The 42957-nt window shown below is 40.4% G+C and carries 38 protein-coding genes, 1 rRNA gene and 1 pseudogene (2 of these 40 cut by a window edge); 15 read left to right on the top strand and 25 right to left on the bottom strand.

Annotation, left to right across the window (positions count from 1 at the left end; genetic code table 11):
• Positions 1–71: ribosomal RNA gene (locus CYJ36_RS18575) — 16S ribosomal RNA — on the bottom strand (it extends 1667 nt beyond the left edge of the window).
• Between the two features lie 242 nt (positions 72–313).
• A complete protein-coding gene (locus tag CYJ36_RS18570) occupies positions 314–1186 on the bottom strand; it encodes a nucleotidyltransferase-like protein (protein ID WP_101568745.1) in 873 nt (290 codons plus the stop codon).
• A gap of 216 nt (positions 1187–1402) precedes the next feature.
• On the opposite strand from CYJ36_RS18570, the gene CYJ36_RS18565 reads away from it, so the two are divergent.
• Complete coding sequence (locus CYJ36_RS18565) at positions 1403–1756, top strand: YgzB family protein (protein ID WP_101568744.1); 354 nt, start codon at positions 1403–1405, stop codon at positions 1754–1756.
• A gap of 79 nt (positions 1757–1835) precedes the next feature.
• Here CYJ36_RS18565 and perR read toward each other — a convergent pair whose 3' ends face one another.
• From perR to CYJ36_RS18545, 4 genes are all read right to left on the bottom strand, one after another.
• Positions 1836–2273, bottom strand: coding sequence for a peroxide-responsive transcriptional repressor PerR (gene perR, locus CYJ36_RS18560; protein WP_101568743.1), 438 nt, complete (start codon positions 2271–2273; stop codon positions 1836–1838).
• A 166-nt stretch (positions 2274–2439) separates the two neighbouring features.
• Positions 2440–3393: a D-2-hydroxyacid dehydrogenase gene (locus tag CYJ36_RS18555; RefSeq protein ID WP_101568742.1), complete on the bottom strand. Its 954-nt coding sequence runs from the start codon at positions 3391–3393 to the stop codon at positions 2440–2442.
• A gap of 292 nt (positions 3394–3685) precedes the next feature.
• Complete coding sequence (gene bcp, locus CYJ36_RS18550) at positions 3686–4156, bottom strand: thioredoxin-dependent thiol peroxidase (protein WP_101568741.1); 471 nt, start codon at positions 4154–4156, stop codon at positions 3686–3688.
• A gap of 65 nt (positions 4157–4221) precedes the next feature.
• On the bottom strand, positions 4222–4584 hold the full coding sequence (locus CYJ36_RS18545; RefSeq protein WP_219621123.1) for an ion channel: 363 nt from the start codon (positions 4582–4584) through the stop codon (positions 4222–4224).
• 492 nt (positions 4585–5076) lie between these two features.
• Here CYJ36_RS18545 and CYJ36_RS18540 point away from each other — a divergent pair, with 492 nt between their 5' ends.
• The 3 genes from CYJ36_RS18540 to CYJ36_RS18530 all read left to right on the top strand — a co-directional run bounded on the left by CYJ36_RS18540 (position 5077) and on the right by CYJ36_RS18530 (position 12377).
• Positions 5077–6372: a glutamate-1-semialdehyde 2,1-aminomutase gene (locus tag CYJ36_RS18540; RefSeq protein ID WP_101568739.1), complete on the top strand. Its 1296-nt coding sequence runs from the start codon at positions 5077–5079 to the stop codon at positions 6370–6372.
• A gap of 310 nt (positions 6373–6682) precedes the next feature.
• Positions 6683–11155: a glutamate synthase-related protein gene (locus tag CYJ36_RS18535; RefSeq protein WP_101568738.1), complete on the top strand. Its 4473-nt coding sequence runs from the start codon at positions 6683–6685 to the stop codon at positions 11153–11155.
• A gap of 139 nt (positions 11156–11294) precedes the next feature.
• On the top strand, positions 11295–12377 hold the full coding sequence (locus CYJ36_RS18530) for an aromatic acid exporter family protein (protein ID WP_101568737.1): 1083 nt from the start codon (positions 11295–11297) through the stop codon (positions 12375–12377).
• A 43-nt stretch (positions 12378–12420) separates the two neighbouring features.
• On the opposite strand, the gene CYJ36_RS18525 is transcribed toward CYJ36_RS18530, so the two are convergent.
• The 10 genes from CYJ36_RS18525 to fabL form a co-directional block, all read right to left on the bottom strand.
• Positions 12421–13317: an ABC transporter permease gene (locus CYJ36_RS18525; RefSeq protein ID WP_101568736.1), complete on the bottom strand. Its 897-nt coding sequence runs from the start codon at positions 13315–13317 to the stop codon at positions 12421–12423.
• A gap of 17 nt (positions 13318–13334) precedes the next feature.
• Positions 13335–14336, bottom strand: coding sequence for an ABC transporter permease (locus tag CYJ36_RS18520; protein ID WP_101568735.1), 1002 nt, complete (start codon positions 14334–14336; stop codon positions 13335–13337).
• Between the two features lie 327 nt (positions 14337–14663).
• Positions 14664–16274 (bottom strand): ABC transporter substrate-binding protein, encoded by a 1611-nt coding sequence (locus tag CYJ36_RS18515; RefSeq protein WP_101568734.1) that lies wholly within the window; start codon positions 16272–16274, stop codon positions 14664–14666.
• Between the two features lie 53 nt (positions 16275–16327).
• A complete protein-coding gene (locus CYJ36_RS18510) occupies positions 16328–17296 on the bottom strand; it encodes an ABC transporter ATP-binding protein (protein ID WP_101568733.1) in 969 nt (322 codons plus the stop codon).
• On the bottom strand, positions 17277–18278 hold the full coding sequence (locus tag CYJ36_RS18505; RefSeq protein ID WP_101568765.1) for an ABC transporter ATP-binding protein: 1002 nt from the start codon (positions 18276–18278) through the stop codon (positions 17277–17279). Before CYJ36_RS18505 ends, CYJ36_RS18510 begins: the two co-directional genes overlap by 20 nt.
• 335 nt (positions 18279–18613) lie before the next feature.
• Complete coding sequence (locus CYJ36_RS18500) at positions 18614–20335, bottom strand: ABC transporter ATP-binding protein (RefSeq protein ID WP_180850456.1); 1722 nt, start codon at positions 20333–20335, stop codon at positions 18614–18616.
• Positions 20336–20682: 347 nt separating this feature from the next.
• On the bottom strand, positions 20683–21213 hold the full coding sequence (gene ntdP / locus CYJ36_RS18495; protein ID WP_101568731.1) for a nucleoside tri-diphosphate phosphatase: 531 nt from the start codon (positions 21211–21213) through the stop codon (positions 20683–20685).
• 144 nt (positions 21214–21357) lie between these two features.
• Complete coding sequence (locus CYJ36_RS18490) at positions 21358–21612, bottom strand: YgaB family protein (RefSeq protein ID WP_101568730.1); 255 nt, start codon at positions 21610–21612, stop codon at positions 21358–21360.
• A 258-nt stretch (positions 21613–21870) separates the two neighbouring features.
• Positions 21871–22059: a gamma-type small acid-soluble spore protein gene (locus CYJ36_RS18485; RefSeq protein WP_101568729.1), complete on the bottom strand. Its 189-nt coding sequence runs from the start codon at positions 22057–22059 to the stop codon at positions 21871–21873.
• 69 nt (positions 22060–22128) lie between these two features.
• Positions 22129–22881, bottom strand: a complete 753-nt coding sequence (gene fabL, locus CYJ36_RS18480; RefSeq protein ID WP_101568728.1) for an enoyl-[acyl-carrier-protein] reductase FabL — start codon at positions 22879–22881, stop codon at positions 22129–22131.
• Between the two features lie 88 nt (positions 22882–22969).
• Here fabL and CYJ36_RS18475 point away from each other — a divergent pair, with 88 nt between their 5' ends.
• On the top strand, positions 22970–23194 hold the full coding sequence (locus CYJ36_RS18475; RefSeq protein WP_101568727.1) for a hypothetical protein: 225 nt from the start codon (positions 22970–22972) through the stop codon (positions 23192–23194).
• Positions 23195–23364: 170 nt separating this feature from the next.
• Here the strand turns inward: CYJ36_RS18475 and mutY are convergent, their stop codons facing one another.
• Positions 23365–24474, bottom strand: coding sequence for an A/G-specific adenine glycosylase (gene mutY / locus CYJ36_RS18470; protein WP_101568726.1), 1110 nt, complete (start codon positions 24472–24474; stop codon positions 23365–23367).
• A gap of 391 nt (positions 24475–24865) precedes the next feature.
• On the opposite strand from mutY, the gene CYJ36_RS18465 reads away from it, so the two are divergent.
• Positions 24866–25846 (top strand): metal-dependent hydrolase, encoded by a 981-nt coding sequence (locus tag CYJ36_RS18465; RefSeq protein ID WP_101568725.1) that lies wholly within the window; start codon positions 24866–24868, stop codon positions 25844–25846.
• A gap of 31 nt (positions 25847–25877) precedes the next feature.
• Here the strand turns inward: CYJ36_RS18465 and CYJ36_RS18460 are convergent.
• Positions 25878–26148, bottom strand: a pseudogene (locus CYJ36_RS18460) (YfhJ family protein).
• Positions 26149–26262: 114 nt separating this feature from the next.
• Here CYJ36_RS18460 and CYJ36_RS18455 point away from each other — a divergent pair.
• Positions 26263–26433 (top strand): small, acid-soluble spore protein K, encoded by a 171-nt coding sequence (locus tag CYJ36_RS18455; protein WP_101568724.1) that lies wholly within the window; start codon positions 26263–26265, stop codon positions 26431–26433.
• Positions 26434–26464: 31 nt separating this feature from the next.
• Entirely contained in the window at positions 26465–26620 is a 156-nt protein-coding gene (locus CYJ36_RS18450; RefSeq protein WP_101568723.1) for a YpzG family protein, read from the top strand.
• Here the strand turns inward: CYJ36_RS18450 and CYJ36_RS18445 are convergent, their stop codons facing one another.
• A complete protein-coding gene (locus tag CYJ36_RS18445) occupies positions 26621–26995 on the bottom strand; it encodes a YfhH family protein (RefSeq protein ID WP_101568722.1) in 375 nt (124 codons plus the stop codon). It abuts the gene before it with no gap.
• A gap of 71 nt (positions 26996–27066) precedes the next feature.
• On the opposite strand from CYJ36_RS18445, the gene CYJ36_RS18440 reads away from it, so the two are divergent.
• Positions 27067–27738: an SDR family NAD(P)-dependent oxidoreductase gene (locus tag CYJ36_RS18440; RefSeq protein ID WP_101568721.1), complete on the top strand. Its 672-nt coding sequence runs from the start codon at positions 27067–27069 to the stop codon at positions 27736–27738.
• A 4-nt stretch (positions 27739–27742) separates the two neighbouring features.
• Here the strand turns inward: CYJ36_RS18440 and recX are convergent, their stop codons facing one another.
• Positions 27743–28552, bottom strand: coding sequence for a recombination regulator RecX (gene recX, locus CYJ36_RS18435; RefSeq protein ID WP_101568720.1), 810 nt, complete (start codon positions 28550–28552; stop codon positions 27743–27745).
• A 408-nt stretch (positions 28553–28960) separates the two neighbouring features.
• Here recX and CYJ36_RS18430 point away from each other — a divergent pair, with 408 nt between their 5' ends.
• From CYJ36_RS18430 to CYJ36_RS18405, 6 genes are all read left to right on the top strand, one after another.
• Positions 28961–29863 carry a TIGR01777 family oxidoreductase gene (locus tag CYJ36_RS18430; RefSeq protein ID WP_101568719.1) on the top strand — a complete coding sequence of 301 codons (903 nt, stop codon included), beginning with the start codon at positions 28961–28963 and terminating at the stop codon, positions 29861–29863.
• 24 nt (positions 29864–29887) lie between these two features.
• A complete protein-coding gene (locus tag CYJ36_RS18425) occupies positions 29888–31027 on the top strand; it encodes an amidohydrolase (protein ID WP_101568718.1) in 1140 nt (379 codons plus the stop codon).
• Between the two features lie 295 nt (positions 31028–31322).
• Positions 31323–31880 carry a GNAT family N-acetyltransferase gene (locus CYJ36_RS18420; RefSeq protein WP_101568717.1) on the top strand — a complete coding sequence of 186 codons (558 nt, stop codon included), beginning with the start codon at positions 31323–31325 and terminating at the stop codon, positions 31878–31880.
• A gap of 100 nt (positions 31881–31980) precedes the next feature.
• Positions 31981–32109: a YfhE family protein gene (locus CYJ36_RS18415; RefSeq protein WP_101568716.1), complete on the top strand. Its 129-nt coding sequence runs from the start codon at positions 31981–31983 to the stop codon at positions 32107–32109.
• Between the two features lie 79 nt (positions 32110–32188).
• Complete coding sequence (locus tag CYJ36_RS18410; protein WP_101568715.1) at positions 32189–32380, top strand: YfhD family protein; 192 nt, start codon at positions 32189–32191, stop codon at positions 32378–32380.
• A 903-nt stretch (positions 32381–33283) separates the two neighbouring features.
• Complete coding sequence (locus CYJ36_RS18405; RefSeq protein ID WP_101568714.1) at positions 33284–34489, top strand: MFS transporter; 1206 nt, start codon at positions 33284–33286, stop codon at positions 34487–34489.
• A gap of 292 nt (positions 34490–34781) precedes the next feature.
• Here CYJ36_RS18405 and cobA read toward each other — a convergent pair whose 3' ends face one another.
• The 5 genes from cobA to nirB (CYJ36_RS18380) form a co-directional block, all read right to left on the bottom strand.
• On the bottom strand, positions 34782–35552 hold the full coding sequence (cobA, locus tag CYJ36_RS18400; RefSeq protein WP_101568713.1) for a uroporphyrinogen-III C-methyltransferase: 771 nt from the start codon (positions 35550–35552) through the stop codon (positions 34782–34784).
• 62 nt (positions 35553–35614) lie between these two features.
• Positions 35615–35935 (bottom strand): nitrite reductase small subunit NirD, encoded by a 321-nt coding sequence (gene nirD / locus CYJ36_RS18395; RefSeq protein WP_101568712.1) that lies wholly within the window; start codon positions 35933–35935, stop codon positions 35615–35617.
• A gap of 36 nt (positions 35936–35971) precedes the next feature.
• Positions 35972–38383: a nitrite reductase large subunit NirB gene (gene nirB, locus CYJ36_RS18390; RefSeq protein WP_101568711.1), complete on the bottom strand. Its 2412-nt coding sequence runs from the start codon at positions 38381–38383 to the stop codon at positions 35972–35974.
• A 172-nt stretch (positions 38384–38555) separates the two neighbouring features.
• Positions 38556–40703, bottom strand: a complete 2148-nt coding sequence (gene nasC, locus CYJ36_RS18385; RefSeq protein WP_101568710.1) for an assimilatory nitrate reductase catalytic subunit NasC — start codon at positions 40701–40703, stop codon at positions 38556–38558.
• A 16-nt stretch (positions 40704–40719) separates the two neighbouring features.
• Positions 40720–42957, bottom strand: partial view of a nitrite reductase large subunit NirB gene (nirB, locus tag CYJ36_RS18380; protein ID WP_101568709.1) — the 3' portion only. Its footprint extends 123 nt past the window's final position; 2238 of the gene's 2361 nt are visible here — the last part of the coding sequence; the start codon falls outside the window, past its right edge; it ends in the stop codon at positions 40720–40722.

Genomic DNA, 42957 nt, shown 5'->3' with positions numbered 1-42957 from the left:
GTCCGCTCGACTTGCATGTATTAGGCACGCCGCCAGCGTTCGTCCTGAGCCAGGATCAAACTCTCCGAAGAAAATTTGTGACTCAATTTGTTGCTGACTTCAAAAATTTAAAACGTTTGGTACGCTTTTGGTTTTGTTTAGTTTTCAAAGATCATATTCGCTCTTGAAGCGACCTTCTTAATATAACATTTTGATGTTTTTGTGTCAACATCTTTTTAAGAAGTTTTTTTAGAGAAAGTCGCTGTCTGCGCCGTCATTATTGAACTCGCTTCAGCAGCGACGCTTATTAATATATCATCGCATAAATACAAAGTCAATACTTTTTTGTTACAGAATATCCGCGGTGAAAAATTCGCTGTCCCTTTGTTTCTATCTTAACAACTTCAACAAAGTCTTTATCCACCAAAAACTCTAATAGTACACTTAAATCGACAGAATAATGCTTTGCTTCTGAGTGCTCGAGCAGTTCCGCATAATGCCACACTTCTTTTTCTGAAAGAATGCCTAATAGGTGGCCGGCTCCAATTTCTGATTTGGAATGGATCAGAAAATCACTTGCCAAAAAGAGCAGCTCGAGTCTTTTTTCTAATGATTCTTCACTTTCAACTAGTTCTTTATAGAGTTTGTATACTTGGGGCTCCATCTGTCTCACTTGATTCCACACCGTTACCTCTGGATAAAATCCGTGATCGATGACCTCAAGCCTTGCTAAATGATGCAGAGCATGAACAATATGATTATACGCATCTAAAAACTGTTTTGATTCAAAAAATACTTTTCCTTCTAAGTATCTTCTAATTAGCTTTCCGTACTCAAGGCCGATTTTTAATCTGCGTTCCGAGAAAGGAAATGCTTTTAAGCGGTCAACAAGCTGGCTAAGGTATTCATTTCGGTCAAATAGAACTTTTCCATTTAAAATCCACTCAACGATTCTGCGATTTGTTCCAAGCAAAATCCATTCCTGAATCTGCTCATCTGTAACAATATTCAGTGAGGCCTTTTGATTATCAAATTCATAATGTTTAATATACACAGGCTGCTTTGCTTCTTTTACAATGACAAGCAGCGCTACATCCAAATTATCTGTAAGCGGTGATGTTTGGTTTCTTTTTTCAATCATGACGATTGCTAAGGTGTCTGGATGACTTGCTCTCTCTTGATAAATAGGACGGAGAAGATTTTCCATGGCTATTCCCCCATTTAGTTTATGACTATATATATCAGAATTCTACAAAGGTACTAAAATCCCTTTCCAATACAGCACTTCAAAATTATAAGTTAACAAGAAGTGAGAATCTATTATTTTCTAAGAATTCCTGCTGATTTTATTTTTTTGGGACATTGTATATTTCTGCGAAATCCCTTACATTTGTGCTATATTGGTATTTAGGAGGTTGAAACAATGGCTGCGAAATATTCTAGTAAGATTAATAAAATCCGCACATTTGCTTTAAGCTTAATCTTTATCGGATTTTTTATTATGTACATAGGTATCTTCTTTAGAACTTCACCGATTATCATGACCATTTTCATGATGCTTGGTTTATTATCAATAGTAGGAAGCACGGTTGTCTACTTCTGGATTGGGATGCTCTCTACGAAGGCCGTTCAAGTGACATGCCCTTCATGCGGAAAAACAACGAAGGTATTGGGCCGGGTAGATATGTGCATGTATTGCAATGAACCGTTGACGCTTGATCCGGATCTTGAGGGTAAAGACTTTGATGAAAAATACAATCGGAAAACAGTAAAGTAAAAGGCGGAGTGCAGTATTTGCACCCCGCCTTTTATTTTATAAAGAAAAGACTGAATGCTTTTTAAGCCATTCAGTCTGATTAATGAGTTTCTTTCTTTTCGCAAGTATTGCATACTCCGTAAATCTCCATGCGGTGGTGACTTACATTGAAGCCTGTCACGTGAGAAGCAAGATGTTCAACCTCATCCAGCCCTGGATAATGAAAATCTACTATCTTTCCGCATTTTTCACAAATAACATGATAGTGTTCCGTTGTCACAAAATCAAAACGGCTGGATGCATCTCCATACGTTAATTCTTTGACCAGGCCGACTTCACGGAAAACCCGCAAATTGTTATAGACCGTCGCAACGCTCATATTTGGAAATTTGCTTTCCAAGGATTTATAAATATCATCAGCTGTAGGGTGAGTCATAGATTGAATAAGGTATTCTAAAATGGCATGACGCTGGGGAGTGATGCGCACTCCTGTCTGCTTCAGCGTGTCAAGTGCTTCTTTTAACTGATGTTCAGACATCCGCTATGCACCTCTTTCCTGAAAAACATTCTTACTTTATAATATTTATAAATAGTGTACATTGTGACTGGGACTTTTGTCAATTAGGGTTAAGCTTCCTGCATAAGATAAATACGTGATTTAAAGAGTTTTTTTGTAAGAACAAGTAATTTGTAAGAACAAGTAATCAGTAGCCTTGCTCTAGCTTAATGACATTTTCCATAGATGAATGGCTGCCATCCTTATAAAACACTAAGTTTCTTTTAAAGATATCCATAGCTCTTGGCAGGTAGTTTTTCGTAATTCCTGATAAATGAGGAGTAACCGTGACATTTTCCATGCCCCAGAAAGGGTGATCTTCTTTAAGAGGTTCCTCCGCAAATACATCAAGCACTGCATGTTTTACAATTCCCTCATTTAAAGCTTTCACTAGATCTGATTCACAAACAGCGTCTCCGCGGCCGATATTAATAAAGATGCTATCCGGTTTCATCCATTGAAACGTCTTATAATCCAGTAATTCTTTTGTATCTTTTGTACTAGGCAGGACAGAAACAACGAAGTCTGCTTTTTTCATTCCTTCTTCTAATCTTGAGAATATATGTATTTCATCGAAAAACTCCACACTTCTGCCCGATGTGTTCATTCCAATCGTTTTCATGCCAAATGCTTTTGACAGCCGTGCAATTTCAGTTCCGATAGCACCTGCCCCTAAAATAAAAATCGTTTTCCCGTGCAGTTCATGCATTTGAACTCTGCGATCCCATTTTCGTGCTTGCTGATTTGCAGCCAATTGCTGTGATTCCCTCGAAATCTGAAGCATCATTGATATTGTATATTCAGCCATCGGAATCTTATGCACACCTTTAGCATTTGTTACTAATACATTTTTATCTATTAAAGCTTCAAATGGCAGTTTATCCATGCCAGCAGAAGCAACCATCACCCATTTTAACTTTTTAGCTTGCCCAATTATTTCAGCTGATAAATCTTCACCATAAGTCAAAATCACTTCAGTCTCTGCTATTTCTTTCTGAACCTTATTGATTTTTTTGTCAAAGGTAAAATGGTCTTCAGGGAACTCCTTTTCTAATTCTTCTTTTAAATAGGCAGGCAGTTTTACAGTTGATAAAATCTTCATAATCAGAATCCCCGTTTCTTTTTTATTTCTATTTTAACAAAATGAACAAAAGCGCAGGCATGGCAGATCCTGACCGAGGAGTTAGGCGCCGCAGCTGGACGCAGATAACTTTATTTTATTATCCACAACCTATTTCCTTTTATAATTTCCTATACAATAAAAAAAGGCAGAGATTAGGGTCTCTGCACACTATTGCGCTAACTAATGAGGAGGTTATGCCTTCTCTACAGCATACTCAGCGATGTTTATTTCTGTCTGGACGTTTGATCCAGTTCTAAAAAAAAAAGATCCTCTAAGCTAAATTCTCTTTTAAATATTGAAGAGCTTCTTCAACATGGCCTTTTACTTTGACTTTTCTCCATTCTTTCACAAGCTCCCCATCCTTGTTAATTAGGAAGGTCGAGCGTTCAACGCCCATATATTCTTTTCCGAAGTTTTTCTTCTGCTTCCAAACGCCGTATTTTTCAGCTGCTGCGTGATCTTCGTCAACTAATAATAGGAAAGGAAGATTGTATTTGGCTTTGAATTTTTCATGCTTTGTTTGTGGATCTGTACTGACTCCAAGGATGACGGCATCAAGTTCCTCAAAGCTTTCATGCTGATCTCTGAAATCACATGCCTGTGTCGTGCATCCTGGTGTCATATCTTTTGGATAAAAATAAAGAACGACATGCTTTCCTTTGTAATCTGACAGCTTCACTTTTTCTCCATTATCTGCAAGCAATTCAAAATCCGGTGCAGTTTGTCCTATTTGAACGGTCATCTGTATCATCCTCCGCATATTTTGCATTTCTATTAAGACTACCCAATTATGAAGAATGATACAACTTATGACCCTTTTTCAATGCCCCATATTGTTCTTGCCACAAAAACGGCAGGCAGCACATACCCTATCAGTGCCTCAGCTACCGCGAGCAGCCTGCCAAATCCGATGGGAATGACATCCCCATAGCCTAAGGAAAATAAGGTGACTGCACTAAAATAGAGACAGGTATGCAAGCGCTCCAAATAGCTTCCTTCCATAATAGCACCATTATCAACAAGGACCTCAAACCCGCTGGAATCTAAAATTAAGAACATCATACTAAACCCAATTAAGATAGAAAGATATAAAAACACAACAATTAACAGAGTATCTACTGATAAAAAATTGCGTTCTGAAAAAGTGCGGATGAATATTTTAAAGCTCATCAGCAAACACAGTGATACAGCTATAGCAAATAACCCTCCCATATAAGCGCAGCACCCCATGTCCAAAACATGTATTGGTACAATATATACAAGAAGGATCGTTATATTCGGTTCGTCTTAAATTTTAGGCTCTTTTCGGAAAGTTTGTTGCTTTTAGAGAAATGGTTAAAACCTTTAGTGGATTGTAGCAGAAGGCACTTGACTCCTGAGGGAAATAGAGGGGGTATGGGAGACCCCACAGGCATAGCCGATGAGGCTCCCATCCCTCACAGCGGAAAGCAAGTGTCTGCAGCGGAAATCCACGGGTACAATGAATAACCAAAAACAACAATCAATGTGAAAACAGCTTAAATTTATTGATCATTGTTTGAACTCCAAATAGATTATATCTTCTATTTATCCCTGCCCTGTCGCTCAATGCAAGACTCAAAAGTTTTTCATCCTGTTCATACATGCTAGAATAGATTATAGAAATTTTTTCAGGAGGCAATTATGAAATTCACTAGATCTGAAGAGCTTCACGAAGAAGCATTGCAGCATATTGTAGGAGGGGTTAACAGTCCCTCACGTTCTTATAAAGCGGTCGGCGGCGGATCACCTGTCGTCATGGAAAGAGCAAAAGGAGCTTATTTCTGGGATGTTGACGGGAACAAATATATTGATTACCTTGCAGCATACGGTCCCATTATTACAGGACATGCCCACCCCCATATTACAAAGGCAATCCAAAAAGCAGCAGAGGATGGCGTTTTATTTGGAACTCCAACTCCGCATGAGGTTAAATTTGCAAAAATGCTGAAAGAAGCAATGCCGGCAATGGATAAGGTTCGCTTCGTCAACTCCGGCACCGAAGCGGTAATGACGACGATACGTGTAGCAAGAGCCTATACTGGACGGGATAAAATCATTAAATTCGCAGGCTGTTATCATGGTCATTCCGATCTTGTGCTAGTCGCAGCGGGATCCGGACCATCTACACTTGGAACACCTGACTCTGCCGGCGTGCCAAAAAGCATTGCTAAAGAAGTCATTACTGTTCCTTTCAATGATATTGAACCGTTTAAAGAAGCACTGGAAAAATGGGGAGATGAAATTGCAGCCGTCCTTGTAGAGCCAATTGTAGGGAATTTCGGAATTGTAGAACCTTTCCCAGGGTTCTTAGAAGCAGTAAATGAACTGACACATGGCGCAGGGGCTCTCGTTATTTACGATGAAGTCATCACTGCTTTTCGCTTCATGTATGGCGGAGCGCAGGATCTTCTCGGTGTAACACCCGACTTAACAGCACTCGGAAAAATTATCGGCGGCGGGCTGCCGATCGGCGCATACGGCGGCAAAAAAGAAATTATGGAGCAGGTTGCACCGCTTGGTCCTGCTTATCAGGCTGGCACTATGGCCGGGAATCCAGCTTCCATCCTATCAGGAATCGCATGCCTTGAAGTCCTTCAAGAGGAAAACGTTTATGAAAATCTTGATAAACTTGGACGCATGCTTGAGGAAGGCATTCAAAAACACGCAGAAACCTATCACATTCCGATTACAATGAATCGTTTAAAAGGCGCGTTAACGGTCTACTTTACGACTGAGAAGGTCGTGAATTATGAGCAGGCGGAAAGAACAGATGGAGAAATGTTCGCTAAATTCTTTAAACTGATGCTGAATGAAGGCATAAATCTTGCCCCATCTAAATATGAAGCGTGGTTCCTGACAACTGCGCATACAGAAGATGATATTCAGCAAACATTGCTGGCTGTGGAGCGTTCATTCAAGACTCTGCAAAATGCATAAATATACATTTTATTCAAACAGGGATTTTTATCCCTGTTTTTTTCTTTTGTGCAACATTATTGAAAACGTTTACATTTAAACCCTTTTAATGGTTTTATGAAATTTACACTCTTCTGATCCTGTATGAGCCAACCAAAATCATGCATAAATAATTGAATTATTTTTATCTAAATGATATGATAAGTATTACATTTCTGAAAATTTTGTTATTAAATCTCACATCGCAATCTATATTTCATTTAATAGATTCATATTTTATCGGGAGGTGAAGGCTATAAGCGGGAACACATTCCCCTTTCAAGCCGCTTTTATGAAGGAAAATTGGAGCCCAAGTAAGTTTAAGGAATATTACAACGCAGAGCATGACGCTTGCGGCATCGTATCAGTCATCGAAAAACGGAACGTGCCGACTAAAGAAAACATTGATTTATGTATAGATGCATTGATTACGATGAATCACCGCGCCGGATTTATAAACGGCGAAGGAGACGGTGTCGGCATTCATATCGATATTCCAAGAGCCCTGTGGAAGCAGAAGCTTGCAGACGCAAAGCTTGATCAGCAATTAGCCGAGCGTGACGATTTTATCGTCGGACACCTCTTTTTGTCTAAAAACGAAAGCCCTGATAAATTGAAAAAAGAAATCAAAAACCTTCTATTTGAAAAGAATTTCGAACTTGTTTTCGAAACAGACAAAGTTACAACATCATCTGCACTAGGACCAATCGCCCTGCAAGAAGAACCTCTCTTTTGGCAATTTGCCATGATTCCAGCCGGCAATCATAATGCACTTAATAAGGATCTATTTGAGCTGACGATTAAGATTGAGAAAAACCTCAATGTTCATGTCGCATCACTCAGTCAGCATGCTGCCGTATACAAGGTTATGGGCGCAGGAGATGTTCTGCCGAAGTTTTATCATGATCTGGCTAATCCTCTAGCTGCATCTACAATGACACTCGGACATAACAGGTATTCTACCAATACACTATCTACTTTTTTTCGTGTGCAGCCATTTAGCCTGTTAGGTCATAACGGTGAAATCAACACAATTGCAAAGCTCCGTGACGAGGCAAGAATGATGAATGTTCCGCTTACTGACGGCGGAAGTGATTCTCAAGATTTAAACAGGACGATTGAAACATTGGTTGCAAGAGACGGCTATAGCCTGTTTGAAGCACTGGATGTTCTTTTTCCTCCTATTATTAATGAAATCAAAGCATATCCTGATCACCTTCAGGACTTATATACGTACATTCGAGAGGCATGGGGCCATTTTGCACAAGGGCCTGCAGGCATTATCTCGAGATTTGCAGATGAAGCGGTTTTCAGTGTTGATGCTCTCGGACTTAGACCATTATGGAAAGTAGAGTCTGAATCTTCTTATATCTTTGCATCTGAACCTGGAATCATTCCGACTTCTCTTTATGCAGGCGAGCCTAAACCGCTTGGACCTGGCGAGAAGCTTGGCCTTAAATGGAACAAGGATGCTATTGAACTGTTTGAGTACCCTTCTTTTCAAGAGGAAGTCTACAAAAGGTTTTCAAGCAGAACAGATATCGACGGCTACCGCAAAAGATTGGCTCACCCTGTCAGCAAAGGCAAATGCTCAGCATCACCTATTTTCAAAGTTCATAATGGGCATTACGCTGCTTTCGGCTGGGATCGCGAGCATATTCAGCTGCTTGAGCAAATGGCTGAAAAAGGAGCCGAGCCTATTCGCTCGCTCGGTCATGACGGTCCTCTTGCAGCGATCCATCCAGACCGGAAAAACATCGCTGACTTTATTAAAGAAAGTGTTGCTGTTGTTACAAATCCGGCAATTGACCGTGATCGTGAATCAGAGCATTTCTCAATTCGGTCTGTTATCGGCAAACGTCCTTCATTAACAGAGGAACATGAAAAAACCGCTATGATTGAACTGCCATCCCCTCTTTTACTGGAAGGCAAGCTTGGCATTATGGCAACAGAACAAATTGGACAGCTGCCATATGAAGAAGTGATTGATGCGTTTTCTAAAGAAAAACAGCTGTATGTATTATCTGCTGTTTATACTGAGAATGAAAATTTAAAAGATGCTTTGGACCGTCTCAAATTAGAAGCTATTCAAGCTGTAAATGAAGGGGCAGTTTTACTGGTTCTCGATGATCAGGAAGCACATCAAAATGGAAATCTGTGGATTGATCCGCACCTTATCACATCTGCCATTGACCAGGCATTGGTGCAATCAAGCATAAGAAGAAATTGTTCGATCGTTCTCAGATCGGGAGCCATCAGATCTTTGCATGACATTATGATTGCTTACGGTCTTGGAGCAAATTTAATCAGTCCTTTTATTCTATTTGCAACAGTTGCTGAAGACGATACTGCAAAACCAGCTATTAACCTATATGAGTCATTAAATAAAGGACTTGAGAAAGTCATTTCCACAATCGGCATTCATGAACTTAGAGGATATGGAAGACTTTTCTCTGCTATCGGTTTAAATGAAGAAATTGAGAAAGAGCTTAACATCGTGAACTTTTTAGGCTCAAGTTCTCTAAAATATAATTTTGAAAGTCTGAAATCAGATGCCCTTGAACGAAGCCAGGACTTTGAAAATGAAAAAGCGCGTCCGAGCAAAACGTTCCACATCTTCCCTAGAATCTGGAAAGCAATTGGTGATGTTGCAAAAACAGGCAGCTATGATGGCTATCGCGAGAAGCTTTCCGAACAGGAAGAAAGCAATCCGATTACAATTCGTCATTTAACAGACTTAAAGACAGCGAAATCTTCTATACCAAAAGAAAAAGTCAATATCGGAGTCGGTGAGCATAGTCTTCCATTTGTCATTGCTTCCATGTCTTTCGGTTCACAAAACGAAGTAGCTTTCCGTGCATATGCTGAAGCTGCTGAACAATTAAATATGGTGAGCCTGAACGGTGAAGGCGGAGAAATTAAAGATATGCTCGGAAAATATCCGCGCACACGCGGGCAGCAAATTGCATCAGGAAGATTTGGGGTAAATGCAGAGTTACTAAACTCTTCGAACTTGCTTGAAATCAAAATCGGCCAAGGAGCAAAACCTGGTGAAGGCGGTCACTTGCCGGGATCAAAAGTAACAGCAAAAATCGCTGAATCCAGGAATGCCACAATCGGCTCAGATCTCATCTCTCCGTCAAATAATCATGATATCTACTCAATTGAAGATTTGGCGCAAATGATTTCTGAACTTAAAACAGCTAATGATCAAGCAAAAGTTTCTGTAAAAGTTCCTGTCGTTCCTAACATCGGTACGATTGCAGTCGGAATTGCCAAAGCTGGAGCCGACATCATCACGTTAAGCGGATTTGACGGCGGTACTGGTGCTGCGCGTATTCATGCCCTTCAGCACGTTGGCCTGCCGGTAGAAATCGGTGTAAAGGCAGCTCACAACGCATTGCTTGAAGCCGGTCTCCGTCAAAAAGTTGAGCTGTGGGCTGATGGCGGAATCAAAAGTGCACTTGATGTCGTGAAAGTTATTCTTCTTGGAGCTAATCGGGTTGGTTTTGGAACATTATCGATGATTGCAATTGGCTGTACAACATGCCGAGGCTGTCATTTAGACACATGTCATGTTGGAATCGCTACTCAAATAGAATCTGAAGCACAGGCAAAAGAGCACGGTTTAAGACGCTTTGTTCCAAGAAAGTATGATCCTGCTGTTCAGGGGCTTGTTAATATGTTCACTGCTTTTGGAGCAGAATTGCAGGAACTGACAGCGTCACTCGGATCTGCAAATCTCCAGGACTTAGTCGGAAGATCTGATTTACTGGAACAAACACGCGGCAAGGAAGAAATGGACTTATCACTCTTGCTCGAAACATTGGATATTCAAAATCTGTCTCATAAAGAAGTGGCAGCAAGCTTGGAAAGCAAACGTTTGGCTGTTGCAGCTGGAGCAGAGTATTTAGATTATGATGACAATGAACTTCATGATTCAAGAGAATTCTCAAGTGTTACATCTGAACAGCGTATTCTTGGAAGCCGCGTTTCCTGTCACCGAGTACGCGGACGTCTGGATGGCTCTTATAAAAAGTTAGATGATGTTGAGCTTTATTATAAAGAAGGTTCAATACCAGGCAACGGTCTTGGAGCATACAATTCCAGCGGCATTAATATCCGTGTTGAAGGCGGAGCGCAGGATGGCACAGGGAAAACATCTTTCGGCGGAACCATTCAAGTCTTCAAATCCAAAGGAACTGACGGCAAGTATTATAATGGTTCTGTAGGGAAAGGATTTGGCTATGGTGCGCAGAGCGGATTACTTTTAGTTCAAGGAAACGCAGATGCACGTGCTGGAATTCGCCTCTCAGGAGCAGATATGATTATTGGCGGCAAAATTGATAAGCCAATTCCTGCAAATGAGAAAGGCAATATTGGAGTAAACGCCAATATTAAAGGATTTGCATTTGAGTACATGACAAATGGAAGAGGCTTAGTTCTTGGCGATCCTGGCCCATGGATTTGCGCAGGTATGACTGGAGGCGTCGTTTATGTCAGACATCAGCCTGAGCTAGGATTAACAAAGCAGGCTTTAGAACGACGAGTTGCAAAAGGAGCGAAAATTGAGATTTCACCTCTTAATGCGAACGGTCAGAGCGATGTATCTGAATTACTCTCAACTTATATTGAAGCTCTTCTGCGACATGGCCAAAATGATGAAGCTGAAGAATTAAAACCTCTATTAAAAGATTTAAAGAGCAACTTTATTCAGCTCGTCCCTGTTAAAGAACAGGCAGATCCATCTGTTTCAACGGAGTAAATATTTTTTCGAAATAACACCTGCTTCATCAGGTGTTATTTTTTTTTCGAAAAGTAACTTGAATAATTCCTTTAAACATTGTATAGTCATTAATTATTTACTAACTATCAGTAAAGAAGGGAATGTTCATACACACCCCATGAAACTTGGTGCCCGCATTATAAAAACGGGGATTGCCATTACGCTTGCTTTATATTTGGCTACATTATTGCAAATACCATCTCCTGCTTTTGCAGGTATCGCAGCCATTTTTGCAATACAGCCAACTATATATCGCTCTTATTTAACCGTTATTGAGCAAGTACAGGCAAATATTATCGGAGCAGCGTTTGCAATTCTGTTCGGGCTGATTTTTGGTCCCCATCCGTTTGTTATCGGCTTAACTGCCATTATTGTCATTGCCATTAATTTAAAAATCAAAATAGAAAACACGATACCCGTCTCCATCGTTACGGTTATCGCAATTTTGGAAAGTCCAGGTGAAGATTTCATTGAGTTCTCACTAATCAGGTTTGGAACTGTTATGCTTGGCGTTTTATCGGCATTCATTGTTAATTTAATCTTCATCCCGCCTAAGTATGAAACAAAGCTCTATTACCGGATTGTAGCTAATACGGAAGAAATCATTAAATGGATACGCATTAACATGAGGCAAGTTTCCGACTACAGTGAACTGAAAACTGATATTGAGAAAATAAAAGATAAAATGATTAAACTTGATCATCTTTTTCTGCTTTATAAGGAAGAGCGCGCATATTTTAAAAGAAATATCTATGCTAAATCGCGAAAGCTCGTGCTATTCAGACAAATGCTGGTTACAACGAATCGGTCGCTTGACACACTCAAGAAACTCCACAGACTCGAAAATGAGCTTCATCACCTGCCAGATGATTTCCAGGAGATCCTGGCGAATGAATTAGATTATCTGATCGATTTTCATGAAAGAAGCCTGCTCAAATTCATCGGTAAGATTAAGCCGCATGCTTCAACCGAGTTAATTAAAGAAGGTCAGTTTAACAAGCGGGAGCTTGTGGACACGTTCATGAAAGGCAAAGGCGGCTATATTAATCAGGAATGCTTCTACCACTTGCTTCCCCTTATTGCAGTCATTATTGACTACAGCGAGCAGCTGGAGCATTTAGATACATTAATTAATAGTTTCCATAACTATCATAAAGACGAGAACGAACTTCAAATAAATGAACAAGAAGAAACCAGCTGACCGTATTTGGCAGCTGGTTTTTTTTTGCATGTTTTTCACGTTTCTAATGCTTTCCTTTAGGATCAAGTGCATCACGCAGACCATCGCCCATTAAGTTAAAGCCAAGGACCGTCAGCATGATTGCAAGTCCCGGAAAGAACAGCGTCCATGGTGCCTGAACTAAATATTGCTTTGAATCTGCGAGCATTTTTCCCCACTCAGGATTTGGCGCTTGTGCACCCAGTCCCAGGAATCCGAGAGCCGCTGCTTCAATGATGGCTGTTGCAATAGCAAGGGAAGCTTGTACAATAATTGGCGAAAGACTATTAGGAAGCAAATGCACAAGCAGTATTCTCGTATCGCTCGTCCCAACTGCTTTGGCAGCAAAGATATATTCTTCTTCCTTCACGCTTAATACCTTTGCACGAATCAGCCTTCCAAAGTTAGGAATGTTAATGACCGCAATCGCAATCAGGGCATTTTGCAAAGATGGACCTAAGATCGCAACGATAGCGATGGCAAGCAAAATACTTGGGAAAGCAAGCATAATATCAAAAATCCTTGAAATGATTGTATCAACCCATCGGCCATAATAACCTGCCAGGATGCCAAGCAGCGTTCCTGCTACTGCAGATCCAAGAACAGAGAAAAATCCGACCCACAAGGAAATTCTTGCTCCAAATAAGACCCTTGAAAAGATGTCTCGTCCAAAATCATCTGTTCCAAACCAATGCTCAGATGAGGGCGGCAATAATCTCTTTGTCAGCTCCTGTTCATCTATACCCTGCGGGGCAATAGCTGGAGCAGCGATTGCAGCAAGTACAAAGAAGAGGACGAGAACGCTTCCTGCGATAGCCAGTTTATTCTGTAAAAAGATTCGCATTTTTTGCTGAAAAGGCGTTACGATTTTCTCTCGCTTGATCACCGCTGCCTGCTGTTCTTGTAATGTTGGTAATGACATAGCTGTCTCCCCTCTTCTTAGTATTTAATTCTAGGATCAATTGCTGCATATAAGATATCCACAATTAGGTTAATAAAGACGAATATAGTGGCGATAATCAGGATTCCGGATTGGATAACAGGATAATCGCGTGAACTGATGGCATCAAAGATATATCTGCCCATCCCCGGCCAGCCGAAAATTGTTTCCGTTAAAATCGCTCCGCCAAGCAATAATCCTGTCTGAAGACCAATAATGGTTAAAATCGGAATAATGGCATTTTTCAATGCATGTTTGTATACAACCCAGAACATATGAAGTCCCTTCGCACGGGCTGTTCGGATGAAATCAGACTCCATCGCTTCAATCATTGTTGAACGTGTAATCCTGGCGATAATCGCCATAGGAATAGTGGCCAAAGCAACCCCCGGCAAAATAATATGTTTCAGCACTTCCGTAAATTGATCAAATCTCCCCTGCAGCAGAGTGTCCAGCAAATAAAGATTTGTGATGGAATCAACCGGATTGCGAATTTCTTCCCTTCCTGTTGTAGGCAGCCAGCCCAGCTGAATCGAAAAAACATATTGCTCCATTAAGCCAAGCCAGAATATCGGCATCGACACGCCTATTAAAGCAATAACCATCGCAAGATAATCGAACCATGAATTTCGAAACCAGGCACTGATGATTCCGGCATTTATTCCAACCACAATCGCAATAATCATCGCAAACATCGTTAATTCCATCGTCGCTGCCAAATAAGGAATCATCTCCTGGCTGATTTGAGCTCCTGTTCGAATGGATTGACCTAGATCTCCTGTCAGCAAACCTCCGACATAATCAAAATATTGTATGTACCAAGGCTGATCCAGCCCAAGCTGATGCGTTAATTTTTCGATTGCTTCCTGTGTTGCCCGCTGACCGAGAATGACCTGTGCCGGGTTTCCCGGAATGGCTCTGATTATGGAAAAAACCACAAGTGTCATCCCAATCAAAACGGGTATGAGCAATCCAATTCTTCTGACTGTATATGAAACCATTCTTTCACCTCGCCTTAATGTAAAAGCGCAAGCGCCATGGTCAGATCCGAAAGGCATAAAAGTGGCTGCCGATGAAGTCCGGTTTTGACTTCATCGGCAGCACCGTTATGACCGAGGAGCTAGGCGCTGGAGCTAGATATAGATTTAAATTTAAATAATTTCTGGCAGTAGCAGAAAGCGCAAGCGCCAAGGCCCTCACAGGCATGGCTTAAAAGTGGCGTCCCGGTTTGACTGCAGAACAATCACCGTTATGACCGAGGAGCTAGGCGCTTGCGCTAGACAAAATATTTCTAAAAAAGGAGGAGGACAGGTCCTCCTCCTTCATGATTACTTAAATTCAACCTTTGTTAAGATATCTGAACCAGTAGGATGCGGCATGAATCCAGTTATGCTGCTGCTGCCAGCCAAAATCGGCGTAGAGTGAGCTAAAGGAATCCATGGTGCATCTTCTTTAATGATTTCTTGCGCTTTTTTATAAAGCTCATTGCGTTTTTCTTGATCTGCATTTGATTGAGCTTCAATCAGGATGTCATGCAATTCATCATTACTGTAGTACGTGTAATTATTGCTTCCGATGCTGTCTTTGTCTAAAAGAGTATAAATGAAGTTATCAGCATCTCCATTATCTCCAGTCCAGCCAAGCATGAATGAATCTGCTTCCCCTTTGCTTGCTTTATCTAAATAAGTTGCCCAGTCATACGTTTTGATTTCGGCTTCAACGCCGATTTTTGCAAAGCTTGATTTAAGAACTTCAGCCACTTTCATTCCTTCTGGCATATATGGACGCGGAACAGGCATTGCCCAAAGCTCCATTTTAAATCCATCCGGATGACCAGCTTCAGCAAGAAGAGCTTTTGCTTTTTCCAAATCATATGGATATGGCTCAATATCATCGTTATAGCCCTCTAATGAAGGAGGCATTGGATTCTTCGCAGGCTCTGCAAGACCGCCATAGAATGAATCAATAATCGCCTGTTTATCAACTGCATGGTTTAAAGCCTGACGGACAAGCTTATTATCAAGCGGTTTGCGGTTCGTTGTTAAGCCAACATAACCAACGTTCATGGAAGGACGCTCAAACGTCTGTAAATCTTTATTGCTTGTAATAGATGCAGTATCAGATGGATTCACTCCATCCATTAAATCAATTTCACCCGTTTGCAATGCATTTAAGCGGGCTGAGTTTTCCGGAATCGATTTAAAGATAACCTGATTTAATTTCGGGTATCCTTTCATCCAGTAGTCTTCATTTTTCTCAAGTACAATTCGATCGTTTGGCTTCCACTCAACAAATTTAAATGGACCTGTTCCTACAGGATTTTCTCTGAATTTGTCTCCGTGCTTTTCAACAGCTGCAGGACTTGCAATACCAAATGGAGACATCGCCAAGTTCTTTAAAAATGGAGCCTGCGGACGCTTTAATGTGAAAACAACCTTGTTTTCACCGTCAGCTTTTACTTCTTTAATGACATGGCCTTCATCGTTTTTAAATCCGCCAAACATTGTGTAGTAAGGGAATTTATCTGCATCGCCATTCATCCAGCGTTCAAAGTTAAAGACGACAGCTTCAGCATTAAAATCTGTGCCGTCATGAAACTTAACGCCTTCTCTTAATGTCAGCGTATACGTAAGGTTATCCTCAGAAACTTCCCATTTTGTAGCAAGACCTTCCTGAACCGTTGTATCCTGTTCACCGTAATTCAAAAGAGTTTCAAATACGTTGACAGTCACTTTAAACGCTTCACCTTCTGTCGTTGTAATTGGATCAAGTGATGTAGAGTCACCGCCGCGCCCAAAAACAAGGCTATCCTGAACCTTTTCACCGCTTGTGCCTCCTGATTTTCCATCTGACGAGCTGCCCTTTGAACTGCATCCCATCAACGCTGCCGATAAAAGCAGCACAAACATAATAGAGACTAATAGACTTTTCTTTTTCACTTATGACTTCCCCCTATTTAATTTTTCAAAATCTATCAATCACATTGCAGCCATTATTGATACAAATGACAGGCAACATAATGACCTTCTTCAACCTGAGTCCACTCAGGCTTCTTTATCTTGCAAGGTTCAAAGCATGCGGGGCATCTTGTATGAAAAGCACATCCCGCCGGCGGATTTGAAGGACTTGGGAGGTCCCCTTTCAAAACGATTTGCTCTTTAACCGCTTCCGGATCAGGAAGCGGGACCGCTGAAAGCAGTGCTTTTGTATAAGGATGTTTAGGATCCGTATACACCCGCTCGCTGTCAGAAAGCTCTACTAAACTTCCTAAATACATGACTCCCAATCTGTCGCTGATATGACGTACGACCCCTAAGTCATGGGAAATAAAAATATACGTTAAGGAGAATTCCTGTTGTAAATCTTTTAATAGATTCAGAATTTGAGATTGAATCGAAACGTCCAGCGCGGAAACAGGTTCATCTGCAATGATCAGCTTTGGGTTTGTCATCAGTGCTCTTGCAATGCCGATTCTCTGGCGCTGTCCACCGCTGAACTGATGCGGATATCTTTTGCCATATGCTTCATCAAGGCCTACAATTTTGAGCATCGTTTTTACTTTTTGTCTGCGCTGTTCTTTGTTTCCAATTTTATGTACAATGAGCGGCTCTTCTAAAATTCGCTCTACAGTCATTCTCGGGTTCAGAGATGCATATGGATCCTGAAAAACCATTTGCAGCTCTCGTCTCATCTTCCTCATCTCTTTAGGAGTTTTGCTTAATATCTGCTCTTCCTGAAAAGAAACAGAGCCTTCTGTTGCTTCAATGAGCTTAAGAAGCAAGCGGCCCATCGTTGATTTTCCGCACCCGGATTCTCCGACAATCCCAAGTGTTTCTCCCTCATATACTTCAAAAGACAAATCATTTACTGCTTTAACTGCGCCTACTTGTCTTCCAAACACGCCACCATTAATCGGAAAATGCTTTGATAGATTATCTACTTTAAGCAAAGGCTTCGTCATGCTGCACAGCCTCCTCTCTTGCAAGAAAGCATCTTGACTGATGCGAATTTTGAAGTCTGTATAGCGGAGGCGATTCCTCCAGGCACTCAGCCATAGCGTACTCACAGCGTCCGGCAAACAAACAGCCCTTTTGAACAGTTCCAGGCCTTGGAACTTGTCCTGATATTGAATACAGACGCTCATTTTTATTTCGAATATCAGGAACTGATTTCATCAGCCCTTTTGTATAAGGATGCTTAGGGTTTTTAAAGATAGCCAGGACACTTCCTTCTTCCACAACTTGTCCGGCATACATGACCATGACTCGGTCACACATCTCTGCCACAACACCCAGATCATGTGTGATAAAGACAATGCTTGTTTCAAGTTTTTGGTTCAGATCTTTCATCAGTTTCAGAATTTGCGCTTGAATGGTTACATCGAGTGCTGTAGTCGGCTCGTCGGCAATCAATACCTTCGGATCGCAAATCATCGCCATCGCAATCATAACCCTCTGCCGCATTCCGCCTGAAAGCTGGTGAGGATATTCATCATAAAGCTCCTCAGGTCTTGGCAATCCCACAAGCCGCAGAATTTGAATGACCCGCTCCTTCGCTTGCTTTTTTGTTAAATCCTGATGGACGCGAAGTGATTCTTCAAGCTGGTTGCCTATTTTAAATAACGGATTTAAAGAAGTCATTGGTTCCTGAAACACCATCGCAATGTCGTTTCCGCGCATTTTCCGCAATGATTTTTCACTTAATTGCAAAAGATCTTTTCCTTGAAAAAGAACTTCCCCCGTAAGTTTTGACGATTTTTTAGGCAGCAGCCCCATAATCGAAAGGGATGTCACACTTTTTCCGCATCCTGATTCTCCTACTATCCCAAGCACTTCGCCCTTATGTACGTCAAAGCGGATTGAATCGACAACACGTGTTTCCTCTTTGTTTTGCATAAACGTGATGCTCAAATCTTTGATTTCCAATACCTTTTCACGAGACAGACCGCTCACCCCCAGTGAGGATTTTCTTTTTTCATCCCTTAAAACATATGATGACTGATTATCCTCTATGCTTTCTTCTGTTATTTCTGTAAGATACTATTCAAAATACTAAATTTTCTGATATGTACAAATTATAGACTAAAAATTCTAAATATTAAAATAGTCCTTTGTACCTAATTAGTTTTATTTCGCTACTTTTATAAAGTGATTATGTTAAGAAGCTTCATGACAATAGACACAAAAAAAAGAAGCAATCCTGTTAGGACTGCTCTTTTTTACTTATTATGGAATTAACATCACTTTTGAAAGTCATTTATTATGATAGAAAAATATGGTTAGTCTAATTGCTGAATTTGGAAAAGTGCATAATAATGGCCTTGTTTTTTCATTAGTTCATGATGTGTACCCTGTTCTGCTATTCTTCCGTTTTCAACCACTACAATTTTATCTGCATGCGTGATTGTCGAAAGGCGGTGTGCAACAATGAAAGTTGTCCGATCTTCAGCCAGTTTTTCAAGTGCTTCCTGGATGAGATGTTCACTTTCTAAATCAAGCGCTGACGTCGCTTCATCCAAAACAAGGATAGGAGGATTCTTTAAAAATACTCTCGCAATCGCAATTCTCTGTTTTTGCCCTCCTGAGAGTTTGACGCCCCGTTCACCGACCTTTGTGTCATAGCCATCAGGGAATCCCAAAATAAATTCATGGGCGTTTGCTTCTTTAGCTGCTCGAAAAACTTCTTCGTCAGAGGCTCCGGGTTTTCCAATCAGGATATTTTCTTTCACAGACTGGCTGAATAAGAATGTGTCCTGCAGCACCATGCCGATTTGATCTCTCAAACTTTGCGCCCGGTAATCTCTGATGTCTATTCCATCAAGAAGGATGCGTCCTTCCGTAACATCGTAAAAACGCGGAATTAAGCTGATGAAAGTTGATTTGCCTCCCCCGCTCATCCCAACTAATGCGACCGTTTCTCCTCTCTTTACTTCTAAAGAGACGTGATCTAGAATCATCGGTTCCTTCTCGCCATATTTAAAAGAAACGTCTTCAAACTTAATGCTTCCCTTGATAGCTTCTGCTTCAATTGCATTTGGTTTGTCTGTGATATCATACTTCTCATCAATCAATTCAAACACCCGGTCCATCGATGCCAGAGCCTGTGTCAGTGTTGTTGATGAAGTAACCAGACGTCTGAGCGGATTATACAGCTGATCAATATATGCAATAAATGCTACCATTGTCCCAACAGTCATATCCCCATGAATAACCTGATAGGCAGCATATGAAATGACTAATAGAGGTGCAACGTCTGTGATTGTATTGACAACAGCAAACGTCTTAGCATTCCAGCTCGTATGATCCAATGCCTTTGATAAAAAATTATGATTTTCTTTATCAAACTCAGCCTGCTCGTGATCTTCAATAGCAAAACTGCGAATCACCGGCATTCCCTGCACGCGTTCATGAAGATGGCCCTGAACCTGGGCAAGCGCCTGAGATCGAACTCTTGTTAAGTGTCTCAGCTTACCGTAAAAGTACTTAACAGAAAAGCCATAAAGAGGGAATAAAACAATAGAAACCAGTGTCAGCTTTATATCCATTGTAAACATAATAATGACTGCGATAATAATTGTAAAAATATCGAGCCATACGTTCATTAACCCTGTAATTACAAAGTTTTTCGTTTGTTCGACATCATTTATTATTCTCGAGATGATCTCGCCTGCTCTTGTGTTGGCATAGTAGCGGAGACTTAGCTTTTGCAGATGTGTAAACAAGCTGTCTCTAATATCATATAGAATTTTGCTTCCAGTCCATTGTGCAAAATACTGCCGGTAATACTCGATGGGCGGTCTGATAATCAGAAAAATAGCAAACATGATTCCCATTATCGTCAGAAGCTTTGCCGTTTTTTCGTCGGCAGACATTTTTCCGCCTAATATATCATCCACAACGTACTTAAGCAAAAGCGGTGTAAGTAATGGAATAGAAAATTTAATAATACCGATAAGAATGGTTCCTGCAATTTGAAATTTATAAGGTTTCACAAACTTCATGTAACGTTTTACTGAGCTCAAACTTTTAGTCTCCCCCTTTCTTTTTTGCTTCTTCGCAAAGATTGTTGTTTTTCGTATAAATACTCATTCAATAAATAAAATTGTAGAGCAACAATGTTTCAGCAAAGAGCCTTCTTTTTCTATTTTGTACGCAGAGGAGTATCTCATACTAACTGGCACTGCATCTTGCCGACAGACATCAGAATCGCAAGAAAAGCCCATTATATTAAAGGTTACGGCTGAATCTTGTCAATAGAGAAAAGCCTGTTTGTCAAACAGGCTTCCGAGTCATATCCCCAAGTCTGCTATGAATGTTAGTGTGCGGGAAGTTTCTTGTAACATCTCATTCATTTTACATGCGTTAAATAGCGTTCGTACCACTCATCAATGAATTCTGCCGAGAACGGTCCTTTTTGCTGTCTGATCCAGCGCAGCAGTTTTTCAAGATTGTTCTTTAAGATTAAGTCGATGACATCAGGATAATTCATTTTTTTACGGTGATATTCATATTCATCTTCATCTAATATGATATAGGTCATATCAGGAAATATTTTAACATCAAGGTCATAATCTATGTATTTCAGGGCTTCATCGTCCCATGCAAAAGGCGAGCTGATATTGCAATAATAATAAATGCCATCTTCACGGATCATGCCAATTACGTTAAACCAATACTTTGTATGAAAGTAACAAATAGCAGGTTCACGGGTAATCCATGTTCGTCCATCAGATTCCGTAACAATTGTCCGATCATTTCCGCCGATTATACAATGCTGACTAGCCTTTAATACTGTCGTTTCATCCCAAATTCGATGAATATGCCCATTATGCTTGTAACTATGAATTTGTATGTTATCTCCTTCCTTGGGAAATCCCATTTTACTCCCCTACTTTCCGTATCGCCGCTATGCTACAAGGGCAAAGATCTTCAAATATACGTTTTTACTATTATAACGTTAGCTAGTAAAAAAAGAAAATAAAAGAGCCATCCAAAACGTATGGAGACTCAGAATTATTGCATTTTATTTATGCATTGGCTCATGTTTTTGATACACACGGATGACCTCTTCCGTTTGCTTTTCAAACACCTTTTGCATGGTGCGGAGCTCGCTTTTCATATAATCAATTTCTGCCTGAACATCCTGACATTTAGCTTCTGATGGAAGGTTGTTTAGCTGCTCTTTAACCTGCTGGCATCTCTCAATTTCTGATTGCAAGGATAACAGTTTCTCCATTGTTTGAAGCTGGCTGCCGACCAAAAGATCAAATTCTTTCAATCAAAATCACCTCTTTCTTAAATCCTTCTGGTTTGATACCCTATTACTTCTTCTTAATAGATGTCTTTCCTTTGACATTATCTGTTGAGGATTGAGAGGTTTTGTCGGATGCCATAATCTTTCTTATGTTACTTGCATTCTGAATTTTTCAAATTAATGATTTTTTCGGGGAAACAAAAGTGGTGCCAAATCAATTGGCACACGTAGAAAAGACACTTCTTCACACAAGGAAGAAGTGTCTTTATTGTCGGTTTTAAATTAAGAATTTTGGTTTTTCTTAGCTTCAGCTTGTTGATTTTGTTTTTTTACTTGTTGAGCATCTGTTTCACTAGCGAACTCAGCTCCGAATTGTTGTTGACCTTGAGAAGCTTGAGCGTTTTGTTGTTTCACGTGTTGTACGCTAGTACCAGATTGAGTTTTGTTTGGTTGTTGTTGATTGTTTGCCATGTTTATCACCTCCACGAAATTTATCATGTCCAGGAGATGAAAGTAATATCCAAAGATTAATAATTTTTTTTACATCAGGAGAGAACGGCCGCCGTCAACGATAATAGTCTGGCCTCTAATCATCGATGCCTGTGGTGAAATGAGAAATTCAACAGCATCAACCATGTCTTCCATATCAACCATACGGCCTGCAGGCGTCATTCGTTTTGCATCTTCTAACAGCTCTTCACGATTTGGAAAATGCTTCAGCGCTTCCGTATCGACAGCTCCGCCTGAAACCGCGTTTACCACGATATTTTTAGAGGCAAGCTCAACGGCTAAATAGCGTGTCAGCGATTCCAGAGCAGCCTTTGAAACACCGACAGTCGTGTAATTTTCAAGAACACGGATTGAACCTAAAGAGCTGATGCTCACAATTGATCCTCCCCCTGTTTTTTCCATTCGCTTTGCAGCTTCCTGTGCGCAAAACAAGAGGGCTTTGCTGTTAATATCCATCGTCCAATCCCAATGGCTCTCTTCAAGCTCCATTAAGGGTCTTAATACACCAGACGCAGCATTGTTAACAAATATATCTAAACGGCCAAATGTTTCATCAATTTCAGTGAACATTTCTTTGATTTTTTCTGGTTTTCCGACATTCGCCTTAACAACGAGCGTTTTTACGCCAAGAGCTTCAATTTCTTCTGCTGTTTGCAGAGCTGCGCTTTTGCTTCTTGCATAATTGATGACAATATTATAACCCTGTTTAGCAAGACGGATCGCAATGGCTTTTCCAATCCCGCGGCTGCTTCCAGTAATTAATGCTGTTTTTTCATGGTTCATTTTTACATCTCCTTATTTCCTATAAATCGTATAGTTGTTTTCATTGTATCAAACAATAGTATAAGCGAGTAGCAGAGGAGGAACACTTATGTACGTAGGCCGTGATATGACGGAATTATCCATGATGTCAATCCATGAATGGAAGGATAGTGAGCTTTCATACTTTCATCATGGACTTCAGCAAATGATGCTCTATTTGAATGCTGAAGGACAAACGATCCACCGTGAAATTATTGAAGAAATTGAAGCCCGCGGCGGATTAAAACGAAACGAAGCTGATTATACCCACGGGACAAAAATAAGCTATGATTGAAATGAATCGGCCTGAACCAGGCCGGTTCTCTGTTTTCATTTCTTAACCTTCTGCCTAATTCAAAATAAATGCGGAATTGGTGCCTGTGAACTTGCGGTAGACACCAATTTCTTTGAGGAAACAACCTTTTTCTGTGGGCAAATTAACATGTTTCCTCGGTATCCAGGCTTTCAAAAGCTTCGTTTTCCTGTCTGCCCCAGCGACATTTGAAAAATCTTCTGATGCGACACAGGGAATGCATATCTTTGCATTTCTTCTTCGGTCACTTTAACAAGATTCTTATAGCTGCTCCCAGGATTAAGCTTGCCAGTATAGACTGAAATATTCCATACTAAATGGGAAAAAACGTGCTGGATCGTTCCTGTCAGAGGTTCAAGTACTGCTTCCGCTTCATATTCATCACGCAAGTAAGCTAACAGCTGCTCTTTTTGCGAAACGATATCGATTGATGTTTCACAGTTAGGAAATTCCCATAAATTAGCAAGCAGCCCTGATGAGTTACGTTTGTGAATGAAATAATGACCTTCTTTATCTTTTAAAACAACTGCGGCCATCGTTACCTGTTTTGGTTTCTTCTTTTTGCTTTTTACAGGAAGCTCACGCTGGACACCTTCATGAAATGCATGACAATGCTCTCTGACTGGGCACATTAAACATGATGGTGATTGTGGGGTACAAATAATGGCTCCAAGCTCCATTAATGCCTGATTAAATTCAGATGGATGTTCCTTTGAGATGACCTCATAAAGAATTTTTTCAAAAATGGTGCGCGTTTTAGGTTTGGCAATATCCTCCCATATCGAAAGAATTCGTGACATTACCCTCATCACATTACCATCTACAGCAGGCTCTGGCACGTTATAGGCTATGCTTAAAATAGCCCCCTTTGTATACGGGCCAACACCTTTTAATTTGCTTATTTCCTCGGGGGTGTCGGGTACAATCCCACCATAGCTGCTCACAACCTCTTTCACTGCCGAATGCAAGTTGCGGACTCTTGAATAATAGCCCAATCCCTCCCAGGCTTTTAGCACATCTTCTTCATCTGCACTGGCCAAAGCTTCAATCGTTGGGAATTTATCTGTGAACGCCAGAAAATAAGGAATCACTGTATCTACTCTTGTTTGCTGCAGCATGATTTCAGAAACCCATACCTTGTAAGGATCTTGATCTTTTCTCCAAGGTAAATCCCTCTTTTCAAGCATGTACCATGAAATTAAATCGTTTCTGAAACCATCTATATCTAATGAGTGCAGGTTTTTATCTATTGAATCGAGCATATTTAAATATCCTCCGCATGTTATTTTTATAGGAAATTTGGGAAAATAGATGGTAGGCTGATTTTTGCATCAACTAACGGCTGTGTTCACAAAGATTGTTGTTTTCCGTATTATGTAAAATACACGCCTATTTTTAGGGTATCGAGTTCTTTTCTAATAAAATCGCTCGAAGATTCCCCTAAAAATACGTATAAAAACTAAATACGATTAGAAACCTGCAATGTTTAAGAAAAGAGGCTAACTAAAAAATCATACAGCATTCGCTGCAAATTAAAAAGGGGTACGGCATGCCTTCTCACAAACACCTTAAAAAATGGTCATGTATTCCTATAAAATAAAGGGATAAGAAAACCTTATTTCATCATATGAATGTGACAGGAGGTTTTAATGAGTGGATACTGGAACACATGTTGTGATGGGGATTGCACTTGGCGGGCTTGCAGCATTGGACCCTGCCGTTAGCTCTGATCCAGCCACTGCTCAGGCAGTTATGATCGGAGCCATTGCAGGTTCACAAGCCCCTGATTTGGATACCGTTTTAAAATTCAGGAATAACGCAAAATACATTCGAAATCATCGCGGCATTACCCATTCTATACCAGCTGTTATTCTGTGGTCGATCTTAATAACTGCCCTATTATACTGGATCATTCCAGGAGCTGATCTGCTGCATTTAGGAATATGGACTACTATCGCTGTCGTTCTTCATGTATTTGTTGATATTTTTAATGCTTATGGAACCCAGGCATTGCGTCCATTTTCACAAAAGTGGGTTGCACTTGGGATGATCAACACTTTTGATACGTTTCTATTTGTCATACACGTTATCGGAATCGTAGCATGGGTATTTGGTGCACCGTCAGGCTACACCTTTTTAACGGTCTTCATTGTTGCATTTGGATATTACATTCTTCGCTATTTAATGAAAAGAAGAATTATCCGCAAAGTACATGAAAAATATCATGATGTAGAAAAAATCATTATTTCCCCTACGATGAAATTCAGAAAATGGCGTGTCGCGATCATTACGAAAAACCATTATTATGTCGGGCTCTCATTTAATGACGAATTGACGATATTAGATGAGTATGACAGGGTCCCAGTGCCGCAGACGAAAATCATCCAGGCTGCAGAGCAAGATGAAAACATTTCGGCATTTTTATCTTTCTCACCTGTTTATCGATGGGAGATTGATGAATACTCAGACCATTACGAAGTGAAATTTATTGATTTAAGATATCGGAGTAAAGGCCACTACCCATTTGTTGCCATTGTTCAATTAGATCAAGATTTGAACATCGTCAGTTCATACACCGGCTGGATTTTCAGCGATGAGAAGCTTAGAAAAAAATTAGATTTAATGCCTGAATAAAAAGACTTGGTGCAAGATGCGCCAAGTCTTTTTAATGAAGCAATGGATCATTATCATTAAGCAAATGTTTATATTTGGGATTTTGCGGCTAAAAACTTGTGCAATTGTGATCCATAGTTATTGATCCACTGTGTAACGATCTTCTCAGTTACATCTTTTCCGCGGTATTTTTCACCTGCTTTAGCATAAGTTGCTTCAAAATCCTCTTATAGAAGCTCAGGTCAGGTTCGTGCCCTCGCATAGCTTAACGATGGATTCTTTTCTAACAGTAAGCTGGTCAATCGTTCATAATACATTTCCATTTTTCATCACCTCAAGGCATTGATTCACTGCTTATAGTTTTCCTTGCAGCATCACATACTATAAGTACGCTTCATTTATTGAAGCTATTTTTAAACCCATTGGAGGTCATACGCATGCGGAATAAAGCAAAAGACTTTCCGATTGAATCAGGCAACAACAAGTTTGAAGGAGAGCCAAGAGCTAAGGATGACTATGCTTCAAAAAGAGCCGATGGCACGACTAACACACATCCACAGGAAAGAATGCGGGCTTCAGGCGAACGAGACCAAAATCATCGTTCCTAGGTATGCACAAATTTCGCGGAGGTGCTTATAAATGGGTACAAATAAGAAATTTTATAATAACCGATATGCGAATCCGTTTCAGCAGCCGTGGGCTAACCCCAAGCATGCACATTCGCAAGTTAATGGGCAAACGCAGCTAACACAAGATTTAATTATATTAGAAGCACAAACAAGAAAAAGATCTTAGCTAAAAGCATAACGAATCATACTGAATGAAACAAATTTCAGTGTGATTCGTTTTTTTCCTTTTTTTGCCAAGCATGGAGATCGGGAGACCTTCTTCTTCATTCGGACTTTCTAAACGATGACCCCATGCAAAAACACCATTCATGTATTCAATCTTGAAATAAGTTCCCAGCGCTTCATTTATCTCGTAAATTTCACCAGGCAAATAATCGTCTGGATTCAGCAAATATGCTTGGGCCATGGTAATTTTACGGTCCAATACAGCGAATTCGTTTATCATTCCCATTTGTTCCGCTTTTCGTGATTTTTCCCGGAGCTGTGCAATTTCTGTTTTCAATTCATATTCAGACAATGTACTGTATCGTTTTGTTTGCACAATGATCTTCCTTTCGCATTTTTCAACTTTAAGTATAGAATAGAACTATAACACCATCTAGGAGTGAATCTATGTCAGCAATTGTTATTACAGGAGCAGGTTCAGGTCTTGGCCGTGCTTTGGCAGAGCAGTACAGCAGCCAATATAATGAAATCATCTTAATCGGAAGAAATCAAGACAGACTGGAGCAAACAAAAGAAATCCTGCTTCAAAAAACGGAACTTGAAGTTTTTACATATCCATTAAACATCCAGAATCAAAAAGAAGTTGAGACATTTAGCAAAATGATATTCAGTCAGCATAAAGTGACTGCATTGATCAACAATGCAGGAGTCGGCCACTTCGGTCCAGTCACTCAAATGTCTGCTGAAGAGATTGATGAAATGCTTGATACAAATGTAAAAGGCACCATTTTTTTAACCCAAGCATTTATAAATGAATTCTCTAAAAAAGGAACAGGCAAAATATTAAATATCATCTCGACGGCAGGACTTCGCGGCAAGGTTAACGAAAGTGTATATGCGGCGTCCAAATTTGCGGTCAGAGGCTTCACTGAAAGTCTTGTGAAAGAACTAGGCGGATCAGGAATTATGATTTCGGGTGTATACATGGGCGGTATGGACACGCCGTTTTGGGACCATAACGATCATATTAAAGATAAGTCGCGCCTTAAATCACCAGAGACAATCGCTCAAAGAATTTTCAGCATGGATGATGGCAGAACAGAAATATTGGTTGAGTAGGATGTTAATCCTGCTCTTCTTCGTTTAAAAAGCGATCGATTAATTCAATCGAAAAGCCTTTCCGGTAAAGGGCTTGTTTCATTTTCATTTTATATTGATTTCGAACTTCTTTTGCATATTTCCTTTTTAGCTTTTCTGCTTGAAGGACAAGAGAATTCCACTCTTCGTCATCATTATTTTCATACGTTAGTTCTTCAATAACAATAGAAATCACATCATAGCTGAAACCTTTTCGCATAAGAGTCTGTTCAACTTTTTGCTTGATTTGCACTGTGGAAATTTTCGACTCTTTCCGGACTATCTTTTCAGCATGGATCATTGCCTGTTCAAATTGATCTTCTTTTGAGTATTGAAGTAAAGATTTTTCAGCAATCTCTTTGCCGATGCCCTTCATTGCCAGCTCTCGCTTTATGACACCTGGACCTTTGCCTCCTGTTTTCCAATGCGTCCGTATATATGCATCTGCAAACTCTTCATCGTTAACATATTTATAATGGCGCAGCTGGTGAATAACTTCGGTAATAACCGCTTCTTCATATTCCTTTTTTAACAGCATGTCTGCTACTTCTTTTTCAGAACGCATTCGAAATCCCAAGTATTCAATTGCTTTATTAAAAGCTTTCTTAATAGAGTCTCCATATTGAATCTCAAGAATCTCCATTTCATCCAGTTCAAGCCCTTTTCGAAGCCCAAATTTCAGCAGAATATTTTGGTCCACGCTAAAAGCAAATTTCTCACCGCTGCCGTCATTCATAAAGACATTAAATCGTTCTTCACTGCTCTTTTGAGCCGTTATTTTCGTTATTAATGGCATATTTACACCTCTTTGCAATCTTATCATATTTCACTTGCAGAACATTGAGAAAAGGATTATCGGTGTTTGATTGAAGTACTATAAGGATAGAGAAATAAAGAGCGGAGATTGATTTTTCGCAATGGCTCTTTTCGTAAAGTTTGTTGCTTTTAGAAAAAATGGTTAAAACCTTTAGTGGATTGGAGCAGAAGGCACTTGACTCCTGCGGGAAATAGAGGGGAATGGGAGACCCCACAGGCATAACCGAGGAGGCTCCCATCCCTCACAGCGGAAAGCAAGTGCCTGCAGCGGAAATCCACGGGTTATATTTATAACAAAAAACAACATTCAATGCGAAAACAACCTTCGCAAAAAAAGGGAAATGACAGATAAGACGTATGGCTTTCCATTAAATGAAGGAGTGATACCATGAAAATTGCCATAGCAGGCGGCACAGGTTTTGTAGGTAAGAAACTGACAGAATTTCTTTTAAATAAAGGAAATGAGGTAATCATATTAAGCAGGAAGAAAAAAGAAAGTTCTGCTCCTCATCTTCGATATGTAGAGTGGATGTCAGATGGAACTGCTCCTGAAAAGGAACTGAATGGAATCGATGCTTTTATTAACCTGGCAGGCAAATCTATTAATGACCGCTGGACAGAGGAAGCGAAAAAACTCATTGTGGAAAGTAGAGTAAAAACGACTCGAGAAATATACAGGATTATAAATAGCATTTCAATAAAGCCAGAGGTCCTGATAAACGCAAGTGCTGTCGGAATATACGGCACCTCAAAAGAAGAAACTTTTACTGAAGAAGCCAGTCCATCAGCTTCAGATTTTCTTGCAGAGACTGTTAAACGCTGGGAACAGGAAGCCTCTAAAATTTCTGAACTTGGTGTCAGGACAGTATTTACACGCTTCGGCATCATTTTAGGAGAAGCAGGAGCATTGCCGACTATCGTTTTGCCTTACAAAATATTTGCTGGCGGAACCGTTGGATCTGGGACACAATGGATGTCGTGGATTCATATAAATGATGTAGTGAAACTTATTCATTTTTTGATTAGTCAAAAATCGATTGAAGGTCCTGTTAACGCGACATCGCCTAATCCTGTTCAAATGAAAGACTTCGGAAAAACAGTTGCCAGCGTGCTGCATCGCCCCCACTGGATTCCTGCTCCAAGCTTTGCACTTAAGATTGTCCTCGGAGAAATGAGCATTCTTGTTTTGGAGGGTCAGCGTGCAGTTCCGAAAGTCGCACTTGAGAATCATTTTGAATTTTCGCATCCAGTACTTGAAGAGGCTCTTGCAGACATATTACAATCCACTTAAGGACAATCGGAATAGGAGCTTATCATGGATAGTATTTTATTTAGAAATGCCACAATTTACCCAGTTACATCAAAACCGCTTTATCAATCAGATTTGCATATATCAGGCGGTAAAATCATAGCGATCGGCAAAAATTTACCATGCCCTGAACTTACCGACATCATTGACTGCAAAGAACAGTTCCTTTTTCCAGGATTCATCGATGTTCATACTCATCTGGGCCTCTATGATGAAGGGACAGGCTGGGCTGGAAATGATGCGAATGAAACGATTGAAGTTCTTTCCCCTCATATTCGTGCTCTCGATGGTGTGCATCCTCTTGACCAGGGCTTTAAGGATGCCATTCAATATGGAATCACAACCGTTCATATTATGCCTGGAAGCGCCAATGTAATTGGGGGAACAACTTCTGTCATCAAAACATATGGTAAGAATATTAAGGATATGATTGTCGTTGAGACTGCTGCCTTAAAGATTGCTTTAGGTGAAAATCCTAAACGAATTCACAGTCACGGCAATAAAGACTCCATTACCCGAATGGGGATAATGGGGATGCTAAGAGAAGCTTTTTACAAAGCCAAATGCTGCAAGGAGCCCGATGATTTCAGATCTATTTCTATTCGAAAAGTGCTGAATCGTGAAATACCGGTCCGTATCCATGCTCACCGTTCAGATGATATTCTCTCAGCGATCCGTTTTGCAGAAGAATTCGACCTTGACTTCAGGATTGAGCACTGTACAGAAGGACACCTTATTGCAGAAGAATTCACAGGCAAAAACATCAAAGTCAGCGTAGGTCCGACATTAACCAGAAAATCTAAAGTAGAGCTGAAAAACAAAAGCTGGCTTACTTATCAGGCACTAGCCGACCAGGGTGTTGAGGTCTCTATTACGACCGATCACCCTTACACACCTATCCAATACTTAAATGTCGTGGCTTCTATCGCTGTCAGGGAAGGTTTTGAAGAACAATTGGCGCTTGAGGCAATCACTATTACCGCTGCCAGAAACCTTATGATTGAAGATCAAATCGGCAGTCTTGAATTAGGAAAAGATGCAGATATCGTGCTTTGGAATCACCATCCTTTTCACTATCTTGCCAAGCCGCAGCTTACAATGATTAACGGAAAAATCGCCTTTCAAAATCCGGAATTTACCTATTGAAATTTCATTGAATTTCGTCATGAAAAATCATGATTTTGTTCATAAAAAATTAACAAAAAAAATAGTTTCATTTTGAAAAAAAATCGAGTATGATACGAGAGGTAAGAGGAATAAAATAATGACAAAAACCGAATGATGCAAATGCGTGGGAAGGCAAATGGTGCGCCACCAGTAAACTGGTCCTAGTGGGTTCGATTCCCACCCCGAAATTTTTTTATCTAATTTAAAAAATTTCGAGGGTGGGACTTTAACACGACAAGTCTGTAAGTCTGCCCTCTGGTTGGAGGGATAGCAGATGCTAAAAAAACGTGATATTCAAGACAGTCAGCCGCTTTATGATCAAATGGTTCACCCTGATGTCTTCCCTTTTGTGCGCCACAAAGCAGCATCAATAGATGAATATCTATTTTTAACAAAACAAACGATTGAAGCAGAAGAGCGCGGGGAATTGATTTCACGTACCATTCTCGATGAATGGGGCTCTCCAATCGGAACAATCAGTTTATTTGATATTCAGGACAATGCCGGATTTCTTGGAACCTGGCTTGGGAAACCTTACCACGGAAAAGGCTATAACCAAGTTGCAAAAGATGCTTTTTTCAATGAACTCTTTTTTGAGCTTGATATTGAACGGATTTTTCTCCGCATCCGCAAGAAAAACGTCCGCTCAACGAAAGCCGCTGAAAAATTGCCCTATGTTGTAAATGCAAACGAAACAAGAAAACCTCTGCTCGATGAAATCAATCAAGGTGAGGATATTTATAACTTATATGAAATTTCAAAAGACCTTTATACGTTTTACACCATACGTACAGCGGTGTCTGCAGAAGAACAGCACCTTAAAGAAGCTTAGAATAGATAATCCTGCTCAGGGTCGAGCAGGATTTTTTTGTATGGGAATAACAAAAGATGACAAAAATAGTGCTGACACATAAAAGAAAGGGTGAAACAAAATGGCTGATAAAAGAAAAAAGGAAAAAACACGTAATTCTTTACGCGGTGCACAAGAAGTAACCTATTCAAGAGAATTTAAAATGGCTGATCGAGCCGGCGGCTACATAGAAAATAAATCAAGACATTAAGGACAAACATATTTCCATGACGGTCGAGCCAAACTAAGCTTGAACATTACGTTCAAACATTCAGGTTGGGGGTCATATCATGGGTAGAGCAAATAGCCAGCATTCTAGAAGCAAAAGCAAAAACTCATTAGCTCAAGTTCCGAAAAACCTTGAACAGGAATCAGATGGTGTATATGAGGAATATTCTGAAGAACTTGCAGATGAAGCAGATGTAAAAGCTCAGGCACGAGCAAAAGCTGCAGATGAGCGTCAGGGAAGAACAAAAGCGTAGCGCCTTGGTCAGCTCGCGAAGAAAATAGGAATTGACCGGAGAAGGCGCTTTTTGCCTTTTTCGGGCAATTGTCTTTTTCACAGTGAGCTAGGTACCGAAGCTGAACGTAGATACCTTTATTTCATTATCAATAACCTTTTAACTTTTATAATTTCCTAAACAAATAAAAGACTTACAGAATGACTAAAACATCGACTTTCAGAAAGGAGAGTGCTTTTTCCGCTCTCCTTTTTTCTTTTTTTATGTATATAACCTGTGGATAATATTATCCACAGGCATGTGAACTTTGTTGATAAGTTTCATCAAACACTTATTATTCCTGTTAGCTGAAAAATTATCTGTTTTTTTCAAATATTTGTGGAAAACACCTCTTATAATTGTGGATACTGTGTATAAACCTGTGGAACGCTCTTATTTCTAACCTTTTTATTGTGGATAAGTATTTTTGGTGAAGATTGTGCATATTTTATATACCTTTTACAAATTTTATATATACATCATAGATTGACATCATGAATTTCTGAAAGAGCTGCCAGTCAGGCTGCTCTTTTTTGGCTCTTTTCGTAAAGTTTGTTGCTTTTTGAAAAAATGGTTAAAACCTTTAGTGGATTGTAGCGGAAGGCACTTGACTCCTGCGGGAAATAGAGGGAAATGGGAGACCCCACAGGCATAGCCGAGGAGGCTCCCATCCCTCACAGCGGAAAGCAAGTGCCTGCAGCGGAACTCCACGGGTACAATTAATAACCAAAAACAATCAATGCGAAAACAGCCTTTTTTTATAGCAATAGAAAAACACCTTTAACAAAACCATGTTATGTTTCCTTACATATATAAAGAAATCTCATTTTATTAATAGTAGAATAAGTGAATATTTCAAAAATGAAAAAGTAGGAGAGATGATAAATGAAATTACGCGACTTGAAAAAAAGCGGCCATGCCCCCTCCTTATTTGCCTCATTCCTATATTTTGATGTCAGCTTTATGATTTGGGTTTTGTTAGGAGCCTTAGGTGTTTATATTACAAAAGATTTTGGGCTATCACCTGCTGAAAAAGGTTTGATAGTGGCTATTCCAATATTAGGCGGATCGTTTTTCAGGCTCATTCTAGGTATTCTGACTGACAGAATCGGTCCCCGCAAAACAGCAATCGGCGGAATGCTCGTTACTATGATCCCCCTATTGTGGGGATGGTTATTCGGGGAGAGCTTAGCTGAACTATATATGATCGGAATTTTGCTTGGTGTAGCAGGTGCAAGCTTTGCAGCTGCCCTTCCCATGGCCAGCCGCTGGTACCCGCCCCACTTACAGGGCCTAGCCATGGGGATAGCTGGAGCAGGCAATAGCGGTACACTGTTTGCAACATTATTTGGACCGCGTCTTGCAGAATCTATTGGCTGGCATAATGTTATGGGCTTAGCCTTGATTCCTTTATCTATCGTCTTCGTCATTTATCTGGTAATTGCAAAGGACGCTCCCACGCAGCCCGCTGCTAAACCTATTAAAGAGTATTTTAATGTATTCAAAATGAAAGATACATGGTATTTTTGCCTCCTCTATAGTGTAACCTTCGGAGGGTTTATAGGGTTTACCAGCTTTTTAAGCATCTATTTTGTGGATGAATACGGGTTAACAAGGGTTAGAGCAGGCGACTTCGTGACATTATGTGTCATCGCAGGCAGCTTTTTTCGGCCAGTAGGAGGATTTATTGCAGATAAGATAGGCGGGGTTAAACTTCTTATGTTCTTATTTGTTGGAGTTGCTATCAGCATGCTTGGTGTCAGCGCCCTATCTTCTTTCACTGCAGTTACCGTTCTTCTGTTTCTCGGCATGCTGTTTCTTGGGATGGGAAACGGAGCTGTCTTTCAATTAGTTCCACAGCGATTTCCTGAAGAAATTGGTTTTATTACTGGAATTGTGGGCGCTGCTGGTGGCGTAGGAGGATTTTTCGTACCAAACATTCTTGGTACATTAAAACAGATTACCGGCTCATATGATGCTGGATTTGCAGTGTTTTCCGCTGTAGGAGTTATTGCACTTACGATCTTGATTTCAGCTCAGTTTTCGTGGAGAAAAACATGGGTTCTTGGTAAGAAGTCAGTTAAAATTTAAATCGCTGCTTATTAATATACATGACCAAAAAAAGAGAGATTTCTCTCTTTTTTTACTCCAATCTGTATTTTATGTGAATTTGACATAGTTGGGACAAAATTTATTAAACCTTATGGGGTATTTATCCCTGGAACTGACCCATATGCCCGAAAACTTCGATATAAAGACGATCAGATAAAATTCGAGAATTTGCTTACAGAGACTATCCGTCTGCCAAAACGCAAATTACAGCAAAGCAAAACGAGAGCTACTGGACTCAGCTCTCGTTTTGCAATTCTTATCATACTATCAATCAAATAAATACTTTCTCCCGCTTTTCATGCGAGGACCAGGATAACCGCTGCGATAAAGTAACAACTTCCCCTATTAAAATCATTGCCGGGTTTGTCACCTCTTCATTTTTAACGATTTCAACTATCGTATCGAGAGTTCCTGTTACTGTCCGCTGATGCACAGTTGTTCCTTGTTCAATTACAGCTATTGGTGTTTGGGGATTTTTACCGTTGGCTTGCAGCTCGTCACATATATATGGAAGATTTTTAATTCCCATGTAAATGGCGATAGTGTCAACACCTTTCGCTAAATACTTCCAGCGGATGTTATCTGGTTTACCTGTTGTACCGTGACCTGTGACAAATGCAAAGGAACCCGCAAGCTCTCTGTGTGTAACAGGAATGCCCGCATAAGCAGGAGCCGCTATTCCCGCCGATATTCCAGGAACAATTTCAAAAGCAATACCAAGTCGGGCCAGAGCTTCTGCCTCTTCTCCGCCCCGTCCAAAAATGAATGGATCTCCGCCTTTTAAACGCACAACTGTTTTTCCTTCATCAGATTTTTCAATAAGCACTTTTTGAATGATCTCTTGAGGTACACAGTGGTACCCGGGAACTTTACCACAGTATATGAGGTCAGCTTCTTCCTTTCCGTATTCCAGCAAGACAGGATTGACTAAACGGTCATAAAGGATGACATCCGCAGCTGCCAGACATTTCACAGCTTTGACAGTAATTAATTCAGGGTCCCCAGGTCCAGCTCCAACTATATAGACTTTTCCCTTTTTCATTCGTTTCCTCCTTCTCAGAAAAGTACTCATTCCATTCAGGCTTTTCGAGATTGATTTTCACACTAAACAAGAAGGTAAATATCATTATTTTCTATTATCGTTTGATACGTTTTTACACAGCCTGCATCTGGCTCTTGTACTTTGCCGTCATCTAAACAGATCTTCCAGTCATGCATTGGGCAAAATACATGCTCGCCGCTGACAATTCCTTCTGTGAGTACGCCGCCTTTATGAGGACAACGATTTTCGACTGCACGAACTCTTCCATTAGATAATCTAAAAACAGCAACCTCTGTACCTTCAACACGAACTGTTTTCCCTAAAAGTTCTGGAAGTTCATCAGCAGCACAAACCAGCACTTTTATTAAACTATTGTTTACCATGCAATGAATACCCCCTTTTCTTTGCAGATTGAAGCATTAAGACACGACGACATTCTCAAACAATTCTTTCTTTGTTTTATTATTATTTACAATTTCTTTCCATGGGTCCTTATAAACAGATAGCGCTTCATTCATACGGTCATTAAGCTCTTTGCATGTTTCCTTGTCCTCTAAAACAGATTGAACATGCGCCAAGCCAACGCGCTCTATCCATGCGGATGTACGCTCTAAATAGTTTGCCGTTTCGCGGTAATATTGCAAATAGGCCCCCGTGATTTCCATTACTTCTTCATCCGATTTCACTTTGATCAATAGATCTCCGCCTCGTACGTGCGTTCCGCCATTCCCTCCCACATAAAGTTCCCAGCCGCCTTCAATGCCAATAAAACCAATATCTTTGAAACCAGATTCTGCACAGCTTCTAGGGCAAGCCGAAACAGCCATCTTCACTTTATGAGGAGTTTGCAATCCTTCGAATTTTTTTTCAAGCGCAATCCCAAGTGACATGGAATCTTGTGTGCCGAAGCGGCAGAATTGTTCTCCAACACAAGTTTTCACTGTACGCAGAGATTTACCGTAAGCATAACCAGAAGGCATATCAAGCTCCTTCCATACGTCTGGCAAATCTTCTTTCTTAATTCCAAATAAGTCCAGGCGCTGTCCGCCTGTTACTTTTACTAATGGGATTTCATACTTTTCTACAACATCAGCAATTCGTCTCAAATCTTTTGCATTTGTTACACCGCCGTACATTCGGGGCACAACCGAGTATGTTCCGTCTTTCTGAATGTTCGCATGCATGCGTTCGTTAACAAAACGGGATTCTCTCTCATCTTCATATTCAGTCGGTTTTACCATTCCTAAATAATAATTAAGAGCTGGACGGCATTTTGAACAGCCTTCTTCTGAACTCCATCCAAGTACGTTCATGACTTCTTTTGTATGTGACAATCCTTTGGCTCTAATTTCATCGACAATTTCATCTCTTGATAACTCACTACAGCCGCAAATTGCTTCTTTTTGAGCGCCCGCATCAAATTCGTCTCCGAGCGTACACTGCAATAGCTCCGCGACAAGCGGCTTGCAGCCCCCGCAAGAACGAGAAGCACTAGTACATGCTTTTATATCATCAACTGAAGAGCATCCTTGCTTTTGAATAGCCTGAACAATGGCTCCTTTTGATACTCCGTTACATCCGCATATCATCTCTTCAGCACTCATGCTATCCACAATGCCTGGTCCAGCCATTTCTCCTGCGGGCTGAAGAATGGATACTTTGGATGTCTCTGAAATATCAGCTTGCTTTTGAATCATGGAGAACAGGCGGCTGCCGTCATTCGTATCTCCGAATAAAACGGCACCGACGATTTGATTCCCGCGCAATACAATTTTCTTATAGATTCCATCTTGGTCATCAAAAACCTTAATGGCTTTTTTATCTTCGCCTTCTGTAAAATCACCCGCCGAAAATACATTTACACCTGATACTTTTAATTGAGTAGAGACAACAGATCCTTTATACGGATTTGTTTCATTCCCGGAAATGTGTTTAGCTAATACTTTCGCCTGCTCATATAACGGTGCTACTAATCCGTAAGCAATTCCATCATGCTCTGCACATTCCCCTACAGCATATACGTGGGGGATATTAGTTTGCATGTAATCATTGACTATAATTCCGCGATTCACTGAAAGACCGCTTTCCTTTGCTAACCCTATATTTGGCCTAATACCCACTGCCATTACAACTAAATCAGCTTCAATTTCCGTACCGTCTTTAAACTTCACACCTTCTGCACGATCATTTCCGATAATCGCTTCCGTTTGCTTTTCCAGCAAAAATTTCATCCCTTGATTTTCTAATTCTTTTTGCAATAGCTTTCCAGCTATCGGATCCAACTGTCGGTCCATTAAAAATGGCGATAGATGAATGACAGAGACATCCATCCCTAAGTTTAAAAGCCCCCTTGCAGCTTCCAGCCCAAGCAATCCCCCGCCGATAACAGCTGCCTTTTTATATTTTTTAGAAGCATCAAGCATTTCGTCTGTATCTCGAATATCACGAAAAGCCGTGACACCCTTTTTATCAGCACCGTCAATTGGAAGAATAAAAGGAAGAGATCCAGTAGCTAAAATCAATTCATCATAGCGCTCGACTCTTCCTGAGTCAGAAATAACAGCCTTCATCTCTGTATCAATCTTTGTAATTGTTTCTCCGGTATGTAATTGAATATTCTTTTCTTTGTACCAATCCCAGTCATTTAAAGTAATATCTTTAACGTATGTATCACCCTGCAATACCTTTGACAGCAAAATTCTATTATAATTCGGATGCAGTTCACTTCCGAAAATCGTAATCTCAAACTCTTCCTCTGATACATTCAATACCTCCTCAATGGTTCTGACGCCCGCCATTCCATTGCCGATAAGAATTAGCTTTTTCTTCACTTGGCGTTCCTCCTCTTAGAAAGTTTCTTAAACTATATCACAGCAAAAAGTAAACTTAACTTCTTATGTAAGGTTTTCTGACATCGTTTTTTGATCATTTAAAATATTCAATCATATAACCAAAAGAAAAACTGGCTTCTACGGCAGCCAGTTTGAAGGTAATTTTTCTTAATTAATGCGCTGCCGCACCAACAGGTTTAATGTTAACTGCACTCACTTTAAATCCAGGCATTTTGCATGCCGGGTCTAAATCTTTTGAGACAAGCAGATTGATATTTTGTGAGTCTGCCCAATGAAATGGAACAAAAACCGTATCAGGGCGAATTTTTTCTGACCATTTGCTTCGGACTATAATACTGCCCCGCCTTGACTCAATTTTTACTAGCGTATGATTTGGAATGTGATATTCCTTGGCTGTTTTAGGATGAATTTCCATAAATGATTCGAAATTTCTGGCTGCCAGTGATGAGCTTTTTCTTGTTTGCACCCCTGTCAAGTAGTGTGACATGACCCGTCCTGTCGTTAAATATAATGGGAACTCTATAGTTGGTTCTTCTTTCAGGACTTTCGGGCTGTTCGGAACGAATGCCATAGCCGCTTTTCCATCCGCATGCGCAAAAGCTTGTTCAAATAATCTTTTTGTCCCTGCTTGATCAAGATCTGGACAAGGCCACAAAATTCCGCCTTCTTTTCTTAGACGATCATATGTAATACCATAATAATCAGCTGTTCCTCCGCGGCTTGCTACCCTTAATTCATTAAAAATTTCTTCAGCAGATTGGAAGGAAAAGAACTCGCCTTTCCCAAGAACCCTTGCGATCTCACAGATAATTTGCCAATCATGCTTCGCTTCTCCAGGTGATGGAAAGCTTGCTTCCCGCAATGTGACTCGCCCTTCTAAATTTGTCATCGTTCCTTCATCTTCAAGATAGGAGGAAGCAGGTAAAATCACATCTGCTAATCTTGCAGTTTCTGAAACAAACATATCCACAGCTACAAGATACTTTAAATTTTTTAATGCTTTTTTGACAAAATCAGCATTTGGATTAGAAACAATAGGGTTTGAACACATTAAAAACATGCCGGTAATTTCACCCTCATGTATTTTCTCTATCATTTCATAAGCAGAGACACCTTTTCTTGGTAAATCTCTTTTATCGATTCCCCACACACCCGCAATATATGATCTGTGTTCATCGTTTTCAATCGAGCGGTATCCAGGCAGCTGGTCTGCTTTTTGACCATGCTCCCTTCCTCCCTGACCATTGCCCTGTCCAGTTATGGCTCCATAACCGGAGTTTGGTTTTCCGATCTTCCCTGTAACGAGAAGGATATTGAGGAAATTCCGAACAGCTGCAGCTCCATCTGTTTGCTGTTCAACTCCTCTTGCTGTAAAGATCATGGCTGATTCTGCCTGCCCGAAGGTTCTGGCTGCATGACGGATTTGATCGGCCGAAACACCTGTTATGTGAGCAATCTTTTCCACTTCCAAAGAAGAAACATAGTCTTTCACTTCCTCAAAGTTATTCACACGATCCCGGATAAATACATGATCTATTAAATCCTCATCTAAAAGCACTTTCAGCATTCCATTAGCCAAAGCCGCGTCCTTGCCTGGTTTAACTTTCAGATGTAAGTCAGCATGATCCGTTGTAGCTGTTTCCCTGGGATCAATCGCGATAATAAAGGCACCATTTTCTTTCGCTTTCTCAAAATAAGGCATAATCGTAGGCTGGCATTCTGCAATATTCGTACCCGCTAAGATAATACATCCAGCAAATGGAATTTCCGATAAGCTGTTTGTCATGCCTCTATCCATCCCAAATGTCTGATTTGCTGCTGAAGCCGCTGCAGACATACATAAACGGCCATTATAATCGATGTATTTCGTCCTTAATGCCACTCTTGCAAATTTGCCAAGTAAATACGCTTCTTCATTTGTAATCGAAGCACTTCCATAGACAGACAAAGCATTGAGCCCATCTTCTTTTTGTATCTCAGTAAAATTTTCTTTGATGTGATCCAGTGCATGCTCCCAGGAAACTTGAATAAATTCACCATTTACTTTTAATAACGGGGATTTAAGACGTTCATTGTGCAAAGCATGCTGGTGTGCATTCATTCCTTTTATACATAAACGTCCCTCTGAAGCAGGATTATCTTTGCCAATTGTCGTATACTTTTTTCTTGTGACAATCGATTGTTCAAGCAATTGCATCTTACACTGCACACTGCAAAATGGACATTGTGTATCATATGATTTTTCCGATTGCACTTCCAGCTGCTTTTCACGGAAATATTTCAATAATAACTCTGTCAAGCTCTCACATCCTTTGTTAGTTTACTTTCTCTATTACTTTTTTTCGATAAGACACATCCCTTTCAAAATAATGAAGGAGCTGCATGATAAGCTCTTGATTAAACAATACTTCCCTGATATGAAGTAAACCGACGCGCTCAATCCATTGCCAAGTCCTTTCTGAATAATTGGCTGTTTCACGGTAATATTGAATAAAGCCGCAGGTGAGTTTAAGCGCTTCGTCGTCTGTACTTGCGACACATAACAATTCCCCCGCCCGCACATTACGGCCGCTGCTCCCGCCTACATACATTTCCCAGCCTCTGTCCATTCCCATAATGCCTATATCTTTTGTTGTGGACCCTGCTCCATTGTGCATACAGGCAGATACACCTATTTTCACACAGTAAGGCGTCGAAATGAGATCCAGTTTTTTTTCTAATGCCACAGCAAGCTGAAGCGATTGCTGTTTATCGCAGCTGCAGATATGTTCGCCTATACACGTTTTGATGTTTTGAACATAACTGCCTCCCTTAGAAGATAAAGGCATATTTAAATCAGCCCATACCCCTTGTAGATCTTCTTTTTTAACTCCTATTAAATGAATTCTTTGTTCACTTGTAACGGCAACCTGCGAGATGCTGTACTTATCTGCTGTATCCGCAATTTTCCGAAGTTCTTCAGCATTCGTCATCCCCCCGTACATTTGGGGGATAACCGTGTACAGCTCATCACTTTGCCTGACAGCATTCATTTTTTCGTTTATAAAAATCATCTTTTGCCTGTTTTCATACTCAGGGTAGATCTTTCCTAAATAATATGAAAGAGCAGGCTGACAGGTTGTGCAGCCCTCTCTATTTCTCCATCCAAGTGAGGTCATGACTTCTTGTTCAGATGATAAGTTTTGAAGCTGCATTTTATGCACGACTTCGTCTTCTGTAAAATCCGTACATAAACACATACTCTTTTTTTCAATTACTTCATCAAATTCATCACTATTTATATATACTAAAAGCTCGTTTACAGCCGTCTTACAGCCTCCACAAGAACCAGATGCCTTTGTACATGTTTTCACTTGTTCAATTGTAGTTAATTCTTTTGTTTGAACAGCTTCAATAATGCTTCCCTTTGTTACTCCGTTACAATTGCAAATAATATCACTGCATGCCATTTCAGCAATCAGACTTCCAGCAGAATTTGAAGAGGATTGAAACAGGACAGCCATTTCCTCTGAGGATATGTCCTTTTGTTTTAGAATCAGATCAAATAACTTTGCACCAGCTTTTGTATCACCGAAAAGAACAGCACCAATCAGTTTACGATCCTGAAAAACCGCCTTTTTATAATGGCCATTCACCTCATCAATCGCTGTTATTGATTTTACTGAATCTTGCCCAATGAACTTTCCAGCTGAAAAAACATCCACACCGGAAATTTTCAGCTGAGTGGAAAGGACAGATCCCTGATAGCCTTGAGTTTTGATGCCGCAAATATGCTTCGCTGCAATTGCTCCTTGCTCATAAAGAGGTGTAACCAGTCCGTAAACGATGCCCCTATGCTCTGCACACTCTCCGACAGCGTAAATATTGGCGGCGCTTGTTTCTAAATTGTCGTTTACAGTAATAGCGCGATTTGTATGTATTCCACTATCTTTTGCAAGTTGAATATTTGGTCTGATTCCCGCTGCCATGACCACTAAATCAGCTTCTGCTTCAGTTCCATCTTTAAAACGAACACCTTGTGCACGGCCGTTTCCGATGATCTCTTGTGTCTCTCTTTTTAAAAGAAAGTTCATACCTTGCATTTCCAGTTCTTTTTGAAGAAGCAGGGATACTGTCTGATCAAGCTGCCTCTCCATTAAATAGTTGGAGATATGGACAACACTAACCTCCATCCCAAGGTTTAAAAGTCCTCTCGCCGCTTCTAAGCCTAATAATCCTCCTCCGATAACCACCGCTTTCCTATAATGCCGGGAACATTCAATCATTTTCCGGCAATCTTCAATTGTGCGAAAAGCGATCACTCCCTCTTTATCAGCACCTGGAACAGGAAGAAAAAAAGGAACAGAACCAGTGGCAAGAATGAGCTTGTCATAGGATACTTCTCTTTCTTTATCTGTTTGAATGATTTGTTTCAAAGCATCTATTTTAATAACTGTTTCACCTGTAAACAGATGTATATTATGTTTTGCATACCAATTGAGGTCATTTATTGAAAGATCATCAAAAGTTATACCGCCCTGCAGAACAGTAGACAGTAAAATCCTATTATAGGT

Origin of the sequence: Bacillus sp. UMB0893 (assembly GCF_002858905.1) — a bacterium.
Lineage (GTDB): Bacteria > Bacillota > Bacilli > Bacillales > Bacillaceae > Bacillus_P.
This window is presented reverse-complemented; position numbering and strand designations above follow the sequence as displayed.

What these genes read in the sequence shown, in the direction of transcription:
- CYJ36_RS18525 (WP_101568736.1), bottom strand. Translation starts at nt 13,317, where the DNA reads ATGTCATTACCAACATTACAAGAACAGCAGGCAGCGGTGATCAAGCGA.
- CYJ36_RS18510 (WP_101568733.1), bottom strand. Translation starts at nt 17,296, where the DNA reads ATGACGAAGCCTTTGCTTAAAGTAGATAATCTATCAAAGCATTTTCCG.
- mutY (WP_101568726.1), bottom strand. Translation starts at nt 24,474, where the DNA reads ATGCTCGATTCAATAGATAAAAACCTGCACTCATTAGATATAGATGGT.
- CYJ36_RS18555 (WP_101568742.1), bottom strand. Translation starts at nt 3,393, where the DNA reads ATGAAGATTTTATCAACTGTAAAACTGCCTGCCTATTTAAAAGAAGAA.
- CYJ36_RS18500 (WP_180850456.1), bottom strand. Translation starts at nt 20,335, where the DNA reads ATGAAGTTTGTGAAACCTTATAAATTTCAAATTGCAGGAACCATTCTT.
- ntdP (WP_101568731.1), bottom strand. Translation starts at nt 21,213, where the DNA reads ATGGGATTTCCCAAGGAAGGAGATAACATACAAATTCATAGTTACAAG.
- CYJ36_RS18410 (WP_101568715.1), top strand. Translation starts at nt 32,189, where the DNA reads ATGGGTAGAGCAAATAGCCAGCATTCTAGAAGCAAAAGCAAAAACTCA.
- CYJ36_RS18420 (WP_101568717.1), top strand. Translation starts at nt 31,323, where the DNA reads ATGCTAAAAAAACGTGATATTCAAGACAGTCAGCCGCTTTATGATCAA.
- fabL (WP_101568728.1), bottom strand. Translation starts at nt 22,881, where the DNA reads ATGAACCATGAAAAAACAGCATTAATTACTGGAAGCAGCCGCGGGATT.
- CYJ36_RS18565 (WP_101568744.1), top strand. Translation starts at nt 1,403, where the DNA reads ATGGCTGCGAAATATTCTAGTAAGATTAATAAAATCCGCACATTTGCT.
- CYJ36_RS18405 (WP_101568714.1), top strand. Translation starts at nt 33,284, where the DNA reads ATGAAATTACGCGACTTGAAAAAAAGCGGCCATGCCCCCTCCTTATTT.
- CYJ36_RS18570 (WP_101568745.1), bottom strand. Translation starts at nt 1,186, where the DNA reads ATGGAAAATCTTCTCCGTCCTATTTATCAAGAGAGAGCAAGTCATCCA.
- CYJ36_RS18520 (WP_101568735.1), bottom strand. Translation starts at nt 14,336, where the DNA reads ATGGTTTCATATACAGTCAGAAGAATTGGATTGCTCATACCCGTTTTG.
- perR (WP_101568743.1), bottom strand. Translation starts at nt 2,273, where the DNA reads ATGTCTGAACATCAGTTAAAAGAAGCACTTGACACGCTGAAGCAGACA.
- CYJ36_RS18415 (WP_101568716.1), top strand. Translation starts at nt 31,981, where the DNA reads ATGGCTGATAAAAGAAAAAAGGAAAAAACACGTAATTCTTTACGCGGT.
- nirD (WP_101568712.1), bottom strand. Translation starts at nt 35,935, where the DNA reads ATGGTAAACAATAGTTTAATAAAAGTGCTGGTTTGTGCTGCTGATGAA.
- cobA (WP_101568713.1), bottom strand. Translation starts at nt 35,552, where the DNA reads ATGAAAAAGGGAAAAGTCTATATAGTTGGAGCTGGACCTGGGGACCCT.
- CYJ36_RS18430 (WP_101568719.1), top strand. Translation starts at nt 28,961, where the DNA reads ATGAAAATTGCCATAGCAGGCGGCACAGGTTTTGTAGGTAAGAAACTG.
- CYJ36_RS18530 (WP_101568737.1), top strand. Translation starts at nt 11,295, where the DNA reads ATGAAACTTGGTGCCCGCATTATAAAAACGGGGATTGCCATTACGCTT.
- CYJ36_RS18545 (WP_219621123.1), bottom strand. Translation starts at nt 4,584, where the DNA reads ATGAGCTTTAAAATATTCATCCGCACTTTTTCAGAACGCAATTTTTTA.
- CYJ36_RS18475 (WP_101568727.1), top strand. Translation starts at nt 22,970, where the DNA reads ATGTACGTAGGCCGTGATATGACGGAATTATCCATGATGTCAATCCAT.
- recX (WP_101568720.1), bottom strand. Translation starts at nt 28,552, where the DNA reads ATGCCATTAATAACGAAAATAACGGCTCAAAAGAGCAGTGAAGAACGA.
- CYJ36_RS18535 (WP_101568738.1), top strand. Translation starts at nt 6,683, where the DNA reads ATGAAGGAAAATTGGAGCCCAAGTAAGTTTAAGGAATATTACAACGCA.
- CYJ36_RS18540 (WP_101568739.1), top strand. Translation starts at nt 5,077, where the DNA reads ATGAAATTCACTAGATCTGAAGAGCTTCACGAAGAAGCATTGCAGCAT.
- CYJ36_RS18485 (WP_101568729.1), bottom strand. Translation starts at nt 22,059, where the DNA reads ATGGCAAACAATCAACAACAACCAAACAAAACTCAATCTGGTACTAGC.
- CYJ36_RS18425 (WP_101568718.1), top strand. Translation starts at nt 29,888, where the DNA reads ATGGATAGTATTTTATTTAGAAATGCCACAATTTACCCAGTTACATCA.
- bcp (WP_101568741.1), bottom strand. Translation starts at nt 4,156, where the DNA reads ATGACCGTTCAAATAGGACAAACTGCACCGGATTTTGAATTGCTTGCA.
- CYJ36_RS18450 (WP_101568723.1), top strand. Translation starts at nt 26,465, where the DNA reads ATGGGTACAAATAAGAAATTTTATAATAACCGATATGCGAATCCGTTT.
- CYJ36_RS18455 (WP_101568724.1), top strand. Translation starts at nt 26,263, where the DNA reads ATGCGGAATAAAGCAAAAGACTTTCCGATTGAATCAGGCAACAACAAG.
- CYJ36_RS18440 (WP_101568721.1), top strand. Translation starts at nt 27,067, where the DNA reads ATGTCAGCAATTGTTATTACAGGAGCAGGTTCAGGTCTTGGCCGTGCT.